Origin of the sequence: Vibrio profundi, assembly GCF_005281835.1 — a bacterium.
In the GTDB taxonomy this organism is placed as follows: domain Bacteria; phylum Pseudomonadota; class Gammaproteobacteria; order Enterobacterales; family Vibrionaceae; genus Vibrio; species Vibrio profundi.
Genome location: NZ_RZIS01000004.1, coordinates 403701 through 461371 on the forward strand (window position 1 = coordinate 403701; position 57671 = coordinate 461371).

At 44.9% G+C, this 57671-nt stretch carries 54 protein-coding genes, 1 tRNA gene and 1 pseudogene (2 of these 56 cut by a window edge); 36 read left to right on the top strand and 20 right to left on the bottom strand.

What is annotated here, in order from left to right; all coding sequences use genetic code 11:
* Positions 1-278: the end of a potassium channel family protein gene (locus ELZ11_RS13155; protein ID WP_137357870.1), read on the top strand. Its footprint begins 757 nt before the window's first position; the window shows 278 of its 1035 coding nt (coding positions 758-1035); its start codon lies beyond the left edge, outside the window; its stop codon occupies positions 276-278.
* Positions 279-327: 49 nt separating this feature from the next.
* Here ELZ11_RS13155 and ELZ11_RS13160 read toward each other — a convergent pair whose 3' ends face one another.
* Positions 328-897 carry a UPF0149 family protein gene (locus ELZ11_RS13160; RefSeq protein ID WP_167494681.1) on the bottom strand — a complete coding sequence of 190 codons (570 nt, stop codon included), beginning with the start codon at positions 895-897 and terminating at the stop codon, positions 328-330.
* Positions 898-1026: 129 nt separating this feature from the next.
* On the opposite strand from ELZ11_RS13160, the gene ELZ11_RS13165 reads away from it, so the two are divergent.
* From ELZ11_RS13165 to ELZ11_RS13180, 4 genes are all read left to right on the top strand, one after another.
* Complete coding sequence (locus ELZ11_RS13165) at positions 1027-3447, top strand: hybrid sensor histidine kinase/response regulator (protein WP_483050736.1); 2421 nt, start codon at positions 1027-1029, stop codon at positions 3445-3447.
* Positions 3448-3696: 249 nt separating this feature from the next.
* Positions 3697-4146: an L-alanine exporter AlaE gene (locus ELZ11_RS13170; protein WP_137357872.1), complete on the top strand. Its 450-nt coding sequence runs from the start codon at positions 3697-3699 to the stop codon at positions 4144-4146.
* Positions 4147-4306: 160 nt separating this feature from the next.
* Positions 4307-4394 (top strand) — tRNA-Ser (locus tag ELZ11_RS13175).
* 61 nt (positions 4395-4455) lie between these two features.
* Entirely contained in the window at positions 4456-5199 is a 744-nt protein-coding gene (locus tag ELZ11_RS13180; protein WP_137357873.1) for a hypothetical protein, read from the top strand.
* Positions 5200-5276: 77 nt separating this feature from the next.
* On the opposite strand, the gene ELZ11_RS13185 is transcribed toward ELZ11_RS13180, so the two are convergent.
* The gene (locus ELZ11_RS13185; protein WP_137357874.1) at positions 5277-6914 is read right to left on the bottom strand and encodes a glycoside hydrolase family 13 protein; all 1638 of its coding nucleotides are present in this window, start codon (positions 6912-6914) and stop codon (positions 5277-5279) included.
* Positions 6915-7059: 145 nt separating this feature from the next.
* Here ELZ11_RS13185 and ELZ11_RS13190 point away from each other — a divergent pair, with 145 nt between their 5' ends.
* Complete coding sequence (locus ELZ11_RS13190) at positions 7060-7956, top strand: LysR family transcriptional regulator (RefSeq protein ID WP_137357875.1); 897 nt, start codon at positions 7060-7062, stop codon at positions 7954-7956.
* Between the two features lie 40 nt (positions 7957-7996).
* Here ELZ11_RS13190 and malE read toward each other — a convergent pair whose 3' ends face one another.
* On the bottom strand, positions 7997-9169 hold the full coding sequence (malE, locus tag ELZ11_RS13195) for a maltose/maltodextrin ABC transporter substrate-binding protein MalE (RefSeq protein WP_137357876.1): 1173 nt from the start codon (positions 9167-9169) through the stop codon (positions 7997-7999).
* Positions 9170-9358: 189 nt separating this feature from the next.
* Complete coding sequence (locus ELZ11_RS13200) at positions 9359-11134, bottom strand: alpha-amylase family glycosyl hydrolase (protein WP_137357877.1); 1776 nt, start codon at positions 11132-11134, stop codon at positions 9359-9361.
* 262 nt (positions 11135-11396) lie between these two features.
* On the opposite strand from ELZ11_RS13200, the gene ELZ11_RS13205 reads away from it, so the two are divergent.
* Both ELZ11_RS13205 and ascB read left to right on the top strand, forming a co-directional pair.
* Positions 11397-12173, top strand: a complete 777-nt coding sequence (locus ELZ11_RS13205; protein WP_137357878.1) for a rhodanese-like domain-containing protein — start codon at positions 11397-11399, stop codon at positions 12171-12173.
* Between the two features lie 172 nt (positions 12174-12345).
* Complete coding sequence (gene ascB, locus ELZ11_RS13210) at positions 12346-13737, top strand: 6-phospho-beta-glucosidase (protein WP_137357879.1); 1392 nt, start codon at positions 12346-12348, stop codon at positions 13735-13737.
* A 129-nt stretch (positions 13738-13866) separates the two neighbouring features.
* On the opposite strand, the gene ELZ11_RS13215 is transcribed toward ascB, so the two are convergent.
* Complete coding sequence (locus ELZ11_RS13215) at positions 13867-15021, bottom strand: aminotransferase-like domain-containing protein (protein ID WP_137357880.1); 1155 nt, start codon at positions 15019-15021, stop codon at positions 13867-13869.
* A 113-nt stretch (positions 15022-15134) separates the two neighbouring features.
* On the opposite strand from ELZ11_RS13215, the gene ELZ11_RS13220 reads away from it, so the two are divergent.
* Positions 15135-16004, top strand: coding sequence for an AraC family transcriptional regulator (locus tag ELZ11_RS13220; protein WP_137357962.1), 870 nt, complete (start codon positions 15135-15137; stop codon positions 16002-16004).
* A 124-nt stretch (positions 16005-16128) separates the two neighbouring features.
* Here ELZ11_RS13220 and ELZ11_RS13225 read toward each other — a convergent pair whose 3' ends face one another.
* The 5 genes from ELZ11_RS13225 to ELZ11_RS13245 are packed head-to-tail and all read right to left on the bottom strand — an operon-like array spanning position 16129 to position 21149.
* On the bottom strand, positions 16129-17040 hold the full coding sequence (locus tag ELZ11_RS13225) for a hydroxymethylglutaryl-CoA lyase (protein WP_137357881.1): 912 nt from the start codon (positions 17038-17040) through the stop codon (positions 16129-16131).
* A complete protein-coding gene (locus tag ELZ11_RS13230; protein WP_244291655.1) occupies positions 17030-17875 on the bottom strand; it encodes an enoyl-CoA hydratase-related protein in 846 nt (281 codons plus the stop codon). The genes ELZ11_RS13225 and ELZ11_RS13230 overlap by 11 nt, the downstream gene beginning before the upstream one ends.
* A gap of 45 nt (positions 17876-17920) precedes the next feature.
* Complete coding sequence (locus tag ELZ11_RS13235; RefSeq protein WP_137357883.1) at positions 17921-19525, bottom strand: carboxyl transferase domain-containing protein; 1605 nt, start codon at positions 19523-19525, stop codon at positions 17921-17923.
* Positions 19526-19547: 22 nt separating this feature from the next.
* Positions 19548-20717, bottom strand: a complete 1170-nt coding sequence (locus ELZ11_RS13240) for an isovaleryl-CoA dehydrogenase (protein WP_137357884.1) — start codon at positions 20715-20717, stop codon at positions 19548-19550.
* A 54-nt stretch (positions 20718-20771) separates the two neighbouring features.
* The gene (locus ELZ11_RS13245; protein ID WP_137357963.1) at positions 20772-21149 is read right to left on the bottom strand and encodes a MerR family transcriptional regulator; all 378 of its coding nucleotides are present in this window, start codon (positions 21147-21149) and stop codon (positions 20772-20774) included.
* A 296-nt stretch (positions 21150-21445) separates the two neighbouring features.
* On the opposite strand from ELZ11_RS13245, the gene ELZ11_RS13250 reads away from it, so the two are divergent.
* The 9 genes from ELZ11_RS13250 to ELZ11_RS13290 all read left to right on the top strand — a co-directional run bounded on the left by ELZ11_RS13250 (position 21446) and on the right by ELZ11_RS13290 (position 31149).
* Complete coding sequence (locus ELZ11_RS13250) at positions 21446-22660, top strand: thiolase family protein (protein WP_137357885.1); 1215 nt, start codon at positions 21446-21448, stop codon at positions 22658-22660.
* A gap of 113 nt (positions 22661-22773) precedes the next feature.
* Positions 22774-24264: a CoA-acylating methylmalonate-semialdehyde dehydrogenase gene (locus ELZ11_RS13255; protein ID WP_137357886.1), complete on the top strand. Its 1491-nt coding sequence runs from the start codon at positions 22774-22776 to the stop codon at positions 24262-24264.
* A gap of 36 nt (positions 24265-24300) precedes the next feature.
* Positions 24301-25455, top strand: coding sequence for an acyl-CoA dehydrogenase family protein (locus tag ELZ11_RS13260; protein WP_137357887.1), 1155 nt, complete (start codon positions 24301-24303; stop codon positions 25453-25455).
* A gap of 85 nt (positions 25456-25540) precedes the next feature.
* Complete coding sequence (locus ELZ11_RS13265; protein WP_137357888.1) at positions 25541-26341, top strand: enoyl-CoA hydratase; 801 nt, start codon at positions 25541-25543, stop codon at positions 26339-26341.
* An 82-nt stretch (positions 26342-26423) separates the two neighbouring features.
* A complete protein-coding gene (locus tag ELZ11_RS13270) occupies positions 26424-27569 on the top strand; it encodes an enoyl-CoA hydratase/isomerase family protein (RefSeq protein WP_137357889.1) in 1146 nt (381 codons plus the stop codon).
* 58 nt (positions 27570-27627) lie between these two features.
* Positions 27628-28548, top strand: a complete 921-nt coding sequence (gene mmsB / locus ELZ11_RS13275; protein ID WP_137357890.1) for a 3-hydroxyisobutyrate dehydrogenase — start codon at positions 27628-27630, stop codon at positions 28546-28548.
* A 105-nt stretch (positions 28549-28653) separates the two neighbouring features.
* A complete protein-coding gene (locus tag ELZ11_RS13280) occupies positions 28654-29412 on the top strand; it encodes an SDR family oxidoreductase (RefSeq protein WP_137357964.1) in 759 nt (252 codons plus the stop codon).
* A gap of 134 nt (positions 29413-29546) precedes the next feature.
* Positions 29547-30095 (top strand): GNAT family N-acetyltransferase, encoded by a 549-nt coding sequence (locus ELZ11_RS13285; RefSeq protein WP_137357891.1) that lies wholly within the window; start codon positions 29547-29549, stop codon positions 30093-30095.
* Positions 30096-30255: 160 nt separating this feature from the next.
* Entirely contained in the window at positions 30256-31149 is an 894-nt protein-coding gene (locus ELZ11_RS13290; RefSeq protein WP_137357892.1) for a LysR family transcriptional regulator, read from the top strand.
* A 38-nt stretch (positions 31150-31187) separates the two neighbouring features.
* Here ELZ11_RS13290 and ELZ11_RS13295 read toward each other — a convergent pair whose 3' ends face one another.
* Both ELZ11_RS13295 and ELZ11_RS13300 read right to left on the bottom strand, forming a co-directional pair.
* Entirely contained in the window at positions 31188-31628 is a 441-nt protein-coding gene (locus ELZ11_RS13295) for a hypothetical protein (protein WP_137357893.1), read from the bottom strand.
* A gap of 53 nt (positions 31629-31681) precedes the next feature.
* A complete protein-coding gene (locus ELZ11_RS13300) occupies positions 31682-33355 on the bottom strand; it encodes an amidohydrolase (RefSeq protein WP_137357894.1) in 1674 nt (557 codons plus the stop codon).
* A gap of 375 nt (positions 33356-33730) precedes the next feature.
* On the opposite strand from ELZ11_RS13300, the gene yghU reads away from it, so the two are divergent.
* Both yghU and ELZ11_RS24100 read left to right on the top strand, forming a co-directional pair.
* Positions 33731-34588 carry a glutathione-dependent disulfide-bond oxidoreductase gene (yghU, locus tag ELZ11_RS13305; RefSeq protein ID WP_137357895.1) on the top strand — a complete coding sequence of 286 codons (858 nt, stop codon included), beginning with the start codon at positions 33731-33733 and terminating at the stop codon, positions 34586-34588.
* Positions 34589-34761: 173 nt separating this feature from the next.
* Positions 34762-34881: pseudogene (locus tag ELZ11_RS24100) on the top strand (transposase domain-containing protein); the annotation flags it as partial.
* A 35-nt stretch (positions 34882-34916) separates the two neighbouring features.
* Here the strand turns inward: ELZ11_RS24100 and ELZ11_RS13315 are convergent.
* The gene (locus ELZ11_RS13315; protein ID WP_137357896.1) at positions 34917-35693 is read right to left on the bottom strand and encodes a hypothetical protein; all 777 of its coding nucleotides are present in this window, start codon (positions 35691-35693) and stop codon (positions 34917-34919) included.
* A 338-nt stretch (positions 35694-36031) separates the two neighbouring features.
* On the opposite strand from ELZ11_RS13315, the gene ELZ11_RS13320 reads away from it, so the two are divergent.
* Positions 36032-36508: a nucleotidyltransferase family protein gene (locus ELZ11_RS13320; RefSeq protein WP_137357897.1), complete on the top strand. Its 477-nt coding sequence runs from the start codon at positions 36032-36034 to the stop codon at positions 36506-36508.
* Positions 36509-36593: 85 nt separating this feature from the next.
* On the opposite strand, the gene ELZ11_RS13325 is transcribed toward ELZ11_RS13320, so the two are convergent.
* Entirely contained in the window at positions 36594-37169 is a 576-nt protein-coding gene (locus ELZ11_RS13325) for a DJ-1/PfpI family protein (RefSeq protein ID WP_137357898.1), read from the bottom strand.
* Positions 37170-37173: 4 nt separating this feature from the next.
* Positions 37174-37836, bottom strand: a complete 663-nt coding sequence (locus ELZ11_RS13330) for a glutathione S-transferase (RefSeq protein WP_137357899.1) — start codon at positions 37834-37836, stop codon at positions 37174-37176.
* Between the two features lie 159 nt (positions 37837-37995).
* Between ELZ11_RS13330 and ELZ11_RS13335 the strand changes: the two genes are divergently transcribed.
* Positions 37996-38934 carry a helix-turn-helix domain-containing protein gene (locus ELZ11_RS13335; RefSeq protein ID WP_137357900.1) on the top strand — a complete coding sequence of 313 codons (939 nt, stop codon included), beginning with the start codon at positions 37996-37998 and terminating at the stop codon, positions 38932-38934.
* 144 nt (positions 38935-39078) lie between these two features.
* Here ELZ11_RS13335 and ELZ11_RS13340 read toward each other — a convergent pair whose 3' ends face one another.
* Together ELZ11_RS13340 and ELZ11_RS13345 are read right to left on the bottom strand one after the other, a co-directional pair.
* Positions 39079-40908 carry a M4 family metallopeptidase gene (locus ELZ11_RS13340; protein WP_137357901.1) on the bottom strand — a complete coding sequence of 610 codons (1830 nt, stop codon included), beginning with the start codon at positions 40906-40908 and terminating at the stop codon, positions 39079-39081.
* 357 nt (positions 40909-41265) lie between these two features.
* The gene (locus ELZ11_RS13345; protein WP_137357902.1) at positions 41266-42936 is read right to left on the bottom strand and encodes an electron transfer flavoprotein-ubiquinone oxidoreductase; all 1671 of its coding nucleotides are present in this window, start codon (positions 42934-42936) and stop codon (positions 41266-41268) included.
* 215 nt (positions 42937-43151) lie between these two features.
* Here ELZ11_RS13345 and ELZ11_RS13350 point away from each other — a divergent pair, with 215 nt between their 5' ends.
* The 4 genes from ELZ11_RS13350 (at position 43152) to ELZ11_RS13365 (ending at position 48831) form a co-directional block, all read left to right on the top strand.
* Positions 43152-43904, top strand: coding sequence for an electron transfer flavoprotein subunit beta/FixA family protein (locus ELZ11_RS13350; RefSeq protein WP_137357903.1), 753 nt, complete (start codon positions 43152-43154; stop codon positions 43902-43904).
* 77 nt (positions 43905-43981) lie between these two features.
* A complete protein-coding gene (locus tag ELZ11_RS13355; RefSeq protein ID WP_137357904.1) occupies positions 43982-44944 on the top strand; it encodes an electron transfer flavoprotein subunit alpha/FixB family protein in 963 nt (320 codons plus the stop codon).
* Between the two features lie 181 nt (positions 44945-45125).
* A complete protein-coding gene (locus ELZ11_RS13360) occupies positions 45126-46661 on the top strand; it encodes an EAL domain-containing protein (protein WP_167494682.1) in 1536 nt (511 codons plus the stop codon).
* A 649-nt stretch (positions 46662-47310) separates the two neighbouring features.
* A complete protein-coding gene (locus ELZ11_RS13365) occupies positions 47311-48831 on the top strand; it encodes a M28 family metallopeptidase (RefSeq protein ID WP_137357906.1) in 1521 nt (506 codons plus the stop codon).
* Between the two features lie 132 nt (positions 48832-48963).
* On the opposite strand, the gene ELZ11_RS13370 is transcribed toward ELZ11_RS13365, so the two are convergent.
* Genes ELZ11_RS13370 through pdhA form a run of 3 tightly spaced genes read right to left on the bottom strand, consistent with a single transcriptional unit; the run spans position 48964 to position 52200 of the window.
* A complete protein-coding gene (locus ELZ11_RS13370; RefSeq protein WP_137357907.1) occupies positions 48964-50112 on the bottom strand; it encodes a dihydrolipoamide acetyltransferase family protein in 1149 nt (382 codons plus the stop codon).
* The gene (locus ELZ11_RS13375; RefSeq protein WP_137357908.1) at positions 50109-51092 is read right to left on the bottom strand and encodes an alpha-ketoacid dehydrogenase subunit beta; all 984 of its coding nucleotides are present in this window, start codon (positions 51090-51092) and stop codon (positions 50109-50111) included. Before ELZ11_RS13375 ends, ELZ11_RS13370 begins: the two co-directional genes overlap by 4 nt.
* The gene (pdhA, locus tag ELZ11_RS13380; RefSeq protein WP_137357909.1) at positions 51085-52200 is read right to left on the bottom strand and encodes a pyruvate dehydrogenase (acetyl-transferring) E1 component subunit alpha; all 1116 of its coding nucleotides are present in this window, start codon (positions 52198-52200) and stop codon (positions 51085-51087) included. Before pdhA ends, ELZ11_RS13375 begins: the two co-directional genes overlap by 8 nt.
* Positions 52201-52726: 526 nt before the next feature.
* Here pdhA and ELZ11_RS13385 point away from each other — a divergent pair.
* The 10 genes from ELZ11_RS13385 to ELZ11_RS13430 form a co-directional block, all read left to right on the top strand.
* Positions 52727-52945, top strand: a complete 219-nt coding sequence (locus ELZ11_RS13385) for a DUF7661 family protein (protein ID WP_244291656.1) — start codon at positions 52727-52729, stop codon at positions 52943-52945.
* A gap of 42 nt (positions 52946-52987) precedes the next feature.
* A complete protein-coding gene (locus ELZ11_RS13390; protein ID WP_137357911.1) occupies positions 52988-53392 on the top strand; it encodes a DUF1801 domain-containing protein in 405 nt (134 codons plus the stop codon).
* Between the two features lie 112 nt (positions 53393-53504).
* Positions 53505-53879 (top strand): nuclear transport factor 2 family protein, encoded by a 375-nt coding sequence (locus ELZ11_RS13395; protein ID WP_137357912.1) that lies wholly within the window; start codon positions 53505-53507, stop codon positions 53877-53879.
* Between the two features lie 350 nt (positions 53880-54229).
* Positions 54230-54766, top strand: coding sequence for a nucleotidyltransferase family protein (locus ELZ11_RS13400; protein ID WP_137357913.1), 537 nt, complete (start codon positions 54230-54232; stop codon positions 54764-54766).
* 125 nt (positions 54767-54891) lie between these two features.
* Positions 54892-55431 (top strand): hydrolase, encoded by a 540-nt coding sequence (locus ELZ11_RS13405; protein WP_137357914.1) that lies wholly within the window; start codon positions 54892-54894, stop codon positions 55429-55431.
* A gap of 30 nt (positions 55432-55461) precedes the next feature.
* On the top strand, positions 55462-55734 hold the full coding sequence (locus ELZ11_RS13410) for a TfoX/Sxy family DNA transformation protein (protein ID WP_244291657.1): 273 nt from the start codon (positions 55462-55464) through the stop codon (positions 55732-55734).
* A gap of 26 nt (positions 55735-55760) precedes the next feature.
* Complete coding sequence (locus ELZ11_RS13415) at positions 55761-56069, top strand: cupin domain-containing protein (RefSeq protein WP_137357916.1); 309 nt, start codon at positions 55761-55763, stop codon at positions 56067-56069.
* 8 nt (positions 56070-56077) lie between these two features.
* Positions 56078-56560 carry a GNAT family N-acetyltransferase gene (locus tag ELZ11_RS13420; protein ID WP_137357917.1) on the top strand — a complete coding sequence of 161 codons (483 nt, stop codon included), beginning with the start codon at positions 56078-56080 and terminating at the stop codon, positions 56558-56560.
* A gap of 178 nt (positions 56561-56738) precedes the next feature.
* Entirely contained in the window at positions 56739-57257 is a 519-nt protein-coding gene (locus ELZ11_RS13425) for a GNAT family N-acetyltransferase (RefSeq protein WP_137357918.1), read from the top strand.
* A 39-nt stretch (positions 57258-57296) separates the two neighbouring features.
* Positions 57297-57671: the 5' portion of a GNAT family N-acetyltransferase gene (locus ELZ11_RS13430; RefSeq protein ID WP_137357965.1), read on the top strand. The gene runs 60 nt beyond the window's last position; 375 of the gene's 435 nt are visible here — the first part of the coding sequence; its start codon is at positions 57297-57299; its stop codon lies beyond the right edge, outside the window.

Consider the following 57671-nt stretch of genomic DNA (forward strand, 5'->3'; position numbering starts at 1 on the left):
TAGACCCTGGCTCTAGTGCCCTTCACCAAGAATTACTCAGTTCGACACGGGGTATGACCCAATACTCAACGTATTTCCCTAAGGAAGCCAATGCTTCAACCATTGCGCCTATCTTCACCATGTTTAAAGAGCAATACCAAGCTACTTTGATCGCGATAGATACAGGTGAGGGGATTGAACTCAACCCTGAGCTAAATTCTAGTGTTCCGCCATCCAGTAAGCTATTTTATATCGCAGATGAAAGAATTGATGACTTCGACTGGAAAGCTTTCTTATAAATACAACAAAGGCCTCTAAATGAGGCCTTTGTTTTTAAATGAAGCTGTATTACTGAGCTTCAGCTAAGCTGATACCGCGTTGAGTTAAGCCGCACAGCATTACGGGGATAGCGTTGAAGATTTCTTCAAATTGTTCAAGCCCTTCAATGCCTTGCTCCGCTAATGTAGCGATAGACGTTTCTGGGTCATACAGCATGCTTAAAGAAAGTAAGACACCGCCAAGTAGTGCATTGTCTTCGCTGTCTTCAGGCATTAGCGTTTCCCAGTCGTCACGAGCAAGCTGCCAACCTTGAAGTACTCCTTCACAGAAGTCGCGAGCTGCTTCGTTCACGATTTCTTCTTCGTTGAGTTTACAAGCTTCAGGCCATGTCCAAGTACCTTCAATGAGGGCAGGGCGGGCGTCGTTCCACATTGCGATAATCGCTTCGATGTAAAGTTCAAGCTGCTCGCCGTCGGTAAAAGGAGCGACTTCATCACCACCCCATAAGAATGGAAGCCACTCATGAGGCGTTAATACATTTGGCGCGGCAGCCATCGCTGTCACGAAGCCAAGGGTTTTGCTTTCATTTAAGAGCTTTTCCTCAAGTTCAGGAAGCGCAAGAATCTCTTGTAAAGTCAAAGTTCGGTACCAATAAAAGTATAAAAATGTATTCAGCGCACATCTTACCAATCTAGTTCGCATCTAAAAAGGTTTGATGTAGCAGTTTATTCCCGATAGATTAAACTAAAAAGAAAACAGCGATTTATTATGGATATACGTTCTTCATTGAAGAAAAAGAGCATGATAGCTCTAGGCTTATACCTTGCGATCTTTATTGCCATTATCGGTAGTATTACCTATTTCGTTGTCGAGCCTCCAGTCAGGGATAGGTTGCAACAAAACCTCGATCTCCGAACTCAGCTTCTTTCCTCTCTTATTCAAGAACCTCTTAACAGCTCTCATGGCCTTCTTAATGGTATCGTTGGTATTGCTCAATCAGAGCGTGATCACGATAGCCTGGCTAAACTTATTCAATCTTTGTTTTCGACCAGTAGCAGTATTGTTGTCAGTGGTGGCGTTTGGCCTGAACCTCGAATGCTCAGTCCAGACAGAGAACGCGATAGTCTGTTTTTTAATAAAGCAGCGGATGGGAAAATCGATAAAATCGAGTCGTACAATAACCCTGAAGCTTCAGCGTACCACGAAGAAAGTTGGTACACCTCAGTCGTCAATCTACCTGTCGGTGAGATCTCTTGGTCTGATGTATACATCGACCCTTTCACCCATGTCCAAATGATTACCGTTTCTGCGCCTTACTATTTAGAGGGTGAATTCGCAGGCGTTACGACCGTCGATCTCTCCCTTGAAGGGTTACTTGAGTTTATTAAAGATCACGCTGAAGAATACGATTTGGGTATTACACTCCGAGATACTCATGGGCATGTATTGGTTGCGCATAATTTTAAGTTAGTCGAAGGTATTTATATTAGTCACATTGAGTTCGGTGAATTCAACTGGAAGGTTGAAGTCGTTAACTCGAAACACTTAGTGGCGGATGAAGTGTTCAAACAAGTGATGAGTGTAGAGAGTGGGATTGTTCCGTTCCTTTTATTGTGTGTCATGGCGGGTTATTACTTACTTAATCGATACCTGATTTCACCAATCATCATTATCGCTAAGAAAGTAGATGATTCGAAAGCCGGCGGAATTATCGATATCACATACAATAGCCAAGATGAAATTGCTCACCTGATCAAAGCGTTTAACGAAAAAACGATTTTCCTTGAAGCTGAGAAAGTGAAAGCGCAGGCATCTACTAACGCTAAAACAGCATTCTTAGCAACACTCTCCCATGAGATCCGCACACCGATGAATGGCGTACTCGGAACCGCTCAGATCTTATTGAAAACCAAGCTAGATAAAGATCAAGAAAAGCATATGAAGAGCCTTTACGATTCCGGCGATCATATGATGACCTTACTGAATGAAATACTAGATTTCTCGAAAATCGAGCAAGGGCACCTCGACCTTGATTTTACTAGCTTCCCTCTAGATTCAATCATTGGCAGTATTAATAGTGTTTACCACACGTTGGCATCTGAAAAAGGGCTGCAATTTAAAGTGTATTCCGAAGTGCCATCTGGGCGTTGGTATTATTCCGACAAAGCCCGCTTAAGGCAGGTTCTTTTTAACTTGTTGAATAACGCTGTGAAATTTACCGCCAGAGGTTTCGTTGAGGTTTACTTAAAAGAAACCGAACGAGATGGAAAAACTTACCTTTCTATACGTGTAAGAGACACTGGCATAGGGATTTCTAAAGAAGCACAAGCCCGAATATTCAAACCGTTTGAGCAGGCTGAATCTTCCACTACACGTCGATTTGGTGGCACAGGGCTAGGTTTAGCCATTGTGAAAAAGATCTCAGCGTTAATGGGTGGCGATATTACTGTAACCAGTGAAGAAGGTATCGGAACCAGTTTTGACGTGCTGGTAGAAATGGAGCCATGTAAGCCCGGCTCGGTTGAAAATATCGCTCATCGAAAATTGAATTATTCTGGGCTCAAGGTCCTGATCGTCGAAGATAATCGTACAAATACTATCATTATTGAAACCTTTATGAAGAGTAAAGGCTTTGAATGCCACAGCGTAGAGAATGGTGAATTAGCGGTTCAAGCTATTGTGGCAGAGCGATTTGATTTGGTGTTGATGGATAACCATATGCCTGTCATGGATGGCGTTGAAGCGACCACCGCAATACGCTCCTTACGCGGTGATATGGACAGAGTCTTGATCTTTGGGTGCACCGCAGACGTATTCAAAGAAACCCGAGAAAGAATGTTAGGCGCCGGGGTCGATTATATTGTGGCTAAGCCTATCGATGAGCGCGAGCTTGATGATGCGTTATATCGATATGCCAAGAAACTTTATCAATATAACCCTGAGCAGCAGCCTACAGAAGCGACGTCTGGAAGTATTGAAGATACTTTAGTCTCTTTCTATATCGCGTTGGAAGATTCTAATTTCGAGGCGGGCAGTAAGGAACTTAAAAAACTTTTAGTTCTCATACAGCCTAATGGTTGCGACATGCTGAAGTCCGCCATTCAGAGCGCAATGCACGCGTTAGATAACGCAGAGCGCCCCAATCAAGATGATGTGAACTTAATTACGGTCAAGCTCTCAGACTTCTGATTTTGTTTTTAAATTACAGAAAATTACTTTCACTTTGATTGTTATTTAATCTATATCAAAAAAACCAGTGATTCTCACTGGTTTTTTCGTTGTTTTTGGTTGTAAATTTACCACTCAAAAACAAATGCGGAATGTATTACTGCAAATGTTGTGATTTAATAGCGTTATTGACTGGGTTGTGTGTAAAAGCCATCCTTTACGTGTTGTTAAATTGCAACTTTACTAGTGATATATTTTAGGTGTAGGTAAATGAAGTCTCGTGGCCCATTTTGTATTCGAAACGCAGCAGCGGATACTTTTGCAATGGTAGTATTTTGTTTTGTATCTGGAATGATTGTGGAAGTATTCATTTCTGGTATGACATTTGAGCAGTCATTGGCCTCTAGAACGCTATCTATCCCGGTAAATATTGCAATTGCATGGCCTTACGGAGTGTTTCGTGATTGGATGTTGCGTAATGGCGCCCGTATTTCTAATACTTCATTTATGAAGAATGTTTCAGACTTGGTTGCGTATGTACTCTTTCAATCGCCGGTCTACGCCGGAATTTTGTTAGCGGTAGGTGCCTCTACTGATCAAATCATTACGGCGGTTACCAGCAATGCAGTCATTTCATGCGGTATGGGCGTACTGTACGGTTACTTCTTAGACATGTGCCGTAAATGGTTCAAGGTTCCTGGTTACTACCAACAAGCGTAACTGCATTAAGTTTGATGGTTTTTGGTTTGTTTTTGATCTAATTAGTTATTTTGTAGACGAACGAATCAAATTCAGTGGTTTTTTTAATGAATGCCCTTGACCTAAGAGAGTAATATCATTAAATTAGCGCCTCGTCGAGCAGCATGCTTAGCAACAATTTGGTGAGGTGTCCGAGTGGCCGAAGGAGCACGCCTGGAAAGTGTGTATACGGAAACGTATCGAGGGTTCGAATCCCTCCCTCACCGCCATATTCCAGAAAAAGCCCGTTGATTATCAACGGGCTTTTTTGTATCTGATATCCGGTGAATTATGACTATTCTGATCACGTTTGCTTGCTTTGTTATCCCTGTGGCCTTGGTGATCGGTTTCCATCAGTTAATCGCTAGTGCGGTCATGCCCAGTGTACAAAGGTCGTATCTCGGAAAAGCTATTTATTACGTATCTGCAGCAGTTGGTACACCTATACATGAGCTCTCCCATGCTTTTATGGCGCTGTTGTTTCGGCATAAAATTCATAAGGTAAGCTTGTTTCAATTCGGTGCCGATGGGCGCCTAGGCTACGTTAGCCACACTTGGAACAAAACTTCACTTTATCAATCGATTGGAGTGTTTTTCATCGCGATAGCTCCCATCGCTGGTGCAGCCTTTATCCTATATCTATCCAGTGTGTTACTTGGGTTCTCGACACAATCGTTTTCATACATTTCGCATCGTGATGGAATCGTCGAAGTACTCGTGCATTTAGCTGATAACTTCATGGCGATTCTTGGGATTGCTTTTAACGACCTTCCGACATTACTTTGGTATTTGGTGATTTCATTAGTGTGTTTCCACTGTATTCCAAGCCGTAGTGACTTTAACAATGCACTAAAAGGTTCAATCATCGTGATCTTGGTTGTTAGTGTGATATTGATGGGTTTTGAATTCGCTAATTGGCAGTTTGGAATTTCGCTATTCTTTGAAGCATGGTCGGTGAGTATTACGTGGTTGAGTTTAGTCGTTATCTCTTCGCTACTTTGGTGGGTGATTTTGGCGATTACCTCTCTTATATAACACCAACCTCACTCATACCGACTTGAAAAAAAACGCAGCTCTTATTGCTGCGGTTTCTTTTTGAAAGCAAAACTCGTTTAGACGTGTATTCTCACGGCAAAAGACTCGTATGCTTGCAGTGTAATACTTTCAGTGAAGTGGGTTGGCCCAGAGTAATTGGCAATTAGGGGCAGGACCTTACGATTAGATAAATGCTCGGGCAGGTTCATCTGTATTTCATTACGGCTAAAGTTGTTTACCACGACAATATGCTGCTGCAGATCTTTTCTCTCGTAGGCAAAGACTTGAGGATGCGTTTCAAACAATGGGATGAAATCACCATACACAATTACTGGATTGGCTTTACGTAAAGCAATCAGTTTTTTATAGTGATAGAAAATAGAGCTTTCATCTTCTAGCGCGGCGTCAACATTGATTGAATCGTAGTTAGGGTTTACTTCTAGCCAAGGTGTACCTTTGGTAAATCCGCCATACACTTTCCCATTCCATTGCATCGGTGTTCTGGCATTGTCTCGACCATTTTCATTAATTGCTTTCATCATATGCTGGTGGCTCACACCGGATTCAGTTTTGACTTTGTAGAAGTTTAAGGTCTCGATATCTTGGTATTGTTCGATGGAATCAAACGCCACGTTTGTCATTCCGATTTCTTCGCCTTGGTAGATGTAAGGAGTGCCTTTCATGAAATGCAGTGTAGTCGCGAGCATTTTGGCCGACTGGACTCGGTGTTGATGCTCGCAGCCGTATTTGGATACCACACGGGGCAGATCATGGTTGTTCCAAAACAGAGAATTCCAGCCCTGATCACTTAACTCAATTTGCCATTTAGTAAGTACTTGCTTGAGTGCATTGAGATCGAGATCAATTGGTCGCCACTTGTCGCCGTTTTGCCACGTCAGAGTGATATGTTCGAATTGGAATACCATAGACAACTCATCACGCCTAGGGTCGCTATACAGTTTGGCAATTTCGGGCGTCGCTCCCCAAGTTTCCCCGACAGTCAGCAGATCTTTGTCACCAAAAGTGGCACGGTTCATAGTTTGAAGCAGCGGGTGTAAGCGGTCCCCGTTTCCTGTGATCCCTTTATCAATCTCTTTGCCAATCAAGTCTATAACGTCCAAACGGAATCCGCTTATGCCTTGGTCTATCCACCAATTCATCATCTCGAATATCTTGTCGTGCAGCTTAGGGTTTTCCCAGTTAAGGTCTGGTTGCTTTTGTGAGAAAAGGTGGAAGTAGTATTGTTGGTTTTGCTCATCCCATTGCCATGCGCTCCCGCCAAAAATTGAGTCTATATTGTTGGGAGGAGAACCATCGGCGCTCGCACTTCGCCAAATATAGAAATCTCGGTAGTCACTCTTAGGGTTTTGCTTAGCCTCTACGAACCACGGGTGCTCATCAGACGTATGGTTGACTACTAAATCAATAACGATTTTTAACCCGCGTTGCTTCGCTTCAGATAACAGCTCCCGCATATCATCCATGGTGCCAAATTCAGGTGCAATCGCTTGATAGTCTGAAATGTCGTAGCCATTATCGTCCATTGGGGATTGGTAGACTGGAGACAGCCAAATCACATCAACCCCTAAGGTGGCGAGGTAATCGAGTTTGCTGATGATTCCTTGTAAGTCGCCAATGCCATCGTTATTTGAATCACAGAAACTGCGTGGGTAAATTTGATATACCACGCTGTTGTGCCACCAACGCTTCTCCATAATATTGCCTTAATTATCAATGATGTTATTTGGCACTATATCTAAGCAATCAGAACAAAAATAATTGATTCTTTGAATCTGAATATAGATAAAATCAATACCAAAAGGTAACCTGCTGTGTACAGGTGCAAAGGTGATATAGACAGTGGATAAACAATACCGATATTTTCATGAAGTGGCTCGACAGGGCAGCATAAAAGCGGCAGCAGAGAAGCTGTTTATCAGCCAACCATCATTGACAACGGCGATAAAAAAATTGGAAGCCCAGCTCGGTACTGATTTGTTTACTCGTAAATCGAAAGGCGTTGAACTGACAGAATATGGCTGGGTGTACTTTCGCTATGTGCAAGAAGTACAAGAGCGGCATAACCAAATGATGCACCAAATGTCAGACATGAAACTGCGAAGCAGCGGTAAAGTGAAGCTGGGGATTGGTGAAGCGTGGTGGGAATGCTTTGGGGCTGAGGCGGTCGAAACTTTTACTAAGTCATTCCCGAACAGCTCTATGCATATTGAGTTTGGTAATGGCTTATCTATGCTGCACCATTTGGTGAATGACGATATAGATCTATTTGTTGGTCATGAAATTAATGGTATTAATAACCGTAACAGAGTCCGTTTTATTCCTCTATTTCGTGAAAGGGAAGCGTGGTACGTGGGGCCAAATCACCCTCTGTTAGGGCAAAGCGATATTGTCGAAAGTGCCCTTGATTACCCATTACTCAAAGTTACGCCAGATCATGCTCGGCATGGTGAAGTGTTAACTCAAGAGGTTGCGGAATCATTTACCGTCGCAGAACAAGAAACGCGTGTGATTTATGAATTGGACTCGCTGGCAGCCAGTATTGATATGGTGAGAATGACAAATGCCATCATGCCGTATACGTCGAAAATGGAACAACATTTTGAGGACAAAGGGTTGAAGCAGTTATGGCTGAACAAAAAACAGTTTGGTCAGATAGGTATTTATACCAAAGCTGGAACGCTGACCGAGCCTACCACGGCGCTGATTAAATTGATCACGAAAAAGGCCGAGGGTTAACCCTCGGCAAAAGAACATGAAACAATGGTAGTTAAGAATTCTATTTAGTGATTTGCTTAGCGGCGTTGTCTAGAGCCTCTTTGACACTTTGTTTGCCAAGCATGGCGTTATCTATTGCCGCGCCTTGAGCGAACCAGTAAGCGGTCATTTGTGGGATGTTCGGCATGATTTCGCCATTTTTCGCGTTGGTCATGGTTGCTTTGATACGTTCATCGCTCTCTAAGATTTTTTGAAATGTTTTGAGCGTTACTGCACCTAATGGCTTGTCATCGTTCATGGTTTTTAATGATTCATCGACAAACAAATAATTTTCAATGAACTCTTGAGCCAAGTATTCATTTGGACTGGCCGCGTTAATGCCTGCACTAAGTACGCCTACAAATGGATTACCTTTTCCACCATTTAGGGTGGGTAGTTCTGCCACCCCATAATTTAGCCCTAACTTGTCTAAGTTACCCCAAGACCAAGGCCCATTTATGGTCATAGCAACTTGCCCCTTGCTGAAGGCTGCTTCAGATACGGAATAATCCATATCAGGATTGATCACGCCTTGATTCACCATGTCGACGAGAAACTGCAAGCCTTTGATGCCAGCTTCATTATTTACCCCGGTCTTAGAGCCGTTATACCCTTCAGGTGTTTTTTCAAATGCATAGGCCCCACCAGAAGAAATCATTGGCCACGTAAAATAAGCGTTTTTCACGTCCCACATAATGGTGGTCTTTCCCTGCTTTTGCATATTTTGATGAATAGCGGTGAGCTCTTCCCATGTTTTGGGCGGTTCTGGAAGTAAGTCTTTGTTGTAAATAAGTGAAGGTGTCTCGATAGCAATCGGGTACCCCATGACTTTTCCATTCACGGTTACCGCGTCCCAACTGAAATCAACCAGTTTGTTTTTAAATTCCTGACTTGGCTTAAGCTCTTTTAGTAACCCTGCTTCAGCGTACCCACCAAAGCGATCGTGAGCCCAAATAATGATGTCTGGACCAAGTCCTTTGGCTGCAGCTTTTTCAAAACGATCTTCTAACGATTCTGGATGCTGAACAGAAATCTTGACCCCAGTATCTTGTTCAAATTGCTCACCAATTTTTGCCAATCCTTCGTAGCTTTTATCGCCATTGATCCAAATTGTGAGTTCGCCTTCTGTCATGGCGAAACTAGGGCTAGCCGAAACAATCGCAAACAGTGAAAGTGGAGCAAGGAGCTTTTTCATAGGTATCGTCCATGTCGTTAGATTGATTGGGAGTCTATGGAAAATAAGCGCTAATAAAAAATAGATTATTGTGCATTCGCTATAGGCTATAGCTATATCACTTGGTTGTTTTGTGCACACAATCAAAAAAGCAGCCCAAAATAGAATTTTGGGCTGCTTAGATGCGGTGAAGTTGTGTGACGTTAGGCTTTACTGGCTCTTAACAGACAAGAAGAAACAAGCCAGCGGAGTGAAATCGAGATTCAGACAACCTTGCTGGTCCTCAACAGCCAAAGTGTAGTCTTGATCATTGAGCTGGTCGGTGACGACGTAATGACCATCATCGAGTTGCCAATACTTGATGAGCTCAGTTGGAATGATGAGGTTAGAATTTCGACTCAGACTGTCACTGAAGTTTGCTGCAATGACGAGCTTTTCATCGCGACTCGAACGCGCAAACGCAAATACTGAGTCCTGCATATCTCCAAAGTTATCAAAATTGGCACCGTACAAATCGTGGTAGTTCCCTACGAGCGCAGCGCTATTTAGCGAGAGGTTGAGTAACTTTCGATAAAAGCTGCGAAGTTCAGATTCAGATTCTGATAGCTGGCCGCCATCAAATCTTCCGTTATTCATCCAACGTTGATGATGGGGTACGCCGATATAATCGAAAATCGAAGTACGCGAAGGTAACCCAAACCCTGCGTGTTCAGCTCCGGGTTCACCCACTTCTTGGCCAAAATAAATCATGGTGGGTGAAGATGACAAACACGCGGAAATAAGCATGGCTGGCTTCGCTTTTTCAGGTGAACCTGCGAATTCAGGAGATGCAATACGTTGTTCGTCGTGGTTATCAAGAAAGTGCAGCATGTGGTGTTCAATATCACGAAGTTCGTATTCTATACGCCCGATATCTCGTGTTGAGCCTTTACCTTGAATGATATCTTTCAAGCAGTCGTATAGATCCACTTTATCGTACAAGTAGTCCATTTTACCTAGCTGAATATAGTCTCGATAAAGGTCGGGTTGATACACTTCTGCCATCAGAAACGCATCTGGATTTACATGCTTTATCCATGAATTCATATAACTCCAGAACTCCACGGGCACCATTTCTGCCATATCATAGCGGAATCCATCAACTCCCTGGTTGAGCCAATAAAGTGCGATATCGCGAAACTTTATCCACGAGTCCGGGACAGCTTGATCCTGCCAGAAATCGAAGTGCGCTTGATGCCCTTTGTGTCGATAAGCTTCAGGAAGCTGCACGAAATCTTTTTCCCCGTTAGGCCTTACGCCATAATTGACCTTCACCGTTTCATACCAATCGTCCGCATTGGGTTGCGCTAAACGTGAGCCGTTACCCGTCCACTTTGCGGGTGTTTCTTGATAAGGGAAAGCTAAAGTTGGATGCGCTTCGCCGGCGAGTGGAGGCTCTGCCTGCAGTGAATCAGGCAGAGAAAATGACTGTTCGGTAAGGTAATAAAAGTTGTTGTTTTTATGGTATTCGACAGAATCGTCGTCGTTGCTGCCAAAATCTTCTACACCTTCTGGGTTATTAAGCCCTTTGTAAACTCTGGCCACGTGATTAGGCACTATATCGATAATGACTTTCATACCAGCAGCATGGGTTCGCGTTATCAGATCGAAAAACTCCTGATTGCGGTTAGCCGGATTGATCGCTAAATCAGGATTCACCGAGTAATAGTCTTTAACTGCGTAAGGGGAGCCTGCTCGGCCTTTCACAATGCTCGGGTGATCGTTATCTATACCGAACTTGGTGTAATCACGAATAACGGCGTGGTGAGGCACTCCGGTATACCACATGTGTGTAATGCCGAGTTTATGAATCTCACCAAGCGCTTTGTCGGTAAAATCAGCGAACTTGCCAACGCCATTTTGTTCTATGGTACCCCAAGCTTGATTCGTTGAGTTTGTGTTGCCAAACAGCCGTGTGAAGACTTGATAAATATTGCTTTTATTCATTGTGTAGGGTGATTTTTATTGTGTTGTTTTACATAGGCTAAATTAAGCATCGTCGTACTAACTCCTCCTTATATAAGAAACTAAGGGCGTAGAACATGCCGTTGGTCTCATACTTAGTGTTAACTTAAAAAGGTTTGCCTTTGGCTTAAATTCTCCGAGACTCGTTGAACGTTTACTCGTTGCGCTCTGGATGAAATTAGCTAAGTTGACCTTGAGTAGGGCTCTCCTATGCTCATAAGGTAGACGGAATAAGGATCTTCACATGAGTATTGTTAATCGTCTAGAAGCAGTATTGATGACGCTTCTGGTATTAATTTTTAGCTCAATGTCTGTGGCAAGCGAGCGATTTCCTTATCGAAGTGCATTCAGCGATGTGCCTGTGATTGAAGTCGAGCAGCTGAGAAAGCAATACGACGATGTTGTGATTATCGATGTTCGTTCCAAATTAGAGTATGACGTTATTCATATTTCTAAAGCGATTAATGTCACGATGTCGAATTTGGGCTTTGAAGAGAAAGCTAAAAATCTGGCTAAGAAAGGCAGCAAACTCGTGGTGTATTGTAATGGGCATGACTGCAAAAAGTCGTATCAAGCTGCGCGCCGTTTAATGAAAGATGGGTTGAATGACGTTTATGCTTTTGATGCTGGAGTATTGGACTGGGTTAACGCATACCCAGAAATGACGGTATTACTGGATGAAACCCCCGTTGACCTAAATAAACTGATCAGCGCTGACGAATTTAAGGCGAAATTGATCAATAAAGCCGTGTTTCTAGAAAAGGCAAAACAGAGTAATAGCATGCCAATTGACGTGCGGGAGAACTTCCAACGTGTGGAGTCGGGTAAACAAGTGGTCAATTTCCGTTCTGTACCTGTCGATAAATTTCATCAATGGCTACAGCGCGGTAACGGGAAAGATAATACCTTGTTGATAGTGGATGCCGTCGGAAAACAGGTGCGTTGGCTTCAGTACTACTTAATCAAATACGAGTATCAGAATTACTATTTCCTAGAAGGGGGAATAGGTAATTTGCAATAGCTAATAGCTAATAGCCAATAGCCAATAACCACGGCCACTCGACGTTATTAATCAGGCTTTCAAACAGGAATACGAAAGAAGTTAAATAGGAACAGATGAGGTTTGAACAAACCCTCATTTCGTTCCTAGATTGTGGGCTACACTCGAATCAAATTCTTATCGAGACATGACAATGACAACTTTCCCTAATGACTTTTTGTGGGGCGGCGCGATTGCAGCTAACCAAGTAGAAGGATCTTTCGATAAATCAGGTAAAGGGTTATCTACATCAGATATGTTACCTAATGGAATTCTTAGTCCTCATCAAACTCGTGATGAAAGAGGTTCTGGCATCAAAGACCTCGCGATTGATTTTTACAACCGCTACCCAGAAGACATTAGCCTGTTTAATGAAATGGGCTTCAACTGTTTACGTTTGTCGATTGCATGGAGCCGAATCTACCCAAATGGTGATGAGCTAGAGCCAAATGAAGAAGGTTTAGCGTACTACGATAGAATTTTCGACGAGCTTGCTCAGCATGGGATGCAACCATTCGTGACTTTGTCGCACTACGAAATGCCGTATGCACTGGTTGAAAACTATGGTGGGTGGGCGAGCCGTCAGCTCATCACGTTTTTCGAGCGATATGCAGAAACTGTTTTCAAACGCTATCAACATAAAGTCAAACTGTGGCTAACCTTCAATGAAATCAACATGTCACTCCATGCGCCGTTTACTGGTGTAGGGTTGCAAGAAGACGCATCTGAGCAGGCAATTTATCAAGCGATACATCACCAGTTAGTCGCGAACGCGCGTGCGGTGAATCTTTGTCATCAAATCATTCCTGACGCTAAGATTGGCAATATGCTGCTGGGAGCGATCAATTACGCGTATACCTGTAACCCAGACGATGTGATTGCAGCGATGCATGAAAACAATAAGTGGTTGTTCTTTGGAGATGTACAAACTCGCGGTAAATATCCGGGTTATATGCTGAGATATTTTAGAGAGCAAGGCATCGTCATTGATATGGAGGATGGCGATTTATCTGAACTGGCCAGCGCGAGTGTCGATTTCATCTCGTTTAGCTATTATGCGAGCGGCTGTGCGAGTGCGGATCCTAAACAGAAAGAAGTCGGAAATATCGTCGACAGTGTACCGAATCCTTATTTAGATAAAAGCCAATGGGGTTGGTTGATAGACCCGAAAGGGCTGAGGATCTTGTTGAACATGCTGTATGACCGTTACCAAAAACCTCTGTTCATTGTTGAGAATGGTTTAGGGGCCCGCGATGAGATAAATGAGGAAGGGGAGATCATCGATGACTACCGCATTTCTTATTTAAATGATCATTTAGTGCAAGCAAAAGAAGCGATATTGGATGGCGTGGAGTTAATGGGGTTCACCAGTTGGGGGCCGATCGATCTCGTAGCAAACTCGACAGCAGAAATGAGTAAACGCTATGGCTACATCTACGTTGATCGTCATGATGATGGAACTGGCAGCTTAGAGCGTAAACGTAAGAAGAGCTTTTACTGGTACCAACAAGTGATTCAATCTCAAGGAGCGTCTCTGGTCGAGTAATGTTTGAATAAAAGACAAAATAAGTAGACGCCAACAAAAACGCCCACAGTTCATTCTGTGGGCGTTTTCTTTAATTGAGTCAGCGAGTTAAGTGGCTCGTTTACTTCGAGTCAAATGAGTTCGCATAACTTATGCAAGCGTCTCTTTCAGAACACTTGCAAGGCGCGTAACGGCTTCGACCAACTCATCTGGTTTTGCGTTAGTGAAGTTTAGACGAACAGCCGCTGGCGTGTTTTCTGGGTTCGGGTAGAAAACCGGGCTAGGTACCACTGCTACCCCATTTGCTAGTAGCTTTTTCGCAAGATCGAAAGTGTCGCACTCAGGAAGAGATAACCAAACAAACATCCCGCCATCCACTGGCTTCAATACGCAATTTTCTGGTAACTGTTTTTCTAGTTCAGAAAACAGAACTTGGTAGCGCTCTTTGTACAAGGTTTGGATTTTTTCCATATGCTGTTCAAAGTTATCGTGTTTAAGCAAGCCTAGTAGTAACGCTTGCATCGGCACGCTCGAGTGTAGGTCGGCGCCTTGTTTTACCTTAATCAGTGGCTCTAGGTAACTTTGCTTACCAGTCACCACACCAATGCGTAAGCCAGGAGATGCGATCTTAGAAAATGAACGTAATACGATTGAATGCTGTGGACAGAAGTCAGACACCATAGGTAATGCTTCATTGGTGAATCGTAGTTCGCGGTAGGGTGCATCTTCGATGAAGGCGACTTGATACTTAACACAAAGCTCAGCGACCTTTTTACGTGTTTCTAGTGCCCAACATACACCTGTAGGGTTGTGGAAATCAGGTACCGCGTAAAACATTTTAGGTGAATGCTTGATAAAGCACTGTTCTAGTTCTTCAAGGTTTGGGCCAAACTCGGTTTGAGAAACCGTCTCAATATTCGCTTGAACTAAACCGAATACTTGCATCGCTCCTAGGTAACTTGGTGCTTCCATCACAACCGTGTCATTTGGGTCAATGTAAGCGCGAGCAATTAAATCTAAACCTTGTTGAGAGCCAGTACAAACCATCGCGCTATGGGTTTCTGGTAATTCAAAACGCTCATTTAAATGGTCAAGTAGTGGGCCATAACCCGCGGTAGAACCGTATTGGAATACTTCAGGCATATCTGAAAGTGATTCTAGCGTCGGTTTCATTAGATCAATTGGGAATGTTTTTTCATCAGGTAATCCACCCGCTAAAGAAATGACGTTCTTGTCAGAGGCCGCTGCCAGAATTTCACGAATATATGAAGATTGAATTTGTTGCAGCGATTGAGCGATTTCCATGTGTACACCTGTATTTTTGTATAACGGTTTTATGATTTTATAGTACAGGGCATTGCTCAATATGGTTTGTCCATTTATGCTTATGAATATGTCCATTTATGCTATTTGTGCTTGTGAACCGACAACATATTTCTCGAATCAATGACGTGCTTTTTCATATCCATAAAGATATCAGTAAAGAGCTTGCAGCCAAGGAGCTTGCGGATGTTGCTGCGTACTCCGAACAGCACTTTCATCGTATTTTTAAGCAAGTGGTTGGGGAATCGATTCATCAATATATTCGCCGGACGCGCATGGAGTATGCGGCAAACCAATTGATGTTTGATACTCAATCGACGGTACTCGATATTGCCAATAACTGTGGCTTTAGCTCTTTATCTTCATTTAGCCGGGCTTTCAAATCGACATTTGAGATGTCTCCGGGGGAGTGGCGTAAGCATGATTTACAAGTGTCCGACAAACCTTATTTAAAAGACCCCGAAGTGGCAGCAGGCTACCGACGCGTAGCGGATCGAGCTTTGCCACAGCCAAAAATTATAGAAATACCGGAGCGGCTAGCGGCGTATGTCCGTCACGATGGTTACAACCGTTCGATTAGAAATGCCTGGCTAGTGCTGAAAGCGTGGGCGAACTCTGAAAATCGAGACTTCTCTGCGCAGTTTGGCTTGCACCATTCAAACCCTGCATGGGTCGATTTAGATAAATGTCGCTATGTCGCCTGCATTGCGATAGATGAGCCTTTGAACTTTCGTGGTGTGGTTAATCAAATGGTGATCCCCGGTGGGTTACATGCAGTGTTCCGCCTTCAAGGGGTTTATGGCGAATTGCTCCCTCAAATCAGTAACGTACTAGAAACATGGTTACCAGAGTCGGGATTTAAATTGCGCTCGACACCAGCATATGTGCATTACCATAACAACCATTTCTTGAATGAGAATGAAGCGTTTGAGCTCGACTTTTATCTACCGATTCGTTTCTATTGATCCGCTTGAAGTGGCGAGAATAGATGTGGATTCAATCAGTGATGTAGGAGCACTTACTTGGAAGCTTTATTGCCATCAAGCATTGCTATTTTAGTAAGTATCCGTCTTTATTCTGTTAGAACTTTTACGGTGAAAGGGGCTTCACGGCCAAAGCGACTTTCGACGAAGGCTGGCGTTGGAGCTGGTGGCTGATCTGCCAACCGGCTTTCACTACTTTTTCTAAATCGATGCCAGTTTCAATTCCTAGTCCATGGCATAAATACAGCACATCTTCTGTCGCGACATTGCCGCTAGCACCTTTGGCGTAAGGGCATCCGCCTAGGCCAGCCACACTGCTGTCAATGACTTGGATCCCCATCGTCATGGCTTGATAGATGTTAGTGAGTGCTTGCCCCCATGTATCATGAAAGTGCACTGCGAGTTTATTTGCTGGCTGGTGGTTCATTACCGCTTCCAGCATTCTAGCGATACGCAGTGGAGTGCCTGTACCAATCGTATCGCCTAGGGAGACCTCATAGCAGCCGAGTTCGACCAAATCTTTTGCGACCGCCGCGACTTGCGAGGGTGCTGTAGGGCCGTCATATGGGCAATCAACCACGCAGGACAAATATCCTCGAACTGGAATTTGTTGTTGTCTTGCTTGTTCGATTAACGGGACAAAGCGTTCGAGGCTTTGCGCTATCGAACAGTTAATGTTTTTTTGACAGAAGCCTTCGGACGAAGAAGTAAAGATCGCAACTTGGTCTGCCCCTGCGTTAAGTGCATTTTCAAACCCCTTTAAATTCGGGGTTAACGCAGAGTAAGTCACATTCGGTTGGCGAGATAATTGCTGTATCACCTCCTCAGAGTCGGCCATTTGCGGCACCCACTTAGGAGAGACAAACGCACCCGCTTCAATATGAGTGAGGCCTGTAAGTGACAGTTGGTTGATCAAATCAACTTTTGCTTGAGTAGAAACAGTAGCTTCATTTTGGAGTCCATCGCGCGCCCCCATTTCGACAATGGTTACGGACTCCGGTAAGCGGCTACTCATCATCTTGCTCGTTTGAATTAGAAGCGTCGGGATGCAATACCCAGCTCGGTGGACGGCGCTCGAAATACGCTGCCAACCCTTCTTGCCCTTGAGGTGAGACGCGAATATCGGCGATAAGGTGACTAGTGTATTGAATGAGTTCGTCATCTATCGGTTGTTGATCGCATCGATGGCATAATAGCTTCGCTTGAGTTAAAGCTTCGGGACTATTGGCCAGTAGGGATTGCACCAGCATTTTTGTTTGAAGATCTAACGTAGCGGTTTCGACGACAAAATTGAGCAGCCCTAGCTGCTTAGCGGTTTGGGCATCGATTCTTTCTGCGGTCAGCATATAGCGGCGCGCTTGACGAATGCCCATAGCCCGACAAACATAAGGGCCAATGGTCGCAGGAACTAACCCCAACTTTACTTCGCTCAAACACAGTTGAGAATTGCTGTCGGAAATCGCTATGTCGCAACAACAAATCAGACCCAACGCACCACCAAAGGCGCAGCCCTGCACGACAGCGATAGTCGGATGGGGGAAACGGTCTAAAGTCGACATTAAAAGCGCAAGACGATCGGCGTCTTTTTGGTTTTTCTTGCGTGATTGAGTCGCCATTGACTGCATCCACTGCAAATCAGCACCCGCTGAAAAATGTTCGCCATTGGCTTTCAAAATTAAACAGCGAATACCTTCTTGTGACGCAAGACGATTAAGGTTACTAATCAAAGCTTCGATCATCGTATCGTTAAACGCATTGTTTTTCGAAGTACGATTTAGCGTTAAACAAGCCACACCAAGATCGCTGACCTCACACAAAATAGATTTTTCGTCGTTAGTCGATGAGCCGTTCACGGTGGCCTCCATTGATTATGTTTAACAAGGTGTCGATATGGGTTATTACATGCGGAAGATGCCAAACTGGCTTTCAGGTATCGGTGCTCGCAGCGATGCAATTAAGGCTTTTCCGATAACTTCTCGTGTATCTTTTGGGTCAATAATGCCGTCATCCCATAATCGAGCACTCGCGTAAAACGGGTGGCCTTGTTGCTCGTACATATCTTGAATGGGCTGCTTGAATTGTGCTTCTTCTTCGTCTGACCAAGGTTCACCTTTACGGTTTTTTACCTCTCGTTTCACTTGAGCCAACACACCAGCGGCTTGCTCACCACCCATGACGGAAATACGGGCGTTAGGCCACATCCACATCATGGTTGGGTCATAAGCGCGGCCGCACATTCCATAGTTACCAGCGCCATACGAACCGCCAATAATGACTGTGAATTTAGGTACGTCTGCACAGGCTACTGCCATCACGAGTTTTGCGCCGTGTTTAGCGATGCCTTGCTCTTCGTATTTTTTCCCGACCATAAATCCGGTGATGTTTTGCAGGAATAGCAATGGGATCTTGCGCTTGGCACACAGCTCAATAAAGTGCGCGCCTTTTTGAGCGGATTCTGAAAATAAGATGCCATTGTTGCCGATGATACCGATCGGGTGACCGAATAGATGGGCAAAACCGCAGATCAACGTTTTGCCATAACACGCTTTGAATTCATCGAAATCGGAGTCGTCGACCACGCGCGCGATCACTTCACGCACATCAAACAAATGGCGCAAGTCGGCATTGACGATGCCGTATATCTCTTCTGCGTTATAGCGTGGTGGGAGCGCCTTTTTGGAAGGCGCGAGAGTAGGTGGTTGATTAGTACTTGCGATCGATTGACGAGCGATTTGCAGCGCGTGTTGCTCATTTTGAGCGTAATAATCTGCTACACCAGACTTTTTACAGTGCACATCAGCGCCGCCCAGTTCTTCGGCGGTGACTACTTCCCCTGTTGCCGCTTGAACCAGAGGCGGCCCAGCCAAAAAAATAGTGCCCTGTTCTTTGACTATGATTGACACATCAGCCATTGCGGGAACATAAGCGCCTCCGGCTGTGCACAGGCCTAAAACAACAGCAATTTGTGGAATACCTTTGGCTGACATTCTCGCTTGATTGAAAAAGATGCGGCCAAAGTGCTCTTTATCGGGAAATACTTCCGCCTGGTGTGGGAGGTTGGCACCGCCTGAATCGACGAGGTAAATGCACGGAAGTTGGCAGCGTTCTGCTATTTCTTGTGCGCGAAGGTGTTTTTTGACCGTAAGGGGGTAATAGGTTCCCCCTTTGACTGACGGATCATTGGCGATGATCATGCACTCGATCCCTTCAACTTTTCCGATCCCTGCCACCACGCCAGCGCAGGGGATGGCTTCGTCATAGACGCGCCACGCAGCAAATTGTCCTATCTCAAGAAAGTCTTCAGGATCATCAAGCAATTCAGCGATACGTTCTCTTACTGGCAGTTTCCCTTTTGAACGCTGACGAGCGAGCGCTGCCTTCCCACCACCTTGCTTAATCACATCAAGGTTAGAGCGCAAGTTATCGATTTGGTCGACCATGATTCGTTGATTGGTAATGAAGTGTGGGTCGTTGGGCTTTGCCTTGCTTTGTAGAATCGCCATACATGCTCCTTAGTGACTTTCGCTATCGCGACTCTTCAAAGAGTTCACGGCCAATTAGCATTCGGCGAATTTCTGAAGTGCCGGCGCCAATCTCATACAGCTTGGCATCGCGTAATAAGCGCCCGGCGGGAAATTCATTGATATACCCGTTCCCGCCAAGTAATTGGATCGCATCTAACGCTATTTGAGTCGCCAATTCAGCGGCATACAGAATGACTCCAGCGGCATCTTTTCGGGTACTTTCACCGCGGTCGCAAGCCGCAGCGACCGTATAAACGTAAGCTCGGGCGGCGTTGGTACGGGTATACATATCAGCAACTTTTGCTTGGACTAACTGAAATTCCCCAATGGAGCGGCCGAACTGTTTTCGGTCGTGAACGTAGGGCATCACCAAGTCTAAGCAGGCTTGCATAATTCCTAGCGGCCCAGCGGCTAACACCACCCGTTCATAATCCAAGCCGCTCATTAGGACTTCAACGCCGTGGTTGACTTCACCGAGCACGTTTTCGAGAGGCACTTTGCAGTTGTCAAAGACCAGTTCACAGGTGTTTGAACCGCGCATCCCTAACTTATCGAGCTTTTGCGCATGGCTGAAACCTTCAAATTCTGACTCAATGATAAAGGCGGTAATACCGTGTGATTTGGCTTGCGGGTCTGTTTTAGCGTAAACCACTAGCGTATGAGCATCTGGCCCATTGGTGATCCACATTTTGGTGCCATTGAGAATGTAGTATTCACCGCTTAACTCCGCTTTTAGCTGCATGCTAACGACATCAGAGCCAGCATTGGGCTCACTCATGGCAAGTGCACCAATGTGGCTACCATCGATGAGCTTAGGTAAGTATTTATCGCGCTGTGCTTGTGTGCCGTTTCGGAAAATTTGGTTCACACAAAGGTTAGAGTGTGCGCCATAACTGAGTGCTACAGATGCGGAGGCTCGGCTGATTTCTTCCATGGCAATCACATGGGCTAAGTACCCCATGTTGGCACCGCCATACTCTTCATCAACCGTGACGCCGAGTAAACCCATGTCGCCAAGTAATGGCCAAAGGTGATTGGGAAATTGATTGTCTCTGTCGATATCGGCAGCAATAGGCGCGATGTGCTCGCTGGCAAAGGCATTAACTTGCTCACGCAGCATGTTGACGGTTTCATCTAGGCCGAAATTCAGTGGGATATAATCATTGTTCATGCTATTTCCTCATCTTCCTGTTCGATATGACGAGACGCTTGTTCGTCATTCCCATTAATTGGGTTTAGAGCGATTGAGGGCTTGGTGGCAGCGCTCTCGTGCGGTATTGAGCTCGGTCATGACCACATTGATGTCGTCGAGTTGTCTTTGTAGCAATAGCTGTTTTTCATCAATAATGTTGAGCATTTTTTCCAACTGCACATCACTTTGATTGGTGTCGTATAGCTCAAAAAGGTCACGAATTTCTGCTAACGAAAAGCCTAACCTTTTACCCCGTAAAATCAGCTTCAAACGGATTTTATCGCGTCGCTGATAGACCCTAGTATTGCCCTGACGGCTTGGGTGGATTAGCCCCATATCTTCGTAAAAGCGAATACTGCGTGTCGTAATTTCGAACTCTTTGGCCAGTTCGCTAATCTTGAACGTATCCATCATTGATGTCCCTCCAACGCCGTGTTGCTGAGGAAAACACAAGAATTAGTGGCTTAATGAATAGCGTGTTTACTGTCCATTAAGTTTGACATGTTGCTCATTTGTTTCTTTACGTTTACGTAAATGTTAGTGCTATGCTTACGTAAACGTCAAGAAATGGCAGTTCAAAAAATAACCACAACTTTTGCTCTTTTGATTTACCGATTCGGCATGTGGACCCGATAATCCGATTCGTTAAAAAGGGCGGTCATTGAACTCGGTTACGGTATGTTTTGGCTGCGAATGAGGGTAACGCAATGGATAAATCCGTTTGGATAGTTTCAGCTAAACGTACTCCGCTAGGCAGTTTTCAGGGCATGCTTCATGGTTTTTCTGCTCCTGAATTAGGGCAAATCGCCATACGCTCAGCGCTTGAGTCTGCCGATATTCCATCTCACATCATTAATGAAGTTTTTATGGGGTGCGTGCTCCCCGCCGGATGCGGCCAAGCCCCCGCACGTCAAGCCGCATTAGGCGCTGAACTTCCTCACTCTGTTGGCTGTACCACCATTAACAAAGTATGTGGTTCAGGTATGAAAGCCGTAATGCTTACCCATGATCTGATTCGTTCGGGCTCGATTCAAAGTGGCGTCGCTGGTGGGATGGAAAGCATGACTAACGCGCCTTATCTATTAAAAGAATCACGAGGCGGCATGCGTTTAGGCCATAAGTCCACTTATGACCACATGTTTTTGGACGGCCTTCAAGATGCCTATGAAGGCGAGCTAATGGGCGTGTATGCGCAGAAAGTAGCCGACCAATTACAATTTAGCCGCAAGCAAATGGATGATTGGGCCTCAATGTCCGCGCAACGAGCATTGCAAGCTCAACAGCAGAGCCTATTTGCTGATGAGCTCGCGACAGTGGAAGTCAAAAATCGCAAAACCAAACAAGTGGATGTGCTTGATTTTGATGAACACCCTCAAGAAATAGATTTAGAAAAAATTAGTCAGCTTCGCCCTGCGTTTGCGGAGCAAGGAACGGTGACGGCCGCCAACTCGAGTTCGATTTCAGATGGCGCAGCGGCACTGGTGTTGATGGATTCGGTGGTAGCGGAACAACACGGGTATACACCGTTAGCCATTATAAAAGGTCACTCGACACATGCGCGTAAGCCATCGGAATTTACATTGGCTCCGGTGTTCGCCATTGAGCAGTTATTGTCGCAGTTAGATTGGTCAATTGGCGAGGTCGACTTATGGGAAATCAACGAAGCGTTTGCAGTGGTCACTCAAATAGCGGTGCACCAACTTGGGCTGGATATTGAAAAAGTGAACATTAAAGGTGGCGCGTGCGCGCTTGGGCATCCGATCGGTGCCAGTGGTGCACGGATTTTGGTCACTTTGATTCATAGCTTAAAGCAAATGCAAGCCGCGACAGACAACCAGCATAAAAAGACCATGCGTGGTGTAGCGTCACTGTGTATTGGTGGCGGAGAAGCAACGGCCATAGGAATTGAAGTGCCTTTGTAGGCTGTAAATGGCCAAGTTGAGGCTACACATTGTAGCAAGCAGATTAGTTTGAAATTCGTCGACCCGTAAAGGTGTGGTGAGTAGGGTTGGCATAATCTAAAAGGAAGAATGCGATGAAGTCAGTTCCCTTATTAATTGGTGGTGAGTTTCGTCAATCAGAAACACGTGAATGGGTCGATGTCACCAACCCCGCGACGAATCAAGTGATTGCCAATCTACCTTGTGCAACTGAAAGTGAAATGGAGCAAGCGATAGAAAGCGCAGCGCAAACCTTTCAATCATGGAAGCAGGTTGCGGTGCCTGAACGAGCAAGACTGATGCTGCGATACCAGCATTTGTTGAAAGAGTATCATGATGATCTTGCCATTTTACTTTCTCATGAAACCGGAAAAACGATTGCTGATGCCAAAGGAGACGTTTGGCGTGGGATCGAGGTGGTGGAGCAAGCTGCCAATATCGCCAGCAATATGATGGGCGAAATGGTAGAAAATGTTGCGACTGATATCGATACTTACTCTATTACTCAACCGCTCGGTGTGTGTTGCGGTATTACGCCCTTTAATTTCCCTGCAATGATTCCGTTATGGATGTTTCCAATAGCAATAGCAAGTGGGAACACCTTTGTGCTTAAGCCTTCTGAGCAGGTACCGCTTACTTCTATTCGCATGGCCGAACTGTTTGAGCAAGCAGGCGCGCCGAAAGGTGTCTTGCAAATTGTTCACGGCCGAAAAGAGCAGGTCGACTATCTACTGTCACACCCTGATATTCGTACTATTTCTTTCGTCGGTTCAGTGCCTGTTGCTCAGTATATCTATCAGCAAGGCACTAAGAACTTCAAGCGGGTTCAAGCCTTTGCCGGAGCGAAAAACCATATGGTGATAATGCCCGATGCAAACAAAGAACAAGTGGTCAACAATCTTGTTGGAGCGTCCGTTGGTGCGGCGGGTCAGCGTTGTATGGCGATATCGGTGGCGGTATTCGTTGGGGGAACTAAGCAATGGATCCCTGACTTAAAAGCCGAAATGGCAAAAATTCAGCCTGGTGCCTGGGACGATGAGAGTGCGGGTTATGGGCCGTTAATCAGCAAGCAAGCTAAAGAGCGAGTATTGAAGTTAATCCAAGAAGGGAAAGACCAAGGAGCAGTGTGTGAATTAGATGGAAGTCAGTGCATGGTTGATGGGTTCCCGGATGGAAACTGGGTGGGGCCGACTTTATTTAGTGGCGTAACCACGGAAATGTCTATCTACCAGCAAGAAATTTTTGGACCAGTGCTTGTCTGTTTGGAAGTCGACACCCTAGAAGATGCAATTGCTTTAATTAACGAGAACCCTTACGGGAACGGTACATCCATATTTACGGCAAATGGCGCTGCGGCGCGTAAATATCAACATGAGATCCAAGTAGGGCAAGTCGGTATTAATGTCCCTATTCCAGTGCCATTACCCTTCTTCTCATTTACGGGCTGGCGAGGCAGTTTCTATGGTGACTTGCATGCTTATGGTAAGCAGGCGGTACGTTTTTATACTGAAACTAAGACGGTCACTTCACGTTGGTTTGATGATGATATTCCGTCTGGTCCCAACATGACTATCCAATTGAAATAAAGGGTTAAATGTTTGAGATAACTAGGTGGGCTGATTATGGATTTTGAATTGAATGAAGACCAACGCGCATTTTCTGAAACGGCTTATCAATTTGCTTTAGACAGATTGAGCCCGATGGCAGCGGAATGGGATGAAAAACAGATATTCCCCAAAGACGTATTAAAAGAAGCGGGGGAGCTTGGCTTCCTTAGTTTGTATACACCAGAAGAGCAAGGCGGGCTAGGTTTAAGCCGTTTAGATTCATCAATCATCTTTGAGCAGCTCGCGATGGGGTGCACATCAACAACGGCGTTTATGACGATTCACAATATGGTGACTTGGATGACCGCAAGCTTCGCTCGTGATTCGGTTAAGGCGCAATATTGTGATCGTTTGATCACAGGGGACTGGCTGGGATCGTACTGCCTAACTGAGCCTAATGCAGGATCGGACGCAGCGTCTTTAACGACTACTGCGGTGAAGCAAGGCGATCATTATCTGCTGAATGGTGGCAAAACCTTTATATCCGGTGCTGGCGAAACCGACTTGCTGGTGGTGATGGCGAGAACGGGTGAGCAGGGCGCAAAAGGGGTTTCTGCATTTGTGGTACCTGCGGATGCCGAAGGGATAAGCTACGGACGTAAAGAACCCAAAATGGGTTGGAACAGCCAGCCTACGCGAGCAATTACATTCGATAATGTTTCTATCCCAGCGGACCACTTGTTAGGTGAAGAAGGGCAAGGATTTGTTTTTGCGATGAAAGGTCTGGATGGCGGGCGGATTAATATCGCGACCTGTTCAATTGGTACTGCCCAGCAAGCTTTGAATCAAGCAACGCAATATATGCAAGAACGAAAACAGTTCGGTAAAAACTTAGCGCAGTTTCAAGGTCTACAATTCAAATTAGCAGACATGGCAACGGAGTTAGTAGCCGCTCGTCAATTAGTGCGTTATGCCGCGAGTAAGCTCGATAAACAAGACCCTGAAGCGACGGCTTATTGCGCAATGGCCAAGCGCTTTGCGACAGATGTAGGGTTTAGAGTTTGCGACCAAGCGCTTCAACTTTATGGCGGTTATGGCTACATCAAAGAATACCCAATGGAGCGCTATTTCAGAGATGTTCGTGTACATCAAATTTTAGAAGGCACCAATGAAATTATGCGTTTGATTGTTGCGCGTCGATTGCTCGCAGAGGGGGCTAATATCTTATAGGGCGAAGAAGGTTGCTGTTCATCTATCTACATTAAAAATCGATATTGGTCGCCATGTTTATCAACGGATTTAAGGAAGTGTGTTTATGTCTCACCATTTAGAGAACCCAAAAGAGTCGGCTATTCAATTGGACATTCAAGGGCACACCGCAGTGTTAACCATGAATAACCCTCCGGCTAATACGTGGACTGAAAGTAGCCTAGATGAGCTTAAACACACGATTCTAGCCTTAAACGAAGACAATAATGTCTACGCTTTAGTCATTACTGGCCAAGGCGAAAAGTTCTTTTCTGCGGGGGCAGATCTGAATTTGTTTGCCGACGGAGACAAAACGACCGCATTTGATATGGCGCGAGCGTTCTCTGAAGCGTTTGAAACTTTGTCTTGTTTTCGGGGCGTTTCTATCGCAGCGATTAATGGTTACGCGATGGGTGGCGGGCTGGAAGTGGCGCTGGCGTGCGATATTCGGATAGCAGAGGAGCAAGCGGTAATGGCGTTACCAGAAGCAAAAGTTGGCTTGCTACCTTGTGCGGGTGGGACGCAAAACCTAACGGCATTAGTCGGGGAGGGGTGGGCGAAACGCATCATATTGTGCGGAGAACAAGTGAAACCTGAACAAGCACTACAAATAAGATTGATTGAAGAAATTGTGCCGCAAGGGCAGTCGCTCGAAAGTGCGGTTGCATTGGCAAGCTCGGTCGCTAATCAGTCGCCTTCTTCTGTGACGGCTTGTAAATCTTTGATTCAAAACACGCGTTACTCACCGTTGAATCAAGGGCTAATGAAAGAGCGTGAATTGTTTGTGAAGTTGTTTGATACACAAGACCAAACGGAAGGGGTCAATGCCTTTTTACAAAAGCGTAAGCCCGAGTGGAAAAATCAATAACGAGAATCGCAGTGAAACGGCAAGCTAAGAGCTACTTAGTGCTACGCGATTTGGAATCCTTTGAAGATTTGTCGGAGGGAATATGGCAGGGAAAGTCAGGTTTGACAGGCTTAATTGTACTGACAGTTATCATCAAATTGGTGTCGCGACGTTAGATAACCCTGAATCATTAAACGCACTGACATTTGATATGTTAGCGCAATTGAATCAGCAACTGCTGGATTGGCAGGCCGATGAACACATCGTGTGTGTTCTCATCAATGGTGAAGGCTCAAAAGCCTTTTGTGCAGGGGGCGATGTTCGCACCATGCATACTGTGATGAGCAAGCAGTCTAAGTCCGATGCTGAGCAATTTTGTACTCGCTATTTTTCGTTGGAATACCAGTGTGACTATTTGATTCATACTTACCCTAAGCCAATTATCGCGTGGGGTGAAGGCATCGTAATGGGCGGTGGCATGGGTGTGTTTATGGGAGCGAGCCATAAAGTCGTGACACCAAAATCACGTTTGGCGATGCCTGAAGTGAGTATCGGTTTATTCCCAGATGTAGGCGGGACATGGTTTCTAAACCGCTTGGAAGTTGGCGTAGGTTTGTTCCTTGGCTTAACCGGGACTATGGTCAACTCCAGCGATGCTGTGGAGCTTCACCTTGGGGACTATCTATTGTTACCTGAACATCGAGATCAACTGTGTGATCAGCTTCAGTCGATCCAGTGGCTTAGTGCTAACGATCATTATTCAGTGATCAATGAGCTATTGGAAAGCCTAACCGTAGAGGCAGTGACGCATCAACCAGAGCACCAAATCGTCCCATTCTTATCACGGATCGAGTTTGCTTGTCGAAGTAATGATTTGGCCTTAATTCGTCAGAGCTTGCTTGATATTGAAATCTCGGGTGCAACACCGGATCAAGCGAAATGGCTTGAAACGGCGCAACGTTCCTTATTAGCGGGAAGTCCTATTACCTCACACATCGTATTTCGTCAGATCAAGCACTATCACGACCTCTCTCTGGCAGATTGCTTTCGGTTAGAACTGAACTTAGCGGTACGAAGTGGCATGTTAGGTGAGTTCCAAGAAGGGGTTAGAGCGCGGCTGATCGACAAATGTGGTGAACCAAACTGGATGTTCGAGACAGTTTACGATGTTGATAAAAAAGTGATGGATACATTGTTTACTCCTTTGTGGCGCGACGATGAGCACCCTTTGTCTCAGCTGGGCAAATAAGTTTTAGTTGAACGAACCATTCTAATTTCACTAACTACCTCACTTGAGGAGGCGTTTCATGAGTACCATTGCATTTATTGGACTAGGTAACATGGGTGGTCCTATGGCGGAAAACCTGTTGAAAGCCGGGTTTTCTGTACGAGTTTTTGATTTGAACGAGGCAGCAGCCAAGAAGCTGGAGCCATTAGGTGCGGTTGTTTCGCACTCTGTCAAAGAAGTGGTCACAGGGGCGACAACGGTGATCACTATGCTGCCAGCGGGTGCGCATGTACGAGCGGTTTACCTTGGCGAGGCTGAGCAAGATAACTCAAATAGTGTGGGTTTGTTGGATGTCGTGAGTCAGGACACCTTTCTGATTGACTCGTCTACTATTGATCCGGAAACCGCGAAGTTGGTGGCCAATGAAGCGGATAAGAAAGGACTGCAGTTTGTTGATGCACCTGTATCGGGCGGTGTAGCAGGCGCTAAAGCCGCCACTTTAACGTTTATTGTGGGTGGAACGGATGCTGCGTTCGAAAAAGCGGAAGCTGTGCTGAAGTTCGTTGGTAAGAATGTCTTCCATGCTGGTAATGCTGGCGATGGCCAAATGGCGAAAATTTGTAATAACTTGATGCTAGGAATTTTAATGTCTGGGACCTGCGAAGCGCTGAACTTAGGCATCGATAATGGACTCAACCCTAAGGTGCTTTCTGACATCATGTTACAAAGCTCTGGCCGAAATTGGGCTTTGGAGCTGTATAACCCTTGCCCAGGTGTTATGGAAAACTCGCCAGCCAGCAATCAATATAAGCCGGGCTTTATGAGTAAGCTTATGTTGAAAGATTTGGGCTTGGGAATGGACGCCGCTATTCAAAGCCAGTCTTCGATACCAATGGGGACGTTAGCGCGAAACCTTTATGCATTTCACAACGCCGACGGTAATGAAGAGCTAGACTTCTCGAGTTTGTTCGAGTTTTACCAACATCAAACCAAACAGTAAATGGGATGACCGCTAGGGCTTTTAGCCCGTAAAGGCCGTATCAAGGTTAGCCTGTAAATACAGCATTTAGGCGATAGATTTGCATGTCGCAAATGGAGAGTGATGATGAACTTAAAAGAAAGCGTGATAGCGATAACTGGGGCTGGTCAAGGGTTAGGGCAAATGATGGCGATTACACTTGCTCAATCTGGCGCCGAACTTGCCTTACTTGACGTTAACGAAGACGCGTTAAGAGAAACTCAAGATCAATGCCATATGCTTGGGGTTAAAGCGCTGACTTATAAAGTGAATGTGACCAATGAGCCGGAAGTGGAGCAGACGTTCTCTGATATTGTTGAAGATTTTGGACAATTAGACGGGCTCATTAATAACGCGGGAATCCTACGAGACGGTCTGTTGATAAAGGCTAAAGATGGCGAAATCAGTAAGATGTCGTTAGAGCAGTTTAATTCGGTGATTGATGTAAACCTAACAGGCACATTCCTATGCGGAAGAGAAGCGGCCGCTAAAATGATAGAAACCGAGCGCAAGGGCGTCATTATTAATATATCGAGTGTGGCTCGTGCGGGGAATATCGGTCAATCCAACTATTCGGCTTCCAAAGCGGCTGTCGCTTCACTGGCAACGTGCTGGGCTAAGGAGTTGGCCCGATACGGGATTCGCGCTGCTGCAATCGCTCCGGGAATCGTTCAAACGGCTATGGCGGCAAGTTTAAAACCAGAGGCAATAGAGCGATTGAACAAAATGGTTCCCGTTGGGCGAATTGGCGAAACCAGCGAAATTGCACATGCGGCCAAGTATATTTTTGAGAACGACTACTTTACCGGTCGAGTTTTAGAAGTGGATGGCGGTATGCGTATGTAAGGCGGAGACTCCTTTTACATTTGATTGAGAACAACTTCTATAGAAACAGTGGCTGTTTAGCATTGTGAATGTTATTGGTGCCGTATAGGATGTTGTTACTACGTTTACTTAATGAATTGTGAAATGGAGTTGTAATGAAAGTCAGACAAGCCGCCTTAGCGGATATCCCTCAGCTAGTTGAATTACAGCATCAGTGCCACATTACGAATCTTGATGAAGTGGAAAAAGCGGATGGATTTCTGAATACCGTTCTGAGTGATGCGTTATTAGAAACGGCAATACTCAACGAGCAGTGCGTTTATATTGCTGAAGTTGATGGTGTTGCGGCTGGGCTAGCGGTATGCGCTTCATGGCAATACTGGTCGATTTCACCAACGTTAAGCAAGCTTTCAGAGCAGCTGTCTACGATTAAAATTGAGTCACAATCTCTATCTCGTGAGAACAGTTATTTTTGGGGGCCTGTGTGTGTAAGTAAAGCATTTCGTGGCCAGGGAGTGTTTGAGGCACTGTTTACTCAAAGTCGTTCTGCGCTTTCATCTAAGTACAAGTTTGTATACACCTACGTTCATCAGGACAATCACCGCTCTTATATCGCTCACACAAAAAAAGCACAATTTACCAAAGTAAAAAGCATCACCTTGAATGAAGAGCCTTTTGATGAATTAGTCAGAGTCACCGCTTGAGCATACAATGCGTGGTTATTTCTGTCCTCTAGTGCAGGCTCTCAAGATAGGTTACTTGCGTTAGGTGGGACTGGTTCGCGATAATATCTTCTCCAAAGAGCCTGTATTTAAGTAGTGCGCCCCCGCGCAGTGTGGCTTTAGTTGACCCAAGAGATAAGCGATGAATGTCCTACATTTAAAAGCGTTACTGACCGCGATAGAAACGGGCTCTATTTCTGCCGCTGCCCGTAAATTAGGTAAGAAGCAGCCCCAAGTTAGCCAGTGGATTTCAGATCTAGAAATTGACCTCGGCGTGAGTTTTTTTGAACGTTCAGGGAATAAAACAAAACTCACAGAGGAAGGCGCGCTTCTTTTACCACACCTGTCGCATACGTTAAGTCAGCTAGATAACTTAGTGCAAAGTGCAGAGATTCTTGCGAACGAGGAACCAACAACGCTACATATTGCGATTGAAAGCTATGTACCAGATGCCGTTTTCATCGAACCTGTCTCAAAGCTTCTAGAAGACCCATTATTGAATGTTGTAGTACACCGCGGTACTCAAGAACAGATCCACAAGGACCTAGCTGAAGGTGACATAGATATTGCGATCACCCATGAATCTGGTGCGTTGCATCATCTCGGTTTTCAATACGCTCGACTTGGGCATTATGATGAAGTGCTTGTTTGCTCGCCTAGCCATCCGTTGGCGCAGCTTGCTATTATTACTAGCCAAGATCTAATACATCATAGAGAGCTGGTTTGGGGGGAAGGAGAGCAAGAAGAGGGTGATGGGCATACGTGCAGTCACGCTATGTTCGCTGACTTATCAATGTTAGTTAGTGTATTGAAGAAAGACGTGGGCTATGCATTCTTGCCAGAGGCGGCGGTTAAAACGTTACTTCAATCAGGGGAATTGTGTAAGCTTAATTGTGATTTTGAGCAAGTGTCGGCCAGTGATGCATACTCGAATATTTTACGCAAAGTGGAGCTGTGCTGGCGAAATGGTTTATTGCTATCAAGCGTTGGCACTCACGCCATTACTTTATTCAAAAGTAAGCACAACCTAGGATAGAGCCAATCGTAAATATCTTAATATGCGTATGAGCTGGATTAACACCCTCTGGCACTTGCGATGAGGGCGTCCCACCAGTCATAAAGATAAAGTGCGATGTATATTGGTAACAGCGCCCAAAGTAATGGGTCGTCCCAAACTGAAAAGGTGCTTCCAATGGCTGCAATGGCTAAAATCATCAATTGACTGACACCTGCGAATATCAACAGTTTAGTGAGGTGCGCCAGCCAGCGTTGGACTGGGTTTGTTAAATCTGTCTTTTGATAGGTCGCTTCAAATACACCGATGATGGCCGCAGCCATCAGTAAACCTATTACCGCTAAGATGGCCGATTGGTTCGACTTTTCCATGTCGTGCATGCTATCGAAAGTATTAAAAAATAGCGTAGGTACGACTAAAAATAGCAGGCAAATCTGCTTGATTCCGACTTCTAAATAAAGGCGATGTAAACGTGATGCAGGTTCGGCTTTAGTTGTCATTCTTTTCTCTTAATAAAATGAAATAGGCGCAGATTTAACTGCGCCTATTTTGGTTAATTCTCAGAGTCGTAGACGATTTTTCCTTGAAGAATAGTCATCAGTATTGGGGTTTCTGCTATTTCTTCGGCTCGCATCTGGGTGATATCTTGTTCAATAATCGCAAAATCGGCGGACTTGCCGACTTCAATAGAGCCAGTAATGTTTTCCAATCCTAAGCTGTACGCGGCATTGATGGTATAAGCATCTATCGCGCTTTCTACGTCTGGTAGCCCAGTTTTACCCATAATAACGCTGTTCGCGATACCGACCAGCGGGTTGATATCATGTACGTTCCAATCGCTGCTAAGCGTGACATTAGCCCCAGTACTAAAGATGGCTTGTAAGTTCATCATGGCGCGAGTACGTTTGGCGCCTAAAAACGCTTCAGCCCATTGGTGGTCGTGCATAGCCACGTAGTCAGAACCCACTTGAAAATCTGCAGTGACGTTTAACTTTTCGAACCTTGGTACGTCTTGATTATCGATGAGTTCGACATGAGTCAGAGTATACGGGAGTGTGGATCCACGCTTTCTCATGACTTCGATAGCATTCAGTGATTCCTGAACGGCACCGTCCCCAATGGCATGAATATGGGCGCTGTAGCCAATTTTACTAAGCGCTTTTAGCCAGGTTGCCATTTTTTGAGGCGGAATATAGTTAATGCCATAAGGCTCGTCAGGGATATAGGTATCGAGGTAGGGCGCTAATGTTTTGGCTGTGCCATTAATGAATATACCATCGCTATACATTTTGACTTGATCGACGTGCAGGAGACTCGAAGTATCGTTCGATTGTATCTTCTCTAAGAACGAGAGTTGTGGCTCCATTGAATCGGTCGGGTAGATCCAAGGCCTGAGTGACACGCGCGCGGTTAGGTCGCCTTGCTGTTCCGCTTCTTTCCATACTTCATACCAACCACGTTTCCAATATAAACGGCCGTCACCAATTGTGGTGATGCCATGTGCCGCTGCTTCTTCTAAACCAATCATTAAACCATCGTAACTTTGATCGAATTGGTTACTTAAGCTGTTCCACGCCATCTCCATAACGATGTCGCCTGCGTTGTCCATTAAGATGCCGTTGAGCTCTCCTGACTCTTCATCTTTAAGGATCTTGCCGCCTTGTGGCTCAGGTGAGTGTTTGGTTATCCCTGCTTGTTTTAAAGCGGCAGAGTTGACCCACATTGAATGCGAGGTCTGCTCCATCAATACGACAGGTTGATCTGGAAATATTTTGTCGATGACCTCAAGTGGTGTGTAGCGATTATCTTCGCTTAGCAAGGCTTCAATAGAAAAGCCGTATCCCATGACCCAACTGTTCGGCTCAGCCTGTTTGCGGCAAGTTTTTAAGTAAGGGATCTGTTCTTGTAATGAACCATCCATATTGAGTTCACAGCCACCGCCAACTTCAGAAGCGGCTTCGAACACGTGGTTATGGTTGTCGATAAACCCGGGTAAAACGAAAGCTTCTTCTAAATCGATCACTTGAGTGGACGACGAACGGTAGTTTTGAGCTTGTGAGGCAATGCCGACGAACACAATCTTTCCATCATCAATGACGATGGAATCAGCTTGCTCAACGCCATAAATTGACGCATTGGTAAGAATAGTATCGGCGTTTTGGGAAGCAATTGAATATGGGCTCATGCTGAGACTCGCGAGTAAGGCAAGTGGATACACTGGTTTCATCGTTCATTCCTTTCGGTCCCATGTGTTTATGAGTATAGGGACTGTTTCATCGTTTGGAAAAAGTCTACCGTAGCCAGCACTCGAAAGAAAAATACTCACTATCAGGATTTTGGGATAGCGCACTCAACAATCAAGAAATGTTGAATAACATCAAGTTAAGTGAGCGCTTTGAAGTGAATAGACGCTGCCGCTAGCAGCGTATTGGTTGAGTATTCGTATATTCCGCGTCTGACTCATATCATAACCAAAGGTTCTAATGAAAAAGGCTTGGGTGGGTTTTAACTTCAGTATTCGCCCCGATATTGTTTTAGGTAAGCCTCATTTTAGATAGCAATATTATTCTAAAAATAACCAGCACTTAGATAAGGAAACACGATGGCAAACGAATATACACCACCAGCGGTTTGGAAAATGGACGACGAAAATGGCGGCCAATGGGCTAGCATTAACCGACCAGATTCAGGCGCGCGCCATGAAAAGGAACTGCCGGTTGGCAATCACCCCATTCAGCTGCACTCATTGGCTACACCAAATGGCCAGAAAGTAACTATTATGCTTGAGGAGCTGTTAGCTCTGGGTGTGACAGAAGCAGAATACGATGCCTACATCATCAATATTGGGGAAGGCGATCAGTTCTCTTCAGGTTTTGTTGATGTGAATCCCAACTCTAAAATCCCTGCCTTGGTGGACCGCTCGGGCGAGACGCCGATCAATGTGTTTGAGTCTGGTGGGATCCTACTTTACCTTGCCGAAAAATTCGGTCATTTTCTGCCAAAAGATATTAAAGCACGCACAGAAGTCATGAACTGGTTGTTCTGGCTTCAAGGTTCAGCACCTTACCTAGGCGGTGGTTTTGGCCACTTTTTTGCTTACGCTCCAGAGAAGTTTGAGTACCCGATCAACCGATTCACGATGGAAGCAAAACGTCAGTTAGATGTTCTTGATAAACAGTTAGCGAAGAATAAATACATTGCGGGCGATGAATACAGTATTGCCGATATTGCGGTATGGCCTTGGTACGGTAACCTAGTGTTAGGTTTAGTATACAACGCAGCAGAATTCTTAGATGTGGATAGCTACACCAACTTAAAGCGTTGGGCTCAAGATATTTCCGAGCGTGAAGCGGTTCAGCGTGGCCGAATTGTTAACCGTTCATGGGGCGAAGAATGGGAGCAACTACCGGAGCGCCACAGTGCAGCGGATATTGATGAAGTGTTAAAACGCCGCCCTTAGCGCCTAAGGCCATCGGGGGAATGATAATGAAGAGCTGGAGCGATCCAGCTCTTTTTGTTTCAGGTCGCCGGTGTCGGCGGATACTAAAGTTTGAAACTCACTATTGGACAAAAGCTTATCAGTGCTTTTGCTAATTTAGTAATTTATGGATAATTATAGTTATGGCAAATTGAGTCGAGACAGCGAAAGTAAACGGCCTTATCCTCTATGACTACATGGTCAAATCCATGACCGATTTGGTGAAAGAGGGGCAAGATATCGATGCGCTGCTACCTTGGATCTTCAAACACTAGCAATGTAGCGTAATGGCTTTATGGGATGTTTACTTTTAACGACGTCCCATCCAAAAATACTCAGACTCACCATCCTGATAGAAATGTTCAACAGCCGCCCTCAAAGTTCCCGCTCGGATATGGCCTAATTCAACTAACCGATCACCATGAGCATAAATTATGTCCGCAGCTGACATAAAATAACCATCTGAAGCGTCAACCTCATAAAAAGTTCCCCCTCTACTTTCCGCAAACCTATGAGCGACATACACATTAGAAGTAAAGGACTGAACTTCTCCAGCACTCCCACTAAGCCTTGAAGTGTGCTTAATGATCGAACTCAGACGAGCATCAAGATCTGGATAAGAGTCTGGTAAACTTAAGGGAAACACATCACCTCGATAATATTTACTATTAGGCCCCTTAGGGATGGAAGACTTGAAGTCGTTACGTGTTTTTCCCAATAGATTAAGTACTTGATCAAGGCAAGATTTATGACTTTCTTTTTGTTGTGCTGCTTTTTTGCGCTCGGCGATAACCCGTTTTCTATTTTCAGCCCATCGTTCCTCATCATCTGAGGTAACTCTCAGCTCTTCCTGACGTTTTCGGCGTTCACATGCTTCACGTTCTGTTGCGGTTTTTTGTCTTTCTTCTGGGGCTATAGGAGCGGATTTAAATCTCATGAGAGTCTGCTTTGTTGGTTTAAAAAGATTAAAGCAATATTGCCAGTGGTCTATCACTCCAGCAAGGTGGCCTGACGTTTCGATTGTTAGAATAGGTGATTTGAAAAGCAAAACAATCGCAATGAAGGCTAAAATCGTGTTGAGCTGCATTCAATCGGATTAGTTTTTATATGGCAAAATAAACACGACAGATTTTGTAAAGTATTTAATCTAAGCGATCTTGGGGTACTTTAGAGTTAGAAAGCACCACGGATAAAAATGCTGGCAGTGAAGATTCTGGACGAAAGCTTGTCTTTATTGCTACGGATGAGATTTTAATGTTCGAAGACAAACGAAAGGAACTAACAAATCTGAACATGGCAATTGTGTTTGGCTGTTGCTCTTTGTGGTGTTTAGGTTATCGATGTGGCAGAGTGGAATTGGAAAAATTATTTGAAAACAAGTTATTAGACGAAGTGTTTTAAGACCGATTTCGTCAAGGAGCAAGCATGAGTGAGCAAGTGGGTACAGCTTTAAAATGGATAAAGGAGATATTGGAATCTGAACAGGTCCCATACCAAATTGTCGGTGGCTTAGCGGCTACCATTTATGGTGGTACGAGAGATGTAGCTGATATTGATTTATATGTACCCAAGCACGATGTCGAGAAACTCTTGCCATACGTTGATGAATTCATTTCTAAACCCCTTAAACACTATGTTGAAGAAGGATGGGACTTAGAATATTTCCAACTGATTTACCGTAATCAAAAAATTGAGATTGGTTTATCGCCAGGTACGAAAGTGTTTGATTCAGCTAACCAGAGTTGGGTTGCGCTCGAAATTGATTATGCCCATTCCGTTAGCGCAAATTACCTTGGCATTGAAGTGCCCACTATACCGATTCCTGAGTTAATCGAGTATAAAAGTGCGCTAGGGCGAGAAGTCGATCTTATCGATATTGCCGAGTTAAAGCCGCTCCTTTAATTCTGATTTAAGGCGTTGCGCCCATGTTTTTAATAGACTGAACATGGGCACCATTTGATATTTCTTCTAGTCGCTGTTTAACAGCTTATTGTTTGATCCAACGGTATTCCATTTGATGAGCTGTGGCTTGCGCCCAATGTTCTGATTCAAGCTGCGAAACCAAATATAAACTCATATCAATACCTGCTGATATTCCCCCGGACGTGATTGTATTTCCATCCACCACCCAACGTTTATCTTCAACGACATTGAGCTGTGGGTAATCATGCTTGAGGGCAGGAATGTCTTCCCAGTGAGTCGTGACTGATAATCCGTTTAATAGTTGTGCTTCTGCTAGAATAAACGCCCCGGTGCAAACAGAGGCGGTAATGCGAGCCTTTGAAGCTTGTTGGTGTACCCACTCGATTACCGCTTTATTCGTAACTTGATGGTGCTGCACACCGCCAACAACGATCAATACATCGATCTCAGGATGATGGCCGAACCCAAAATGGGGGATGACCTCAAAGCCGCCTCTCGCAGAAACAGAGCGTGCGTTTTCGGCAACGAAGAATACATTCCAATCATTGTTTGCGATGCGTTTCGCGGTGCTAAATACTTCAAATGGACCGGAGAAATCGAGCACCTCGGCATCGTCATAAATATAGATACCAATATTCATGTTTTTACCTCACTTCCACATCGTTTTTGCGCCATGAACTAGCTAAATCGATGGCTTGTTGTAATAGCGGCCATTCAAGTAGTGATTGTTGATATTGGCCTGCCTCGCCTGCAAGCGTGATGCCGTAACTACTAAGTCTGAATGCAAGGATGGAATAAAACGCATCGACCATGCTTGGTTCGTTGAACATAAATGGCCCTTGAGCTTGAGAAAAGATTTGTTCAATTCGCTCCAGTTCTTTCTGAAATGCGCTCGAAGGCTCGGTAACAGGCGCGGTTTTATCTAACGTAAATGGGCACTGTGACCGCACTTCAAAGAAGCCGGAATGCATTTCTGCGCAATAGCTTCTTGCCAGCGCTCGTTGCTCTGCCGATTCAGGGTATAAGCGCCCAGTTGATAGTTCATTGAAGTACTCACTGATCGCTAATGAATCGTGAATAGTGGTTGCTCCATGCTGCAGTGCAGGGACTAAGCCTGTCGGTGAATACGCGAGAATCTTATCCTTGTAGTCCTCTTTTGCTAAATCAATGACGATAATGTTGAGTTCCGAACCTGCTAATTGAGCACACATCCAAGCTCGTAAAGACCATGTTGAATCTGTCCCGACAATGAGCCTAGGCACGTGTAGTGGGGTGTTCTCTTGGTGCTGAGTACGTAAGTGAGTCATTACATTCCTTGTTTATTTAATCCGATACGATGAGGTCATTATTCCTTATTGGATGAAAAGTGACCATTGGCTTGAAAGTCAATCTTCGATAGTATCGAGCCAATTACGGTAGCTAGACAGGAATTAAGCTGGCTAATTTATGATGTTAAGGGAGTAGCAATGATTCAAGTGGCAATTTTAGCGCACACAGATGTCGCGCTATTTGAAATGGCTTGTGCGGTGGAATTGTTTGCTCTCCCGCGCCCCGAATTCGAAGATTGGTACACAGCAGAGGTTATCAACCTAGAAGACTGTACGATGCAAACAACCGGTAATGTGTTATTGCAAACCAAGTTTGTCGAAAATCTTGATGGTTACGATGTTTTGGTTGTACCAAGTTGGCCAACGGCAGAAGCGGTTATCCCAGATCGTATCCGCCAACAAGTTGTGCAGTTCTTTGATTCTGGTAAGCGGGTGTTGTCTTTTTGTTCTGGTGCCTTCCTTTTGGCTGAACTTGGGTTGTTGAATGGCAGAAAAGCTACAACCCATTGGCGTTACGAGAATGAATTTCGTCAACGTTTTCCTCATGTCGAGTACGAGCCAAATGTTCTGTATGTGTTTGACGGGCAAGTTGGTTGTTCAGCAGGCAGTGCAGCGGGACTGGATCTCGGTCTGGCGGTCATTCGCAATGATTTTGGATACTTGGTTGCCAATCAAGTGGCTAAGCGTCTTGTGGTATCGGCGCACCGTGCTGGTGGACAGTCCCAGTTTGTAGAATCCCCAATTTTAGAAGTCCCTAACCAGTTTTCTGATGCGGTGGAGTGGGCACAAACTCATTTGGATAAAGCGATACATATTGATGAGCTGGCAAGTAAAGCCAATATGTCACGACGTACATTTGACCGAAAGTTTCGAGCGAGCTTTAACTTGTCACCAAAAGAGTGGTTGATTCAGCAAAGAATCGAACGAGCAAAAGGCCTGCTAGAAACGCGCTCTCACAATATGGAGCAATTGGCGAACCTGGCGGGTTTTGATAATGCGATAACAATGCGTCATCATTTTCGCCGATTAGTTGGTGTTTCTCCAAAACTCTACCGCCAGCAATTTAGCCACGATTAAGGTGAAAGTTTATATGCTGTTACCGGGTGTATGAGCGAACTGTATTTTTCTCACAAGCTGCAATCAATCATGCTTAACTAAGCTAGGAAACGATTTAATTGTAATTAGCCCCACTACTTAAAGTAAGCAGTGGGGCTTTGGTTATTAATCTAACTTCAATGTAACGCCTGAATACGCCGTGTAGCCTTTGAGCATGACATGGTAAGTCACGCCTGGTTGAGCGGTCACAGAGCATTGTTCTGAGTTACCGCTAACGTATGGGCGGCAATCCCAAGAGCTGGTTGTTGGCTTGCTGCCAGCTTTTAGGTAGAGGTCGGCATCGCCTGAGCCCGATGAAATAGAAACGGTGACTCGTGAAGTTGAATCAACGCTGAACGAATAGAAATCTTCAGCTCCTCGACTGCCCGATAGGCCAGTCACAGGTACACCTTTCTCTAATGCGTTTCCACCAGATGGCGGTGTGCCACATGATGCGTCGACGCCTACACTAGTAAAAGCATCGACCACGTCATCAACGTTATAGTTAAGATCCGCAGCGGCTTTAGCTACGCCACATGCACCAGCATCAAAAGTACTGTTTGCCGTCCAATAAAGCTGATTCGCAACGGTAAAAACTTCAAAGCCTTTACGCACGTCCCAGTTCGCTTTGTTAGCTAACAGATAGTAAGCTCGGTTGAAAACACCACTTGAGTAGTGCACATTCAAACCACTCGTGTATTGAGAAGCATGGTCGATAGAGCGGCCATCGCGAGACGGCTGATCAAAATAGCGTAGGCCACCAGAGGCCTTCATGATGTCGCTGCCTACAATCCAATCCACGCTGCCTTTCATGTAGAACTCTGCAGCTTCACCAGCAATATCAGAGAAGGCTTCATTCATACCACCAGACATGTCAGCGTACACTAAGCCTGAGTTTTGCTCAGTAAAACCATGGCTGACTTCGTGAGCACTAACGTTGATATCGACTAGCGGATAAAAGGTGTTGAGTCCATCACCGAAGGTCATCGAACTACCATTCCAGAATGCATTCTCGTAGTTGGTGCTGTAATGCACGCGCATTTCCAACTGGAATGAAAGTGGAGAAGTATTCATCCAATCTTGATACATATCGAAAACGACTTTACCGAAGTAGTGAGCGTCATTCAGTGGTGAATAGGCACCGTTCACCGTTTTATGATCATTGTAATTGCTCGCGTCGGTACAGGGGTAGCTAAACGCAGTGCTGCCTGAGGTGCCATGGTTTAAATCCACTGTTTTGACTGATGAGGTGTTCATGGTACAGGTGGTACCGTTTTTCTCGACTTCAAAGTTAGGGTAGTCAGTACCATATTGATAAAGCCCAGTTTTACTGTTACCGCCAGGGCCACTGCCGTTAGCCACAGCGTGGTTTAAGCCATCCCAACTTTTTAGTATTTCACCGGTATTCGCATCAATGAAGAAAAATGGGCGCTGCGGTTTATCAGACGCTACAAAGAAGTCGACTAAATAGACAACTTGCGCTTGCTGATTGTCATCTAAACGCACCATTAATTCGGCGCGCTCGTTTTCAATATCTGGCGCGGCAAACGAAGAAGGGTGTTGCTGAAAATGAGCGTCTTTTGCTAAGGATATGGCCTGTTTTAGGTCAACGTTGGCAGTTAGAGTGGTGATATCGTCTGCTATGCCTTGTGCCATTTCCCCATATACATCACTCAGGCCTTGGCTTGATTCCGTGGCGACGACAGAGGTATTGAAAACAGGCAGTCCACCATGGGTTTGTTGGTAGCGCGTTTTCACTTTTCCGTTGGGCAGTTTGACGGTTTTTACCGCTTTGAACCCAGTTTGATTCATCACAACAGAATTAGATTGTGCGTTAAGCCCTTGAGCCAGTAATTCACTATCGGTAACGGTGACCATTTCTGCTGCAGATAATGGTAGCGCGGTTGCCAGTCCAGCGAGTAAAACCATGGCATTTTGACGTTGGTATTTTTTCATTTCTCAATCCTAGAGATGATTAGTTTTATTTTTCTCAATCGAATTGTGTCTCGATTGAAGTGTGCGAACGGTTCGCATTTTCAAGCTAGTCGCCTTCTGAGAAAGGAGCGAATGAATAATGAAATTAGATTTTCCCTAATGTTAATAAAGGCTTACATTCTATAAAATCAAGAGGGGTGGAACGATAGGGGGTATAATTTATCTATAAGATATTTCAATGATTTACGTGAAACTGATAAATCTATGTGCTACAAAACGTACATAAATTTATCAGTTAAAAATATTCCTAGTACTGATAAAAGAGTAAACGGGAACCGCCTCTATCAATGATTAGGTAAGGAATGTTTACAGCGGTTGCTACATGTTTTGGTAGCTTGGACCACCACCGCCCTCTGGAGGCTGCCATGTGATGTTTTGAGAGGGGTCTTTAATATCACACGTTTTACAGTGTAGGCAGTTAGCGGCATTGATTTGCAGCTGTTGAGTGTTGTCTATGGTCACCACTTCATATACACCTGCAGGGCAATACCTTTGGCTTGGTTCGTCGTAGTCAACAAGGTGGCATTGAATGGGAATGGCTTGATCTACTAACACTAAGTGGCAGGGTTGATTTTCTTCATGTTGCGTCCCTGAAAGGTAAACTGATGATGGTTTGTCGAAACTGAGTTCGCCGTCTGGCTTTGGGTAAACCAGAGGCTGGCATTGAGAGGTTTGCTTTAGCTGGCGATGATCTTGTTGGTTGTCGGTGATAGTCCAAGGCACGGTATGATCGAATATCTTTGGCCATAAGTTGTGTTCGAATGTAGCCAAAGCTCCACCCAATACTGCACCAAACTTGTGAACCTCTGCTCCAAAGTTACGTGAATCTTGCAGCTCTTCATATAACCAAGATTCTTCGAATAGTGTTTGATAACTTGGTTCTTTGATTGGAGTGCTGGCGGTCAGTTCATTGAATACCGCCTCAGCGGCAAGCATGCCGGATTTCATTGCAGTATGACTGCCTTTGATTTTAGCGACGTTTAGGGTTCCAGCGTCACAACCAACCAGTACGCCCCCAGGAAATTGTTGGCGTGGTAGGGAAGAGATACCGCCTTTGGTGATGGCGCGGGCCCCGTATGAAATTCTCTGTCCACCTTGCAAATATTGGCGAAAGCTTGGGTGGTGTTTGATTCGCTGAAATTCGTCAAATGGGCTCAAATACGGGTTAGTGTAATTGAGGTCTACGATTAGCCCGACAGCGATTTGATTCCCTTCTAAATGGTAGAGAAAAGCGCCACCATTTGAGCTAGATTCAGTGAGAGGCCAACCGGTCGTGTGGATAACGTGGCCTGCTTGGTGTAGCTCTGATTCAGGTACTTCCCAAATTTCTTTAATCCCCAAAGCGTAATGTTGAGGCTGCTTACCTGAGTCCAAATCAAATTGTCGAATGAGCTCCTTACCTAAATGCCCGCGAGCACCTTCAGCAAAGATAGTGTATTTGGCACGGAGTTCGATTCCAGCTTCAAATGTGTTTTTCTGAGCTCCTGTTTTATCTAACCCCATGTCGGATGTATTGATACCAATCACTGAGTCTGACTCGTCATAATTAATGGTTGATGCCGCGAATCCAGGGAAAATTTCCACGCCTAACGACTCGGCTTGCTCGGCTAACCAGCGACATAAGTTTGATAAGCTGATGATGTAATTTTGCTCGCTATTGAGCATGGGTTTCGGAGTCAAAATATGCGGCACCGCAATATGGTTGAGCGCTGTCGTGAGGTATAGAAATTGGTCTTGGCTAACGGGTGTTGTCAGCGGCGCTTGCATATCGCTCCAAGTCGGAAAGAGTTCATCTAAAGCCGTGGTTTCGAACAAAGCACCAGAGATAATGTGTGCGCCAACTTCAGCTCCTTTCTCGACAACGCAAATAGAGAGTTCTTTGGGCTCTTCTTGCGTTTGATTTAGTTGAGCGAGTTTACACGCAGCAGAGAGCCCTGCGGGGCCTGCGCCTACGATCACAACATCAAATTCCATGCATTCTCTGTCCATGCTGTACACCTGCTGATACGCCATATCACAAATATAGTCCAGTTGACGTAAACGTAAACTTTACTAAGCTCAGAAGTAAGATTCATTGCATTGGTGACGACCCTATGGGCACATCCCAAATCGCACTTCAGCTGTCGGGCTACAGCTGAAATAGAATCTATAAATCAAACTCTTAAAGCTTGCACGAAGAGCATCCAACAACAAAGGAAGGCATTGTGAAAGTATTAGTAGCGATTAAACGAGTCGTTGACCCTTACGTAAAGATCAGGGTGAAAAGCGATGGCACGGGCGTTGAAACCAACAACGTGAAAATGACCATGAATCCTTTCTGTGAAATAGCAGTGGAGGAGGCCATTAGGATAAAAGAAGCGGAGCACGCTGAAGAAGTTGTCGTGGTTTCTATTGGCGATGCTAGTTGCCAAGAACAGCTTAGAACCGCATTGGCGTTGGGAGCAGATCGAGCGATTCATGTTGAAACTGACAGCGATCTAGAGCCGCTCAATGTTGCTAAACTCCTAAAAGCAATTATGACGAATGAATCTCCGGGGCTAGTGCTACTGGGTAAACAGTCCATTGATACTGATAACAATCAAGTGGCTCAGATGTTGGCTGCGATCACTCAACTGCCTCAGGGCACATTTGCCTCTGAAGTGGACTTAAGTGAAAGCGGAATGGCTCGGGTGACTCGAGAAATTGATGGTGGCCTAGAGACCGTTAGTTTGACGCTTCCGGCGATTGTTAGCACAGATTTGCGACTTAATGAGCCCCGATATGCATCGTTGCCTAACATCATGAAAGCGAAGCGTAAGCCGCTTGATACCACTACACCCGACGCTTTGGGAGTGTCCGTTACCCAGCACCAACAAATTCTGGAAGTGCAGCCACCATCGCAGCGTCAAGCTGGCGTAATGGTCGGAAACGTTTCTGAGTTAGTCGATAAACTTAAAAATGAAGCAAAGGTTATTTAACTCAATAGTTAGGCTAAACGCATTAGCTAAGCCTAAATACATCGGTGATCTGGCGATTTTTGAAAAGGAGCGATTTCATGGCTGATTCAAATCTATCTACATTAGTGGTAGCGGAGCACGATAACCAAACCGTCTCGGTGGACACGCTTCGCACCTTGCAAGCAGCCACGCACCTTCAAGCTGTAGGCAGTATGTTGGAGGTCAGTGTGTTAGTGATTGGCTATCAGTGTCAGCCAGTCGTTGATCTACTCAGTAAACTCACGTGTGTGAGTAAAGTGCTGGTGGCAGACTCTCAAACCTATCAACATGCTTTGGCTGAAAATTATTCTGAATTGATAGCCAGTGTGGGGCGAGATTTTTCACACATTCTTGCTTCTTCGACGACTTTTGGAAAGAACATCATGCCCAGAGTCTCCGCTTTGTTAGATGTGGGGCAATTGTCGGATGTGACTAGTATCGAAGGTGTCGATGAGGTGATTCGACCTGTTTACGCTGGGAATGCGATGGCAAGAGTAAAATCGAATGATGCGATTAAAGTAATCACGGTGCGAAGTTCCGCTTTCGATGCGGTTGAAGTAAGCGAAGGTGAGCCTTGTTCGATTCAGTCTTTGGATACCGATATTCCGTCCGCTTCATCAACCTTCATTGAACAGCAAAAAGTAGAAAGCGAACGGCCAGAATTGCCTGCCGCACGGGTTGTGATTTCAGGAGGACGTGGGCTTGGCAGTAAAGAAAACTTTGCGATGATTGAGCAGTTGGCGGATAAGTTGGATGGCGCAATAGGGGCGTCGCGCGCTGCAGTTGATGCAGGTTATGTGTCTAACGATTTACAAGTCGGTCAAACCGGTAAAATCGTTGCTCCAGAGTTGTATATTGCGGTGGGCATTTCAGGGGCTATTCAGCATTTAGCTGGAATGAAAGATTCAAAGGTGATTGTGGCCATTAATAGTGATCCAGAAGCCCCGATTTTTCAGATAGCGGATTATGGTTTAGTAGGCGATTTATTTGACCTTATGCCAGAACTCATTCGCTCAGTGTAAAGATAGCTTTACCTCTTAAATGAAAAGGTGCTACTAACAGGCTTGGTTTATCTTGCCGCTGTGAATTTAAAATTACACACTCCTTACATGGACTTTACATGGCGGGAGTGTGGTCGCGTTAAGATTTCGACATATTTATCAATAATCGGTTATCACTTCTTACTTAATGAGCGCAAATAGCATGTCAGAACCAAAAATTGGGAAAAAATTCTTATGGATTACCTTCATTGTCCCATTGTTTGTTTTCGCTATTGGCGCATCTATTATTGCCAACATATTGATTTTTAAAGATCTAAAAAGTATCGCCAAACATTATGTGACCGAAGTGGATCAGATCATTGACGATCGTATTCGTGAAAATAAGCTCGCACTAAAGAATAAAAATCGATGTGAATTGATCCAGCAGGAATTGTTGTTCGAGAGTGTGGTCAGAGAGTTGAGGATCATCGAAAATCGAGTATCGATATGCTCTTCAAAACAAGGCGAGCAACATGAAAACTTAAGCCAATATGTGCCCTCAAGAGACATACGTTCAGGCGCGTATTTATTCGACCTAGAAGGTGATCCAGAGCAGCGGACTTTGGTGGTCGTGAATCGGTTGCCTGAAAATCCTAGAGTGGGTGCATTCGCTGTTGTTGATCGTAACTACATTGCTGCTCGTATGGCGAAATCGTTAAGCGACACCATAGATCAGGTATACGGCACGTTTGGCAAGCTGACTTACCCAGCAAATGTTGATGAGGTTGATGGCTACTTCAAAGTACTGGGGTCTGAACGGTTTAATTACAGCGTAACGGTAGAAGCGACAAACACCTATGTGGTTAGGCAATACGCATTATTGCTTCTTGGAAGTTTACCTTTATCGTTATTGATTTCTGGCGCATTCATTTATGCCTCTAGACGGTTTAAAAACCACAACTCTTTGGTAGACGATATTAAGCGTGGTTTGCACCGTGGTGAATTCTTTATGGTGTATCAACCGATAGTCAGCCATGACCAAGCGACGAACGATACTCAAGAAGGTAACCAGGTTCATGCAAATAGGGTGGCAGGGCTTGAAGCTTTGATTCGTTGGCAGCACCCTAAATTGGGCTTAGTGAGACCAGATTTATTTATTCCTTTAGCTGAGCAGCATGGCCTGATTAATAAATTGACAGATTATGTGTTTGGGCAAGTCATCAGTGATTTAAACGGCTTAGAATTGTGCAAGGGCAGCCAATATCACGTAGGGATTAATATTCCGCCTTCTTACTTGGCAAGCAAAAACTGTATGTTCAAACTTGAGCAGTATTACCACTGTTTTGATGACACACCTTGGAAGCCAACTATTGAAGTCACAGAGCGTCAGTTGCTTGATTCTGATTCTCAGCGGGTATTGCAAAAAGCGAGGGAAATGGGCTTTAAGGTGTCGATCGATGACTTTGGTACAGGGCACACATCGCTTGCGGTGTTACAAAAGATCCAATTTGATTATTTGAAAATCGATAAGTGCTTTGTCGATACGGTTGGGGTCGACGCGGTTAACTCACCCGTTTTACTGACTATTATCGAATTGGCTCATAAGCTGGGTGTTGAGATTGTCGCAGAAGGGGTAGAAACACAGGAGCAGCAAGCGTTTTTAGAATCGCACCGTTGCCAGCATTTACAAGGTTATTTGTTCTATAAGCCGTTAACGCTTTCTGAGGTGAGCAAAGTATTGGAAAAACAACCGCAATAGGAAGTAAAACTCAGAAGTTCGATACTACAAGCGGCCTAATACCTATCACTTGAAGTGTCAGGAGCTAACTGGCGATAGAATTTCACTCATACGAACGGTCCTAGATTTGGGCCGTTTTTTGTTAAGAGAATATAAGGCCTTACTCGCATTAGCTTTAGGGATGAAGCCCCGCAACACTATTGCACGCCACACTTGGATTATCGCAGTGCCACCATAAGACAAATCGTCGAGGCGAATGCCTAATTTGTTTGGTTGGACGTCTTGTCTCAACCTGAGTATAAATCGTCGTGTTGCCCCAAACTCCTTATTATCTCCTTACAGTGACTGGCGTCGAAGGGGAATTTATCTTGAAGGCTAACCTTTTTCATATCGCCATCACTGCTCTCTATTTTTCAGCGCCAAAAACAGACATCCACTAAGAACAGAAGGGCACTCCGACTATCGGTAAAACACGTCAGCACCTGTTGTCTGAAAATTCACAGCAGCCGGAATTACGCTTGGGGCACTTTGCTTTCCTAATAACCTATTTATTGTATTGATAGAAAGATGACAACTTATTATTACGTCCTGATGGAAAACGCATAATTCTCAAAGTGTAAATATATAGCCTAAGTTTTGGTGATTTTATAAAAACTCCATGGAGGAGATAATGAACTACACTAAAACGCTTTTGGCTATGGCACTTTCAACGGTTTTCATGAACGCACACGCAGAAGATAAAGTATGGATATCAATCGGTGCTGATGCATCTAAAACAGTGGCGAAGTCAGGAGCACAAGCTGTGCTTCCGAACTCACTGGCGAGCAGTGGCGATGTTTGGGTCGGGCAGGTCGATGAAACTGAATTGGCTGAGTTGTCTCACAATATGCATGAAGAGCATCACCGTTGTGGCGGCTACATGGTTCATCCCTCCGCTCAGAGTGCAATGGCGGCGAGCGCGATGCCATTGGCCCTCAATACTTTTTCAATCCCTGAAATTTCTCAGCAAACAACCGTTAATGCTTGGTTACCGCTAGTAAACTCGGCGCAGATCACCAGCACAATCACTTCGTTGACGAGCTTCAACAACCGTTTTTACACCACCACTTCTGGTGCGCAGGCGTCTGATTGGATTGCCAACGAATGGAGTTCTTTGGTTTCGGGATTGTCTAATATCAGCGTTGAACAGTTTTCCCACTCAGGTTACAACCAGAAATCTGTGATCTTGACGATTGAGGGTTCAGAAAGCCCCGATGAATGGGTTGTGATTGGTGGTCACTTAGATTCCACAATTGGCTCACGAACGGATGAACATACGATTGCACCCGGCGCTGACGATGACGCCTCGGGCATAGCAAGTGTAACGGAGATAATTCGTGTTCTGGCAGAGAACAATTTCAAGCCTAAACGCTCGATGGCCTTTATGGCCTACGCTGCAGAGGAAGTAGGGTTGCGTGGCTCTCAGGATATCGCCAACGCCTACAAATCTCAGGGTAAAAATGTGGTGTCAGCTCTTCAGTTGGATATGACGAACTATCAAGGTTCTGCACAAGATATTGTCTTTATCACCGATTATACCGATAGCAACTTGACTCAGTTTTTAGCCAACCTACTTGACGAATATCTACCAACGTTGAGTTATGGTTACGATCGTTGTGGCTATGCATGTTCAGATCACGCTTCTTGGCACAACGCAGGCTATTCTGCAGCGATGCCTTTTGAGTCAAAGTTCAATGACTACAATCCTAAAATCCACACCTCTCAAGATACTTTAGAGAATTCGGATCCCACCGGTGCTCATGCAACCAAGTTTACTAAGCTTGGCTTAGCTTACGCGGTTGAAATGGGCAGCGCCTTTGGCGGTACAACGCCTCCTCCTGCAGATAACGTCCTACTGGATGGAGTGCCTGTCACTGGCCTATCTGGGGCGACTGGCAGCGAAGTTGCTTATCGTTTTGAACTCACATCGACAAAAACACTCGACATCAATATATCGGGTGGTTCCGGTGATGCGGATCTTTACGTCAAGTTTGGTTCAGAAGCTGGTAAGCAGAACTGGGATTGTCGACCATACCGCTCTGGAAATAGCGAAACCTGTACATTCAGTAACGCTACAACGGGGACTTATCATGTGATGTTAAGTGGGTACTCTTCGTTTAATGGCGTCACGCTTGAAGCTTCTACACGCTAACAGCAAATTTAGATGGCTCCTTGTTGAGCCATCTAACCAGCTTTCATATTGCCTAATCACCATATTATGTGACGAGATTTAGTAAGGTGATTCGCCGTTTTTTCACTCTCTTGCTAATACCCCGAAGTGTTCCTAGCAGGTGGCTTGTTGTAGATGTTTGACTAGCGCCTTAATAAAGCGAGCGGCTTCACCACCGGTACAGGCGCGATGGTCAAAGGTCATCGAAAGGGGCATTGCTTTAACTTCCATTGGTTTACCATCTTTCATGATGACCTTATTAATGATGCGCCCAGCACCAACAATCGCGACCTGCGGTGGGGATACCACAGGCGTTGCGTAAATACCGGCTATGGCGCCAAAGTTAGATAGCGTAATAGTGCCGTGCTGTAGTTGCTCTCTGCCTATCTTGCGATCACGAATGCCTTGTACCGTGGTGTCTAGCCACTGACGAATGCCTTTAGGGTTGTAGTCGTCTGCGTGGCGCAGAACAGGCACATAAAGGCCGTGAGCACTGTCTACGGCAATGCCGATGTTCACGGTACTGTGAACGCATCTCGTCATGGTTTCGGCATCGAACCAAGCGTTAAGCGCTGGCTCTTTTTGGCATGCATCAACGACCGCCAGCACTAAACGAATCGAAATGTCTTCATTTTCCAGCCAGTCGGTTAGGAGTGCTTCTTCTGTGATGGTTACCGCAGCAACGTTGTGATGCGACTCGGCCATGGTATTGACCATGGTTCGACGTGCACCTTTTAGAACTTCGGTTCCCGGTAGCTGCTTATCGCATTCATTGTAAATATCGGCATCTGTAATTAACCCATCAGGGCCACTGCCTTTGACACCTTGTAAATTGACGCCTAATTGTTGAGCCAGTAAGCGAGCGGATGGCATCGCAGTGATTATGCCTTCGGGGGTTGAGCTTGGTTCACTCCCAACCCAGAAGTTATCAACATCTACATGATGATTTTGGTGCGAAACGTTGCCAACCACCGTTGCTGCATCTTCTTTTTTGGCTTGTTGGTCTTGGCCGATTTCAACTGTTTCTCCCACTTCTTCGATTTCCAAAAGTAGGCTACCAATATTGATGACGTCACCTTCATTGCCATAGCGGTTAATGATCTTTCCACTGTAAGGGGCGGGAACGTCGACAATGGCTTTCGCGGTCTCAATCGTCACTACTACCTGATCGACTTTTACGGTGTCGCCAGCTTTGATGTGCCATTCAACGATTTCAGATTCGGCTAGACCTTCGCCTAAATCGGGTAACATAAATGATTTCATTTCCAACCCTCCACCAACTCTCTGGCTGCCAGAACAATGTCATCTTCCTGAATCATAAAGAAATCCTCGTTACGATAGTAAGGCATCACGGTGTCCATGCCTGTGACTCGTTTAGGGGGTGCTTTCAACAAACACATGGCGTGCTCAGCCGTTCTTGCGAGTATTTCCGCGCCAACGCCGCAGGTTTTACTGGCTTCATGCACTACTAACAAGCGCCCCGTTTTTTCTAGTGATTTAAGTATGGTCGCCATATCAATCGGTTTGATACTGGCGAGATCAATCACTTCTACCTCAATTCCTTGAGCTGACAGTGTGCTAGCGGCCTGTAGAGATTCAACGACACAAGCCCCCCAAGTGACCAAAGTTAAATCTCGGCCTTTACGAAGGGTAAAGCAGGTGTCTAATGGTAGCGCTTGGCCGTTGTCTTCTACGTTCGATTTTACGGTTCGGTAGATACGTTTAGGTTCAAAGAACATTACGGGGTCGTTACTGCGAATTGATGCCAGCAATAAGCCATATGCGCGTTGAGGAGATGATGGGATCACCACTTTAAAACCTGGTATATGGGCAAACAAGGCTTCAACACTTTCTGAGTGATGCTCAGGGGCGTGAATGCCTCCGCCAAATGGTGCTCGGAACACAGCAGGGCAGGTGAGTCGGCCTCTTGTTCGGTTGCGCATTCTCGCTGCATGGCACATTAGGTGCTCCATCGCAGGGAAGACAAAGCCTTGAAATTGAAACTCAGCCACTGGGCGAAGCCCTTGCGATGCCATCCCTACCGACACACCAGCAATCAACGCTTCTGCTAGCGGTGAATCAATGACGCGCTTTAGCCCATATTTTTCTTTAAGCCCAACCGTTGCACGGAATACACCACCGTTGTCACCGACATCTTCGCCGATAACCACGACGTTAGAATCGACTTCCATCTCGTGATGCAAAGCGAGGTTAACGGCTTCAAGCAAAGTTATTTCAGCCATGTTTGCCCCCTTGCATGCGCATTGCTTTATTTATGATGTGGTCACGTTGTTTATTGAGTTCGGGCGTTGGTGATTCGTACAAAAAGTCGAACGCAGTCTCGGGTGCTTGAACAGGCAGATTTAGGTAATGCTCAACGGCTTTCTCGACTTCTTGCTTGCATTCTTCTTGCCAGTGCAGCTCTTGTTCATCCGACCAAATTCCTTGAGCCACCAAATAGGTTTTCAAGCGGGCGATCGGTTCGAATTCCCACGCTTGGTGGAGTTCGTCATCACTACGATAGCGGCTAGCGTCATCGGCAGTGGTATGGTCACTAAGGCGGTAGCTGATCGCTTCAATCAGTGTTGGTCCTTTGCCTTTACGAGCGTTGTCCAAAGCGGTTAACACGGCATCGTACATGGCGACAATATCATTCCCATCAACCGTGATTCCTTGGATTCCAGCGCCCTTCGCTTTTTCAGAAAGAAAGTCGGCAGCACACTGTAAGGCTCTAGGTACGGAAATGGCCCATTGATTGTTATTGACGATGAAGACCAGCGGGATATTCCAAGCACCAGCGCAGTTGATGGATTCTAAGAAGTCACCTTTTGACGTCGCACCATCGCCGCAGACAACGAGTGCTGCTTTATGATTACCTTCGATTTTTAGCGCTGAAGCGACGCCAACGGCATGCGTACATTGAGTGGCGATAGGGACACAAAAAGGTAAGTCGCGACAATGGACTTGGGTATTGCTATCAAATGATTCAAGTTTCGATGGGCAAAAGTCGCTGCCTCTTTCATCGCCTCCCCAATACTGAAGGTTCTTTTCCATTGGAATGCCGCGCGCCCACATTGCAGGCATATCTCGGTAATAAGGAATAAACACATCGTCAGCTCGGAGAGCACGCCCAATCGCTATGCCGATAGCTTCAGCGCCTAAGTGAGATGGATACGTACCGAGTTTTCCTGTTCGTTGCAGGGCAACGGCTTTGTTGTCGTAGGTTCGAGTCAATACCATATCTTGGTAAAACCCTTTTAATACAGATGCTTCAGCCCAATCGGGGAGTTGGCTGACGGAGTGACCATGGTGATCGATAAAACGATGCATGGGTAATGCCTGAACATTCATCTCAAGCTCCTTCTGATGCTGTACTCAACATGTATGAGTAAAGTTCAGTTCGTCACGAAAAAGTGGCAAGGGTGATACCGAGATCTGTGCATTGATGTTCGCCAATCAGAACTACAGCTTGAAAGATTGTTCTGGGAATGTGCCTAGCGATATTCAATATTACTAGTAACATCACTCTATTTAGTGATGGATCTTGATATAACCAGATACATTAAGTGTAACTAAGATGTTAAATCTTGCATGGGGTTATAAACTTTAGTGCGGTAAAAAGAGCACTTTAGATGTGAAAAACAGACGAAAATATGGGTTTCTAAAAGCAAGTTTGTTAAGGATTGAAGATATTCACTGCTACTAAACCCAAATTCGCAAGATTATTATGCTGATTACATTCAGCCTTACGGTTGATTTGTTGTATCAAGTAAGACGTGTTTTTTAACCAGTCGAAATCAAGATACTGATTATCCGATTAATGCGATGTTCGCAGTATCAATGGGTCAGAAGTCACTCGTCAAAAAGGGAAGGTGCGGTGCTCAAGTTTAATGTGTTTGGAAAAGTGATGTCGGTTCACCGTCGGCAAAATGAATGGCAATTGTTCTTAGAGTCAGATGTTGGAATGCGCTCGCGCGTTTACGATGTTGTGATACCCGTAGAGTTAACGGAATCAGAAATCGCTTCCTATCTCGATGATATCTATCATGAAATGGCAACGGAAAAATACCAACGTGTTATTCAAATTAGTGAATAAAGAAATGCTTATTGAGCCGTCATGCTAAAGGGAGAGGTTAGATTGAATTCAGATATCCAACGCAAACTGGATGGTTATCCGGAATTAGCAAGATCTCGCTTGATCGAGTTGCGAACATTGATCTTGTCAGTGATTGAACGTGAGCAATTTACTTTAAAGGAAGAGACGCTTAAATGGGGAGAGCCTAGTTTTCTAGTCGAAGGTGGCAGTGCTATTCGTATTGATTGGAAACTGAAAACTCCCCAGCAATATTATCTCTATTTTAATTGTCAGACTCGGCTCGTGGATACGTTTCGCGAGCTTTATTCTGATGAACTGAGTTTTCAAGGCAACCGAGCCATTGTGTTTAATGTATCGGAGCCTCTTCCTGTCACCACTGTAGAGCTATGCTTGAAGAAAGCATTTCAATACCAGCAACTTAAGAATACCCCCTTACTTGGCGGATGATCTCAATACGGAACTGTGGCTTGAGTACGCATTCTATCGGCTGTAAATGGTGTAAAGCGGCAGTTTCTGGAAGATAGGTTATTATTTTAGAAGGGCATTAAAGGATTAAATCATGTCAGAAACGTATACAGAGCTAGAGAAACAAACTATCGCTGTCGTCGACGCACAACTTGCCGCGTATAACGCGCGAGATATTGATGCTTTTATAGCGACTTACCACGACGATATCGAAATCAGTCTGTTTTCTGCTGGCCCGCAAATTCAAGGTAAGCAGGCACTGAAAGATAGGTACGGACAAAAGTTTAGCGACCTGAAGTATCTACATGCCACGTCATTGAAGCGGATAGTTCAAGGCAATTATCTTGTTGACCATGAACTCGCAGAATCCGCCAGTGAAGACCCGAATAAAATAGATAACAGCGTGAGAGTTATCGCAGCGTATGAAGTGTTAGATGGCCTCATTGTTCGAGTCAGCTTCATGGGTTGATGCTCTCTATTCAATGTAGAGCGCGTGTTCTTGCGAAGAATAACATCAAAAGTCGAAGTCTAAAGAACGAGTGTCTTTAGGCTTTTTTGTTTGAATAGTATCTTGAGAGTGAGCCTTTAAAGGCCGAATTAGATGATATCGATGTGGGCGCAGTCACAATCGTAGTAAAGGTTAGGGATTTTTCTCGTATGGTTCTCACAGAGTTATCAGGGAGTGTGTTCCACCCCACTTAGAGTTGTGGGAGTATGCAAGACGTAATATTAAAGCCTTAGGATGACATTAGTGCTGGCTCAGAGATAGGTATGGTACGACTTACCTCTAGCGAATTCGACTTCTGATATGGGTGCTTTATGGAAAAAGTGATTCAGCTCGTCAAACAAGACCCTTTAAGAGTACAAGCTCTTGATTGTGTTAAACAACTTGATTTACCCCAATGCTATCTGGCTGCTGGGTTTGTTCGAAATTTAGTGTGGGATAACCTGCATGATAAACGCATTCTCACCCCACTGAATGATATCGATGTCATCTACTTTGATAGTGATGAGGTTGATGACAACCGCTACCTAGATCTTGAATTGCATCTATCCCAAATCATGCCAGATGTTCGCTGGCAGGTACGCAATCAAGCGAGAATGCATATTCGAAATGGTGATCAGCCTTATCAAGACATTGTCGACGCGATGAGCTATTGGCCAGAGAAAGAAACGGCAGTCGCGATACGAAAACTTTCAGAGCACAGGTATCAATGTATTTCTGCTTTTGGGTTTGAATCTCTGTTTGAACTTGATGTGACTTACAACCCTAAAAGAAGAAGGCTGGAGTTTGAAGAAAGGTTAGAAGCAAAGGAGTGGCTGACGCATTGGCCCAAGTTGAACGTGGTGTATTGAAGCGTTTCCTTTTTGATTAAGGCTCGGTTTCTTCGATTGATACCACAATTGCAATAACCACTCTAACGTATTCCTCTGACTGGATGAGGATTGAAAATGACTAACATAAAAACAGGGAGAGTTTGATGTTAACGAAAGACAACACAGGTTTAATTATTGTCGACATTCAAGGGAAGTTGGCAACGCTGGTTGATGAAAGCGAGCAACTGATCGCTAATACGATTAAATTAATTAAAGGGGCACAAGCGCTTGATTTACCAATCATTTGGCTAGAACAAAACCCTGAAAGGCTTGGCCCAACAGTTGAAGGCATTCGAGAGTTACTGGATGACATTCAACCTATTCCTAAGTTTACTTTTAGCGGGTGTTCCGAAAGTGCTTTTAATGAAGCCGTAAGTGAAGCCAATGTAGACTCTTGGTTGATATGTGGCATTGAAACGCATATTTGTGTTTATCAAACCGCTAAGACATTAAAAATCGAAGGCTTTAATGTGGAGTTGGTTAGCGATTGCTGCTCATCTCGTAAGCCTGAAAACAAGCAATTGGCGCTTTCTAAACTACAAGCCGAGGGTGTCGGTATTACGGGTTTAGAGATGTGTCTCTATGAGCTGGTGGAAGACAGTCGTTCTCCGGCTTTTAAAGAAATTTTAGGCCTTATCAAGTAGGTATTAGACGATGTGTCGCAAGGGGATGAAGTGAAAGAAAAGCGTATTAGGGATCTAAAAGGTTTCGGACCGAAAAGTGAAGAGATCTTCGCTAAGGTGGGGATTGAATCCGTCGACGCTTTTATGGCGATAGATACCTACGAGCTTTACGCGTTGTTGAAGCAGAATGTCAAAGGCACGGGGCTCAATTCAATTTATGCGATTATCGGTGCTAAGGAAGATCTCCATTGGCAAGAAATCGCGAGAACGCGTAAGACCGAGATCTTGATGCGGTTAGATGAACTAGGTCTAGCCCCTAAATAATGGCCGTTTTAGTGAGCAGATTAAATATGAATTTATTAGAGAACATTCCGTCAGCTTTACCTGAAGAAATATTTGAAGATTTGGTCAAAACCCCGAATGTGCGAATAGAACGAATTCTTTCCCAAGGTCATAGCTCGCCTGAACAGGGTTGGTATGACCAAGATGAAAATGAATGGGTCATGGTGTTACAAGGTTCTGGGACGCTTGAATTTGAAGATGGACGTCGTGTCACTTTAGAAGCGGGAGACTTCATCAATATCCCGGCTCATCAGAAACATAAAGTAGCATCAACGATTGAAGACCAAGTGACGGTGTGGCTCGCAGTATTTTATTAAGGATTAGTATGATTAATTTAAGGAAGATGCGCCAAGAAGAATTTCCGGCTTACAGTGAATACTTCATTGATGATTACAGCCAGGAAATCGCGAAGAATTATGGTCACTCGATTGAACTATCGATTGAACTAGCTAGAAAAGACCTACAAAGTAGCTTTCCTAACGGGTATGAGTTAAATGAACATGACTTGTTATGTATAGAGCAACATGGTGAAAATGAGCCTAGTGTGGTTGGTTACCTTTGGCATTCAGTGAATACGAGTGATAATTCAACTTTCATATACGATTTTTACATCGCAGACTCTTTTCGCGGGCAGGGACTTGGAAAGAAAACTATTAAAGCGTTGGAAGAGCAGCTATTGGAAGTGGGTATAGAGCAAATTAAGCTACGTGTCGCTTATCAAAATACTCGTGCATTAAAGCTGTATCAAGATGCAGGCTTTACCATCACAGGGCTTAACATGTCCAAGAACATCAGTTTGAATGAATAATTTTTAATTCGAAACGAGGCAGATTTTAGTTCACACTCGTACGATAAAAATGTTCGATTGAATCTTAACTCATGGCATTTATTTGAAGTTGAATCTCAGTTATGGTGAAGGCTTCTCCTAGTAACTTTCACAAGTACACTATTCAATATTTGCATGAGATAAGGACACAACAGTAAACATGGAAAACAGCCTCGAAATTCGTTCTCAAAATCTTTCTATGAGGCCAATGGTGCAAAGCGATTGGCCACTTTTCTCTGAGCTTAACGCTCGTTCAGAAGTCATCGAAAAATGCTTCGATCCCTTACCTAAAGAAGAAGTTAAGCAAAAGTTTGAATCACGATTGGGTGAATGGAGTGTCAGTAGCGATAAATGGCTGACTTTGGTCATTACAGAGACGTTGAGTGAAAGTCCCATCGGCATTACAGGTTTCTTTGTGGATGAAGGTGTTGCCGAAGTCGGGTACTTGATACTGCCAGAGTTTTCGGGGCAGGGGTATGGTACTGAATCCCTTTATGCGGTAATTGAATGGGCGGAAAAGCATTGTGACCTAACGAAGTTTCGCGCGATCGTTACTAAAGGCAATGTTGCTTCTGAAAAAGTGCTCGTTAAGTGCGGTTTTCATTTAGATAAAGTGGAACCGTTGGCGTACGAAATCGGCGGCCAGTTATACGATGACCTTATTTACCTCAAAGGGTGATGAGTGTGGTTAAACACCACTTCGATAAGGGAGCTTGAAGTGCGAGGGTACCGAATCAGTACGGAACAAAGCGATTTTGATTTCGAGACGATTTACCGCTTTATCGCGAACAGTTATTGGGCGAAGGGTATTCCTAGAAATACTTTGCACAAGGCCATTACTCACTCATTTTGCTTCGGCGTATTGGATGCTGGAGGAAACCAAGTTGGCTTTGCTCGTGTGATCACTGATAAAGCGACATTTGCCTACTTGGCCGATGTGTTTGTTCTCGATGAGCACAGAGGAAAAGGGTTAAGTAAGTGGCTCATCAAAACCATTGTTGAGCATCCGGACTTACAGGGGTTAAGAAGAATGATGCTGGCGACCAAAGACGCTCACGGACTTTATGAGCAGTATGGTTTTCGAGATATTGAA

Excerpts from the sequence above, each read along its gene's own strand:
- ELZ11_RS13165 (WP_483050736.1), top strand. The coding sequence starts at position 1,027 with ATGGATATACGTTCTTCATTGAAGAAAAAGAGCATGATAGCTCTAGGC.
- ELZ11_RS13170 (WP_137357872.1), top strand. The coding sequence starts at position 3,697 with ATGAAGTCTCGTGGCCCATTTTGTATTCGAAACGCAGCAGCGGATACT.
- ELZ11_RS13180 (WP_137357873.1), top strand. The coding sequence starts at position 4,456 with ATGACTATTCTGATCACGTTTGCTTGCTTTGTTATCCCTGTGGCCTTG.
- ELZ11_RS13185 (WP_137357874.1), bottom strand. The coding sequence starts at position 6,914 with ATGGAGAAGCGTTGGTGGCACAACAGCGTGGTATATCAAATTTACCCA.
- malE (WP_137357876.1), bottom strand. The coding sequence starts at position 9,169 with ATGAAAAAGCTCCTTGCTCCACTTTCACTGTTTGCGATTGTTTCGGCT.
- ELZ11_RS13200 (WP_137357877.1), bottom strand. The coding sequence starts at position 11,134 with ATGAATAAAAGCAATATTTATCAAGTCTTCACACGGCTGTTTGGCAAC.
- ELZ11_RS13205 (WP_137357878.1), top strand. The coding sequence starts at position 11,397 with ATGAGTATTGTTAATCGTCTAGAAGCAGTATTGATGACGCTTCTGGTA.
- ascB (WP_137357879.1), top strand. The coding sequence starts at position 12,346 with ATGACAACTTTCCCTAATGACTTTTTGTGGGGCGGCGCGATTGCAGCT.
- ELZ11_RS13215 (WP_137357880.1), bottom strand. The coding sequence starts at position 15,021 with ATGGAAATCGCTCAATCGCTGCAACAAATTCAATCTTCATATATTCGT.
- ELZ11_RS13225 (WP_137357881.1), bottom strand. The coding sequence starts at position 17,040 with ATGATGAGTAGCCGCTTACCGGAGTCCGTAACCATTGTCGAAATGGGG.
- ELZ11_RS13235 (WP_137357883.1), bottom strand. The coding sequence starts at position 19,525 with ATGGCGATTCTACAAAGCAAGGCAAAGCCCAACGACCCACACTTCATT.
- ELZ11_RS13240 (WP_137357884.1), bottom strand. The coding sequence starts at position 20,717 with ATGAACAATGATTATATCCCACTGAATTTCGGCCTAGATGAAACCGTC.
- ELZ11_RS13245 (WP_137357963.1), bottom strand. The coding sequence starts at position 21,149 with ATGGATACGTTCAAGATTAGCGAACTGGCCAAAGAGTTCGAAATTACG.
- ELZ11_RS13250 (WP_137357885.1), top strand. The coding sequence starts at position 21,446 with ATGGATAAATCCGTTTGGATAGTTTCAGCTAAACGTACTCCGCTAGGC.
- ELZ11_RS13255 (WP_137357886.1), top strand. The coding sequence starts at position 22,774 with ATGAAGTCAGTTCCCTTATTAATTGGTGGTGAGTTTCGTCAATCAGAA.
- ELZ11_RS13260 (WP_137357887.1), top strand. The coding sequence starts at position 24,301 with ATGGATTTTGAATTGAATGAAGACCAACGCGCATTTTCTGAAACGGCT.
- ELZ11_RS13265 (WP_137357888.1), top strand. The coding sequence starts at position 25,541 with ATGTCTCACCATTTAGAGAACCCAAAAGAGTCGGCTATTCAATTGGAC.
- ELZ11_RS13270 (WP_137357889.1), top strand. The coding sequence starts at position 26,424 with ATGGCAGGGAAAGTCAGGTTTGACAGGCTTAATTGTACTGACAGTTAT.
- mmsB (WP_137357890.1), top strand. The coding sequence starts at position 27,628 with ATGAGTACCATTGCATTTATTGGACTAGGTAACATGGGTGGTCCTATG.
- ELZ11_RS13280 (WP_137357964.1), top strand. The coding sequence starts at position 28,654 with ATGAACTTAAAAGAAAGCGTGATAGCGATAACTGGGGCTGGTCAAGGG.
- ELZ11_RS13285 (WP_137357891.1), top strand. The coding sequence starts at position 29,547 with ATGAAAGTCAGACAAGCCGCCTTAGCGGATATCCCTCAGCTAGTTGAA.
- ELZ11_RS13290 (WP_137357892.1), top strand. The coding sequence starts at position 30,256 with ATGAATGTCCTACATTTAAAAGCGTTACTGACCGCGATAGAAACGGGC.
- ELZ11_RS13295 (WP_137357893.1), bottom strand. The coding sequence starts at position 31,628 with ATGACAACTAAAGCCGAACCTGCATCACGTTTACATCGCCTTTATTTA.
- ELZ11_RS13300 (WP_137357894.1), bottom strand. The coding sequence starts at position 33,355 with ATGAAACCAGTGTATCCACTTGCCTTACTCGCGAGTCTCAGCATGAGC.
- yghU (WP_137357895.1), top strand. The coding sequence starts at position 33,731 with ATGGCAAACGAATATACACCACCAGCGGTTTGGAAAATGGACGACGAA.
- ELZ11_RS13315 (WP_137357896.1), bottom strand. The coding sequence starts at position 35,693 with ATGCAGCTCAACACGATTTTAGCCTTCATTGCGATTGTTTTGCTTTTC.
- ELZ11_RS13320 (WP_137357897.1), top strand. The coding sequence starts at position 36,032 with ATGAGTGAGCAAGTGGGTACAGCTTTAAAATGGATAAAGGAGATATTG.
- ELZ11_RS13325 (WP_137357898.1), bottom strand. The coding sequence starts at position 37,169 with ATGAATATTGGTATCTATATTTATGACGATGCCGAGGTGCTCGATTTC.
- ELZ11_RS13330 (WP_137357899.1), bottom strand. The coding sequence starts at position 37,836 with ATGACTCACTTACGTACTCAGCACCAAGAGAACACCCCACTACACGTG.
- ELZ11_RS13335 (WP_137357900.1), top strand. The coding sequence starts at position 37,996 with ATGATTCAAGTGGCAATTTTAGCGCACACAGATGTCGCGCTATTTGAA.
- ELZ11_RS13340 (WP_137357901.1), bottom strand. The coding sequence starts at position 40,908 with ATGAAAAAATACCAACGTCAAAATGCCATGGTTTTACTCGCTGGACTG.
- ELZ11_RS13345 (WP_137357902.1), bottom strand. The coding sequence starts at position 42,936 with ATGGACAGAGAATGCATGGAATTTGATGTTGTGATCGTAGGCGCAGGC.
- ELZ11_RS13355 (WP_137357904.1), top strand. The coding sequence starts at position 43,982 with ATGGCTGATTCAAATCTATCTACATTAGTGGTAGCGGAGCACGATAAC.
- ELZ11_RS13360 (WP_167494682.1), top strand. The coding sequence starts at position 45,126 with ATGTCAGAACCAAAAATTGGGAAAAAATTCTTATGGATTACCTTCATT.
- ELZ11_RS13365 (WP_137357906.1), top strand. The coding sequence starts at position 47,311 with ATGAACTACACTAAAACGCTTTTGGCTATGGCACTTTCAACGGTTTTC.
- ELZ11_RS13370 (WP_137357907.1), bottom strand. The coding sequence starts at position 50,112 with ATGAAATCATTTATGTTACCCGATTTAGGCGAAGGTCTAGCCGAATCT.
- ELZ11_RS13375 (WP_137357908.1), bottom strand. The coding sequence starts at position 51,092 with ATGGCTGAAATAACTTTGCTTGAAGCCGTTAACCTCGCTTTGCATCAC.
- pdhA (WP_137357909.1), bottom strand. The coding sequence starts at position 52,200 with ATGAATGTTCAGGCATTACCCATGCATCGTTTTATCGATCACCATGGT.
- ELZ11_RS13395 (WP_137357912.1), top strand. The coding sequence starts at position 53,505 with ATGTCAGAAACGTATACAGAGCTAGAGAAACAAACTATCGCTGTCGTC.
- ELZ11_RS13400 (WP_137357913.1), top strand. The coding sequence starts at position 54,230 with ATGGAAAAAGTGATTCAGCTCGTCAAACAAGACCCTTTAAGAGTACAA.
- ELZ11_RS13405 (WP_137357914.1), top strand. The coding sequence starts at position 54,892 with ATGTTAACGAAAGACAACACAGGTTTAATTATTGTCGACATTCAAGGG.
- ELZ11_RS13415 (WP_137357916.1), top strand. The coding sequence starts at position 55,761 with ATGAATTTATTAGAGAACATTCCGTCAGCTTTACCTGAAGAAATATTT.
- ELZ11_RS13420 (WP_137357917.1), top strand. The coding sequence starts at position 56,078 with ATGATTAATTTAAGGAAGATGCGCCAAGAAGAATTTCCGGCTTACAGT.
- ELZ11_RS13425 (WP_137357918.1), top strand. The coding sequence starts at position 56,739 with ATGGAAAACAGCCTCGAAATTCGTTCTCAAAATCTTTCTATGAGGCCA.